Origin of the sequence: Streptomyces sp. NPDC005266 (assembly GCF_040607655.1) — a bacterium.
GTDB lineage: Bacteria > Actinomycetota > Actinomycetes > Streptomycetales > Streptomycetaceae > Streptomyces.
This window is the reverse complement of record NZ_JBEXHC010000003.1, coordinates 374235-431905: the sequence shown is the minus strand read 5'-3', so window position 1 is coordinate 431905 and position 57671 is coordinate 374235. Positions and strand designations below refer to the sequence as shown.

General features: G+C 70.1%; 40 protein-coding genes and 5 pseudogenes (1 of these 45 only partly in view). 15 read left to right on the top strand and 30 right to left on the bottom strand.

All coding sequences use genetic code 11. The features are described 5' to 3' along the window. A protein-coding gene (locus ABZU99_RS08400; RefSeq protein WP_355944499.1) for a hypothetical protein crosses the window boundary here: on the bottom strand, positions 1–335 show its 5' portion. 64 nt of this gene lie to the left of the window's left edge; only the first 335 of its 399 coding nucleotides appear in the window; its start codon is at positions 333–335; the stop codon falls past the left edge of the window. Positions 336–1198: 863 nt separating this feature from the next. Here ABZU99_RS08400 and ABZU99_RS08395 point away from each other — a divergent pair. Beyond that, positions 1199–3214 carry an aconitate hydratase gene (locus ABZU99_RS08395; protein ID WP_355944497.1) on the top strand — a complete coding sequence of 672 codons (2016 nt, stop codon included), beginning with the start codon at positions 1199–1201 and terminating at the stop codon, positions 3212–3214. 32 nt (positions 3215–3246) lie between these two features. Here the strand turns inward: ABZU99_RS08395 and ABZU99_RS08390 are convergent, their stop codons facing one another. Together ABZU99_RS08390 and ABZU99_RS08385 are read right to left on the bottom strand one after the other, a co-directional pair. Continuing rightward, positions 3247–3432: a hypothetical protein gene (locus ABZU99_RS08390; RefSeq protein ID WP_355944496.1), complete on the bottom strand. Its 186-nt coding sequence runs from the start codon at positions 3430–3432 to the stop codon at positions 3247–3249. A 223-nt stretch (positions 3433–3655) separates the two neighbouring features. Then, positions 3656–4303, bottom strand: a complete 648-nt coding sequence (locus tag ABZU99_RS08385) for a TetR/AcrR family transcriptional regulator (RefSeq protein WP_355944494.1) — start codon at positions 4301–4303, stop codon at positions 3656–3658. A gap of 106 nt (positions 4304–4409) precedes the next feature. On the opposite strand from ABZU99_RS08385, the gene ABZU99_RS08380 reads away from it, so the two are divergent. Then, on the top strand, positions 4410–5447 hold the full coding sequence (locus ABZU99_RS08380) for an aldo/keto reductase (RefSeq protein ID WP_355944492.1): 1038 nt from the start codon (positions 4410–4412) through the stop codon (positions 5445–5447). Here the strand turns inward: ABZU99_RS08380 and ABZU99_RS08375 are convergent. Both ABZU99_RS08375 and ABZU99_RS08370 read right to left on the bottom strand, forming a co-directional pair. Further along, the gene (locus tag ABZU99_RS08375; protein WP_356048671.1) at positions 5425–6642 is read right to left on the bottom strand and encodes a GDSL-type esterase/lipase family protein; all 1218 of its coding nucleotides are present in this window, start codon (positions 6640–6642) and stop codon (positions 5425–5427) included. The genes ABZU99_RS08380 and ABZU99_RS08375 overlap by 23 nt on opposite strands. Before the next feature lie 29 nt (positions 6643–6671). Further along, positions 6672–7247, bottom strand: a complete 576-nt coding sequence (locus ABZU99_RS08370) for a WHG domain-containing protein (protein ID WP_356048669.1) — start codon at positions 7245–7247, stop codon at positions 6672–6674. Positions 7248–7318: 71 nt separating this feature from the next. Here ABZU99_RS08370 and ABZU99_RS08365 point away from each other — a divergent pair, with 71 nt between their 5' ends. Together ABZU99_RS08365 and ABZU99_RS08360 are read left to right on the top strand one after the other, a co-directional pair. Next, positions 7319–7810 (top strand): FBP domain-containing protein, encoded by a 492-nt coding sequence (locus ABZU99_RS08365; RefSeq protein WP_356048667.1) that lies wholly within the window; start codon positions 7319–7321, stop codon positions 7808–7810. Positions 7811–7989: 179 nt separating this feature from the next. Further along, complete coding sequence (locus ABZU99_RS08360) at positions 7990–9654, top strand: N-6 DNA methylase (protein WP_356048665.1); 1665 nt, start codon at positions 7990–7992, stop codon at positions 9652–9654. A 5-nt stretch (positions 9655–9659) separates the two neighbouring features. Here the strand turns inward: ABZU99_RS08360 and ABZU99_RS08355 are convergent. The 4 genes and pseudogenes from ABZU99_RS08355 to ABZU99_RS08340 form a co-directional block, all read right to left on the bottom strand. After that, a pseudogene (locus ABZU99_RS08355) lies at positions 9660–9991 on the bottom strand (3'-5' exonuclease); the annotation flags it as partial. Positions 9992–10100: 109 nt separating this feature from the next. Then, a pseudogene (locus ABZU99_RS08350) lies at positions 10101–11292 on the bottom strand (restriction endonuclease). Between the two features lie 8 nt (positions 11293–11300). Then, positions 11301–11816, bottom strand: a pseudogene (locus tag ABZU99_RS08345) (AAA family ATPase); the annotation flags it as partial. Positions 11817–11875: 59 nt separating this feature from the next. Next, complete coding sequence (locus tag ABZU99_RS08340; protein ID WP_356048663.1) at positions 11876–12346, bottom strand: ATP-binding protein; 471 nt, start codon at positions 12344–12346, stop codon at positions 11876–11878. 162 nt (positions 12347–12508) lie between these two features. On the opposite strand from ABZU99_RS08340, the gene ABZU99_RS08335 reads away from it, so the two are divergent. Then, a complete protein-coding gene (locus ABZU99_RS08335) occupies positions 12509–13369 on the top strand; it encodes a helix-turn-helix transcriptional regulator (RefSeq protein WP_356048661.1) in 861 nt (286 codons plus the stop codon). Then, positions 13366–13554 (top strand): DUF397 domain-containing protein, encoded by a 189-nt coding sequence (locus tag ABZU99_RS08330; RefSeq protein ID WP_356048659.1) that lies wholly within the window; start codon positions 13366–13368, stop codon positions 13552–13554. Before ABZU99_RS08335 ends, ABZU99_RS08330 begins: the two co-directional genes overlap by 4 nt. An 87-nt stretch (positions 13555–13641) precedes the next feature. Here ABZU99_RS08330 and ABZU99_RS08325 read toward each other — a convergent pair whose 3' ends face one another. Beyond that, on the bottom strand, positions 13642–14331 hold the full coding sequence (locus ABZU99_RS08325) for a DUF3761 domain-containing protein (RefSeq protein WP_356048657.1): 690 nt from the start codon (positions 14329–14331) through the stop codon (positions 13642–13644). A 28-nt stretch (positions 14332–14359) separates the two neighbouring features. Next, positions 14360–14902, bottom strand: a complete 543-nt coding sequence (locus ABZU99_RS08320) for a protein kinase (RefSeq protein ID WP_356048655.1) — start codon at positions 14900–14902, stop codon at positions 14360–14362. A gap of 297 nt (positions 14903–15199) precedes the next feature. Here ABZU99_RS08320 and ABZU99_RS08315 point away from each other — a divergent pair, with 297 nt between their 5' ends. The 4 genes from ABZU99_RS08315 (at position 15200) to ABZU99_RS08300 (ending at position 30468) form a co-directional block, all read left to right on the top strand. Then, positions 15200–21118, top strand: a complete 5919-nt coding sequence (locus tag ABZU99_RS08315) for a DEAD/DEAH box helicase (protein ID WP_356048653.1) — start codon at positions 15200–15202, stop codon at positions 21116–21118. Continuing rightward, positions 21115–23442, top strand: a complete 2328-nt coding sequence (locus tag ABZU99_RS08310) for a hypothetical protein (RefSeq protein WP_356048651.1) — start codon at positions 21115–21117, stop codon at positions 23440–23442. The genes ABZU99_RS08315 and ABZU99_RS08310 overlap by 4 nt, the downstream gene beginning before the upstream one ends. A 782-nt stretch (positions 23443–24224) precedes the next feature. Continuing rightward, entirely contained in the window at positions 24225–29489 is a 5265-nt protein-coding gene (locus ABZU99_RS08305; RefSeq protein ID WP_356048649.1) for a hypothetical protein, read from the top strand. A gap of 238 nt (positions 29490–29727) precedes the next feature. Next, positions 29728–30468, top strand: a complete 741-nt coding sequence (locus tag ABZU99_RS08300) for an ImmA/IrrE family metallo-endopeptidase (protein WP_356048647.1) — start codon at positions 29728–29730, stop codon at positions 30466–30468. Between the two features lie 49 nt (positions 30469–30517). On the opposite strand, the gene ABZU99_RS08295 is transcribed toward ABZU99_RS08300, so the two are convergent. Next, positions 30518–31003 (bottom strand): ATP-binding protein, encoded by a 486-nt coding sequence (locus ABZU99_RS08295; RefSeq protein ID WP_356048645.1) that lies wholly within the window; start codon positions 31001–31003, stop codon positions 30518–30520. A gap of 162 nt (positions 31004–31165) precedes the next feature. Between ABZU99_RS08295 and ABZU99_RS08290 the strand changes: the two genes are divergently transcribed. Beyond that, positions 31166–32023, top strand: a complete 858-nt coding sequence (locus ABZU99_RS08290; RefSeq protein ID WP_356048643.1) for a helix-turn-helix transcriptional regulator — start codon at positions 31166–31168, stop codon at positions 32021–32023. Continuing rightward, the gene (locus ABZU99_RS08285; RefSeq protein ID WP_355944482.1) at positions 32020–32205 is read left to right on the top strand and encodes a DUF397 domain-containing protein; all 186 of its coding nucleotides are present in this window, start codon (positions 32020–32022) and stop codon (positions 32203–32205) included. Before ABZU99_RS08290 ends, ABZU99_RS08285 begins: the two co-directional genes overlap by 4 nt. 213 nt (positions 32206–32418) lie before the next feature. On the opposite strand, the gene ABZU99_RS08280 is transcribed toward ABZU99_RS08285, so the two are convergent. Both ABZU99_RS08280 and ABZU99_RS08275 read right to left on the bottom strand, forming a co-directional pair. Further along, a complete protein-coding gene (locus ABZU99_RS08280; RefSeq protein WP_356048680.1) occupies positions 32419–33216 on the bottom strand; it encodes a recombinase family protein in 798 nt (265 codons plus the stop codon). Positions 33217–33587: 371 nt separating this feature from the next. After that, the gene (locus ABZU99_RS08275) at positions 33588–34211 is read right to left on the bottom strand and encodes a histidine phosphatase family protein (RefSeq protein WP_356048641.1); all 624 of its coding nucleotides are present in this window, start codon (positions 34209–34211) and stop codon (positions 33588–33590) included. A 234-nt stretch (positions 34212–34445) separates the two neighbouring features. Between ABZU99_RS08275 and ABZU99_RS08270 the strand changes: the two are divergent. Beyond that, positions 34446–34655, top strand: a pseudogene (locus tag ABZU99_RS08270) (IS256 family transposase); the annotation flags it as partial. Positions 34656–34703: 48 nt separating this feature from the next. Here the strand turns inward: ABZU99_RS08270 and ABZU99_RS08265 are convergent. The 11 genes and pseudogenes from ABZU99_RS08265 to sfnG all read right to left on the bottom strand — a co-directional run bounded on the left by ABZU99_RS08265 (position 34704) and on the right by sfnG (position 45186). After that, positions 34704–35648, bottom strand: coding sequence for a 5,10-methylenetetrahydrofolate reductase (locus tag ABZU99_RS08265; protein ID WP_355944478.1), 945 nt, complete (start codon positions 35646–35648; stop codon positions 34704–34706). Positions 35649–36663: 1015 nt separating this feature from the next. Then, a pseudogene (locus ABZU99_RS08260) lies at positions 36664–37004 on the bottom strand (DUF3662 domain-containing protein). A gap of 162 nt (positions 37005–37166) precedes the next feature. Beyond that, complete coding sequence (locus ABZU99_RS08255) at positions 37167–37985, bottom strand: hypothetical protein (RefSeq protein ID WP_356048639.1); 819 nt, start codon at positions 37983–37985, stop codon at positions 37167–37169. After that, positions 37982–38632, bottom strand: a complete 651-nt coding sequence (locus ABZU99_RS08250) for a hypothetical protein (protein WP_356048637.1) — start codon at positions 38630–38632, stop codon at positions 37982–37984. Before ABZU99_RS08250 ends, ABZU99_RS08255 begins: the two co-directional genes overlap by 4 nt. Before the next feature lie 35 nt (positions 38633–38667). After that, complete coding sequence (locus tag ABZU99_RS08245) at positions 38668–39324, bottom strand: amidase domain-containing protein (protein WP_356048635.1); 657 nt, start codon at positions 39322–39324, stop codon at positions 38668–38670. 228 nt (positions 39325–39552) lie between these two features. Then, a complete protein-coding gene (locus ABZU99_RS08240) occupies positions 39553–39738 on the bottom strand; it encodes a hypothetical protein (protein ID WP_355944470.1) in 186 nt (61 codons plus the stop codon). Next, complete coding sequence (locus ABZU99_RS08235; RefSeq protein ID WP_356048633.1) at positions 39735–40895, bottom strand: LLM class flavin-dependent oxidoreductase; 1161 nt, start codon at positions 40893–40895, stop codon at positions 39735–39737. The genes ABZU99_RS08240 and ABZU99_RS08235 overlap by 4 nt, the downstream gene beginning before the upstream one ends. A 27-nt stretch (positions 40896–40922) precedes the next feature. After that, the gene (locus ABZU99_RS08230; protein WP_356048631.1) at positions 40923–42131 is read right to left on the bottom strand and encodes an SfnB family sulfur acquisition oxidoreductase; all 1209 of its coding nucleotides are present in this window, start codon (positions 42129–42131) and stop codon (positions 40923–40925) included. A 28-nt stretch (positions 42132–42159) separates the two neighbouring features. Continuing rightward, a complete protein-coding gene (ssuE, locus tag ABZU99_RS08225; RefSeq protein ID WP_356048629.1) occupies positions 42160–42714 on the bottom strand; it encodes an NADPH-dependent FMN reductase in 555 nt (184 codons plus the stop codon). 85 nt (positions 42715–42799) lie between these two features. Next, positions 42800–44017, bottom strand: coding sequence for an acyl-CoA dehydrogenase family protein (locus ABZU99_RS08220; protein ID WP_356048627.1), 1218 nt, complete (start codon positions 44015–44017; stop codon positions 42800–42802). A gap of 59 nt (positions 44018–44076) precedes the next feature. Next, entirely contained in the window at positions 44077–45186 is a 1110-nt protein-coding gene (gene sfnG / locus ABZU99_RS08215) for a dimethylsulfone monooxygenase SfnG (RefSeq protein WP_356048625.1), read from the bottom strand. Between the two features lie 527 nt (positions 45187–45713). On the opposite strand from sfnG, the gene ABZU99_RS08210 reads away from it, so the two are divergent. Further along, positions 45714–46640 carry a LysR family transcriptional regulator gene (locus ABZU99_RS08210; protein WP_355944459.1) on the top strand — a complete coding sequence of 309 codons (927 nt, stop codon included), beginning with the start codon at positions 45714–45716 and terminating at the stop codon, positions 46638–46640. Here ABZU99_RS08210 and ABZU99_RS08205 read toward each other — a convergent pair. The 4 genes from ABZU99_RS08205 to ABZU99_RS08190 form a co-directional block, all read right to left on the bottom strand. Next, the gene (locus ABZU99_RS08205) at positions 46627–47592 is read right to left on the bottom strand and encodes an LLM class F420-dependent oxidoreductase (RefSeq protein WP_355944457.1); all 966 of its coding nucleotides are present in this window, start codon (positions 47590–47592) and stop codon (positions 46627–46629) included. The two genes, ABZU99_RS08210 and ABZU99_RS08205, sit on opposite strands and share 14 nt — an antisense overlap. 728 nt (positions 47593–48320) lie before the next feature. Further along, entirely contained in the window at positions 48321–49877 is a 1557-nt protein-coding gene (locus ABZU99_RS08200; protein ID WP_355944455.1) for a GMC family oxidoreductase N-terminal domain-containing protein, read from the bottom strand. 10 nt (positions 49878–49887) lie between these two features. Beyond that, the gene (locus ABZU99_RS08195; protein ID WP_356048622.1) at positions 49888–51420 is read right to left on the bottom strand and encodes an amino acid permease; all 1533 of its coding nucleotides are present in this window, start codon (positions 51418–51420) and stop codon (positions 49888–49890) included. Then, positions 51417–52886 (bottom strand): aldehyde dehydrogenase family protein, encoded by a 1470-nt coding sequence (locus ABZU99_RS08190; RefSeq protein ID WP_355944451.1) that lies wholly within the window; start codon positions 52884–52886, stop codon positions 51417–51419. The genes ABZU99_RS08195 and ABZU99_RS08190 overlap by 4 nt, the downstream gene beginning before the upstream one ends. Positions 52887–53020: 134 nt before the next feature. On the opposite strand from ABZU99_RS08190, the gene ABZU99_RS08185 reads away from it, so the two are divergent. Next, positions 53021–56440, top strand: a complete 3420-nt coding sequence (locus ABZU99_RS08185) for a hypothetical protein (RefSeq protein WP_356048620.1) — start codon at positions 53021–53023, stop codon at positions 56438–56440. Between the two features lie 27 nt (positions 56441–56467). On the opposite strand, the gene ABZU99_RS08180 is transcribed toward ABZU99_RS08185, so the two are convergent. Beyond that, on the bottom strand, positions 56468–57671 hold a 1204-nt coding region (locus tag ABZU99_RS08180), incomplete at its 5' end, for a transcriptional regulator (RefSeq protein ID WP_356227755.1).

Genomic DNA, 57671 nt, shown 5'->3' with positions numbered 1-57671 from the left:
TCGTCCCAGCGGCGCAGGGGACCCGGCGGGCGTTCGACGACACGGGCCTCGGTGACGGTCTGACCCCGCTGGAACTGCTCGTGCGTCAGGTCGAGTTCGACACCGCTGGGCAGCCGGTTCCACCAGTGGAAGCCGTGCTGGTCTCCATCAAGATGCACCTCGCCGACCATGAGATGACCACCGAAAATGTCATGGACGATCAAGGCGGTGATGTCGCAGTGGCCCCAGGCCGGGTTGTCTGGCTGCCACTCGGTCTGATCGTCGGGCGAGGAGGTGTCCGCAGCCCAGCTGGCTCGCAAGGCTTTGTCGAGGTCGAGCAGGTTCCAAGGAATCATGCAGGCAGCATCGCAGCCACCTCTGACATTGGAGACGGCACAGACGCATGGGGTCTCCAACGCCCATACGAGCCCCCGTCCGAGGGATGAACAGTCATACCGGACAGGGAGATCAACTGTCCGCCCCCAAGGACTTGAAAAGTCCGCTCACCCGGACGGCCCGCTGTCCGTTGACACTCCCCGCGCCCGCGGGGATGGTCCCTCGCCCGAGCCTTCCCTGCCGGAGGTGCCCGCCTGCTCCCCGCACCCGCGGGGATGGTCCTGAAGTGGTCCCTTCCCGTGTCGGTTGACGTGCCTGCTCCTCGCGCCCGCGGGGATGGTGCCATGCGCGGCACCACGGCCGGGCTCACCGCCTCCTGCTCCCCGCGCCCGCGGGATGGTCCCACGCCGTACGTCAAGTTCTCCGTCGTCTACGACTGCTCCCCGCGCCCGCGGGATGGTCCCAGCCCTACCGTGCAGGCGGACATCGCCGCCCTCTGGTGCCCGCGCCCGCGAGGATGGTCCCGAGGTGCCCGCGCCCGCGAGGATGGTCCCGCCTGCCTGACCAGCAGTTTTCCCACGTCCACTGCTCCCCGCGCCCGCGAGGATGGTCCCGCCTGCCTGACCAGCAGTTTTCCCACGTCCACTGCTCCCCGCGCCCGCGGGGATGGTTCGGCCGTCCTTCACGGCTCGCACCCGCGGCTACGAGGACCAGTTCGGAGCACCTGCTGACCGCATGATCGCCCGCCGAGGGATGACCCGGTGGCTCCCGTGATGGGTGCACTATGGCGGTAGCTGAGCGGGAACCCGCTGTGGGGTGCCTGGAAGGTCCGGACGCTCCGCCCCAGAAACCGGACGCTCCGCCCCAGAAAGGGGGTACCTCGATGGGACCCCGTGGCCACGCACAAGGCACCGTGACGCAGCGACTGATTGGCGACCACCTGTTGTCCGGCCGAATGGAGCCGGGGGAGGAGATCGCGCTGCGTGTGGACCAGACGCTCACCCAGGATGCCACCGGCACGCTGGTGATGCAGGAGCTGGAGGCACTGGCCCTGGACGGGGTCCGGACAGAGGCCAGCGTTCAGTACGTCGACCACAACATTCTTCAGGCCGACGAGCGCAATGCCGAGGACCATCTCTTCCTGCGCTCGGCCGCCCGCCGCTTCGGCCTGTGGTTCTCCAAAGCCGGCAACGGCGTCTCGCACCCGACGCACATGCACCACTTCGGTGCTCCCGGGAAGACCCTGGCCGGCTCCGACTCGCATACCTGCGCCGGCGGTTCCCTGGGCATGCTGGCGATCGGCACCGGCGGGCTGGAAGTCGCACTCGCCATGGCCGGAAGGCCCCTCCACCTCGCCATGCCGAAAGTCTGGGGCGTTCGGCTGACCGGGGAACTGCCACCGTGGGTCAGTGCCAAGGATGTGATTCTGGAGATGCTGCGCCGTCACGGGGTGCGAGGAGGCGTTCACCGCGTGCTGGAGTACCACGGACCCGGTCTGGCCTCCCTTACCGCCATGGACCGGCACGTCATCGCCAACATGGGGGCGGAGCTCGGCGCCACGACCACCGTCTTTCCCTCGGATGACGCGGTGCGCGGCTTCCTCGGCGGGGTGGGACGCGGGGATGAGTTCGTCGAGATCACCGCGGAACGGGATGCCTCCTATGACATCGAGGAGGAGATCGACCTGTCGGCATTGGAGCCGCTTATCGCACGGCCGACCTCTCCGGGAAATGTCGTGCCGGTCAGGGAGGTCGCCGGAGAGCCCATCGGTCAGGTGGTCATCGGCTCGTCCGCCAACCCCGGATTCCGTGACTTCGCCGTCCCTGCCGCCATGGTGGCGGGGCGTCAGGCCGCGGCCGGGGTGAGCTTCGATGTCAACCCGACCTCCCGCGAGATCCTCCAGGACCTGACGCGCTGCGGTGCGACGTTCGATCTGATCGCCGCCGGTGCCCGAATCCACCAGTCCGGCTGCCTCGGCTGCATCGGCATGGGGCAGGCACCGGCATCGGGACGCAACTCCCTTCGGACCTTCCCGCGCAACTTCCCCGGTCGCTCCGGTACCGAGGACGACGCGGTGTGGCTGTGCTCACCGGAGACCGCTACGGCCTCCGCCTTGACCGGCGCCATCACGGATCCGCGTGACTGGGCCGACCGCCTCTCGGTGGCTCCTCCCGCACCGGACTTTCCCAGCCCTCCATCGGTCAACAACGCCATGCTGGAACCGCCGCTGTCGCGGGAGGAGGCCAGGAGTGTTCAGCTGGAACGCGGCCCCAATATCTCCGCACTGCCGGAGCTGGACCCACTGCCGGACAGCATCGACGGCCCCGTCCTCCTCAAGGCCGGTGACGATGTCTCGACCGACGAGATCTCTCCAGCCGGCGCGAAGGCCCTGCCCTACAGGTCCAATATCCCCAAGCTGGCGGAATTCACCCTGACCCGGCTGGATCCCGACTACCCCCGGCGCGCCGAGACGGTCCGGCGGGTCACCGGACATCTGATCGTCGCCGGTGGGAACTACGGGCAGGGTTCCTCTCGCGAACACGCTGCCATCGCGCCGCGCTACCTCGGACTGCGAGCTGTCATCGCCAAGTCCTACGCCCGCATTCACTGGCAGAACCTCGCCAACTTCGGTGTCCTGCCCCTCGAATTCCGCGACCCCGACGACTACGACCGCATCGAGGTCGACGACCGGCTGCACCTGTCCGGTCTGCACGAGGCTCTGTCCCCGACCGGCGACGCGACACTGCGCGTCCATAACACGACCCGGGACGAGGAGTATCTCGTCCGCCACCGTCTCTCGCCCCGACAGCGTGAGGCGGTCCTGGCAGGCGGCATCATCCCGGCACTCGCACACAAAGACCGGAGGGTGCGCGCGCCCGCCGACCGGAGACGCGCGTGATCCAAGCGCCGCCGCCTGAGGACGCCTCGGCGTCACGCACCAGCCCGCCACCACTGGATGAACGACTCCTGCGCGAAGGGCGGCGCCTCCCGCCGTGCCGCCACCCCGGCCAGGGCCTCGCCGAACCGGGCGAGGCCGGGGGCGTTCGGTATGGCGTTGACCAGCCACCGTGAGATCCGCGACCGACAGAGAACGCCACCGCGGTGCGCAGTCGCCATGAGAGGGAAGGCTACGTCGCGGCCTGCGGCATCCTGTCACGGCTGCGCCCTCACTCCGGCTGACGGATACGGCCTGATGCGGGCGGGGTGAGTGACCAATGGAGGAAGCCGTGCGGTCAGCCGGCCTGGCGCGGCCCTGAGTGCCGATCTCGGTACGCCCTGATTGGCTGGGGGGCTGATTGGCTGGGGGGCTCATGTCCCGGCAGGGGCGAGGTGACGGGGGTCAGCGGACCGGCTCGTCATCCGCGTCCCCTCTGTGCTGCCGCGCATACGCTCCGGCGCGCGCCGCCGCCGCGGCGGCCTCGGCGGCCTGGTCCGCGGCGCTTTCGTCGAGTGGGGTGCCGCTGTTCAGCAGGCGGTAGTAGAGGGGTGCGGAGACGGCCCGGATCACCTCGTGCGTGTCGGTGCCCTCGGGCACCTCACCGCGCTCGATGGCCTGCTGGACGCACGGTGCCCACTCGTTGACGCGGGTGTCATAGAAGAGGTGCAGGGCCTCGGCGGTCTTCGGGTCGCAGGCGGCGGCTGCGATCACTGCCTTGAACAGGGCTCCCTGCCGGGGGTCGGCCAAGGTCCGCTGGACGAGCAGGGCGTTGGCCCTCAGGTCGCCGAGCAGCGAGCCGGTCTCGGTGCGCGGCAGCGACTGCTCGGCCATGTCCATCAGCAGGTCGGCCACGAGTCCGGTCACCGTTCCCCAGCGACGGTAGACCGTTGTCTTGCCCACCTCGGCGCGGCGCGCGATGTCGGCCAGGTCCAGGTGGGCGATGCCTTGCTCCGCCAAGGAGTCCCCGGCCGCCCGCAGTACCGCTGACCTCACCCGCGCCGTGCGTCCTCCCGGGCGGACAGTCCCCGGATCCGCGCCTTCCACTGCCATAAACGGAACTCCCGTGTCATTAATCGCCTGCACGTGCTATGTTCGATCCTAACGGGACTGCAGAACCATTAGCCAGGGGGTCTGCGGGCGAGAGAGGGGATCGATCATGCAATACCGGCGGCTGGGCGCATCCGGACTCAAGGTCCCCGTACTGAGCTTCGGTGCCGGCACCTTCGGCGGCCAAGGGCCGCTGTTCGGCGCCTGGGGCACCACCGATGCGCGAGAGGCGCGCCGGCTCGTGGACATCTGCCTCGACGCGGGGATCACGATGTTCGACACCGCCGACGTCTACTCCAACGGCGCGTCCGAGGAGGTGCTGGGTGAAGCGATCAAAGACCGCAGGGACCAGGTGATCGTGTCCACCAAGACCAGCCTGCCGACGGGCGACGGGCCAGGCGATGCCGGCTCCTCCCGTACGCGTCTGATCACCGCGTGCGAGAACGCCCTGCGCCGACTCGGCACCGACTACATCGACCTGTTCCAGCTGCACGCCTTCGACGCCGGCACGCCCATCGAGGAAGTCCTGTCCACGCTCGACGATCTCGTCCGGGCAGGAAAGGTCCGCTACCTCGGCATCTCCAACTTCTCCGGCTGGCAGGCGATGAAGTCCCTCGCCATCGCGGAGAAGTACGGCCACCCGCGTTACGTCGCACACCAGGTCTACTACTCCCTCATCGGCCGTGACTACGAATGGGAGCTCATGCCCCTCGGGCTCGACCAGGGACTCGGGGCGCTCGTCTGGAGCCCTCTTGGCTGGGGGCGGCTCACCGGCAAGGTCCGCCGCGGCCGGCCGCTACCGGCCCACAGCCGACTGCACCGAACGGCCGACTACGGCCCGCCGGTCGACGACGAACACCTCTACCGCGTGGTCGACACCCTCGACGAGATCGCCCAGGAGACCGGCAAGGCCATACCGCAAATCGCCATCAACTGGCTGCTGCGGCGACCGACCGTCTCCTCCGTCATCATCGGCGCCCGCAACGAGGAACAGCTGCGTCAGAACCTCGGCGCCCTCGACTGGGCGCTGACACCCGACCAGATGGCGAAACTCGACGCCGCGAGCGCCAAGACGGCCCCCTATCCCTACTTCCCCTACCAGCGCCAGGAAGGGTTCGCCCGACTCAACCCGCCAGTGGCGCCGTGATGGGGCCGTTGGTCATGAAGGGGCCGTTGGCCCTGAAGGCCAGCTTGGCGAAGCGCTCACCGATGCGGCGGTGGGTGGCCGCGTCCGGGTGGAGCTCGTCGGGCAGCGGCAGCTCCGCGGAGTCGGCCTCGCCGTAGAGGTCACGGCCGTCGAGGTAGTGCAGGTTCGGGTCCTCGGCCGCCCGCTGCTTCACGATCCGGTCCAGCTCGTCCCGGATGACGCCCAGGGTCAGTTTCCCGTTCGCGCGCTCCGCGGGATCGCCCGCGGCCCGGAACCGCAGTTGTCCGGTGCCGAGCGTGGTGAAGTCCGGGGCGCTGGGGCCGGGGGTGTCTTCGTGGATGGGGCACAGGATGGGCGAGACGACCAAGAGCGGTGTGGCGGGGTGGCCTTCGCGGATGGTGTCGAGGAAGCCGTGGACGGCGGGGGTGAAGGCGCGCAGGCGCATCAGATCGGCGTTGACCAGGTTGATGCCGATCTTGAGGCTGATCAGGCCGGCGGGGGTGTCGCGGAGGGCGCGGGCGGTGAACGGGTCGAGCAGGGCGCCGCCGCCCAGGCCCAGGTTGATCAGTTCCACACCGGCGAGTGCGGCGGCGAGCGCGGGCCACGTGGTGGTCGGGCTCGCGGCGTCGGAGCCGTGGCTGATCGAACTGCCATGGTGCAGCCACACCTTGCGGCCCCGGTCCGGTGCGGGCTCGATGGGGGCGTCGGTGCGCAGGGCGACGAGTTCGGTGGTCTCGTTGTGCGGCAGCCAGATCTCGACGTCCTTGACGCGGTCGGGCAGGCCGTCGGGCAGGCCGGTGAAGCGGAGGGTGCCGACCGGGCCGGGCCGGCTCTCGAAGGTCCCGGTGGTCATGTCGATGGTCAGGGTGTTGCCGCCCGGCACACTGGCCCGGCCGGCCAGGCGGCCGTCGACGAGCAGGTCGTACACACCGTCCGGGCGGGGCGGGGCACCCACGTAGACCCGCTTGGTGGGCAGCGCGTCCAGCTCTATGACGGTGGCCCGGGTGCGGAAGGCCAGCCGGACCCCGGAGGGCTGGGACTCGGCCATGGCGAGTTGTCCGTCGGTGCATTGGGTGCGGGCCCGGGCGGGCAGCCGGTGGGGCAGGACGCCGTGTGCGGTGTGTTCCAGGTCGAGGGCGCCACGCAGGAGGTCCGCGGTGATGGGTGTGGTGATCCAGTGGTGATGGGTGTCCATGGTCTCAGCCTGTTGTCGAGATGTCCGAGTCATTCACAGGGTCCGGGCCAGTTCCGCAGCAGGCCGTCGAGGCGGTCCATGATCCATCCCCAGGTCTCCTGCGAGTCGGGAGCGCTGTGGCTGAATCCTCCGGCCATCTCCAGGCTGACGTAGCCGTGGAAGACGCTGCCCAGCAGCCGGACGGCGTGCGTCTGGTCCGGTTCCGTCAGGTCGTAGCCGCGCAGGATCGCCCGCGTCATCTGCGCATGCCTGCCCCCGGCGCTCGCGGCCGCCGTCTCCGGGTCCAGCCGGAACTGCGCTGCGGCGTAGCGGCCGGGGTGCTCCCGGGCGTAGTCGCGGTAGACGTCGGCGAGGGCGGTCAGGGCGTCCTTGCCCGCCCGCCCGGCCACGGCGTCGGCGGCCCGCTCGGCGAGCTCTTCCAGAGCGAGCAGGGCGATCTTGGTCTTGAGATCCCGGGAGCTCTTCAGGTGCGAGTACAGACTCGCGACCTTGACATCGAACCGCCTGGCGAGCGCCGAGACGGTCACCTGGTCGAAGCCGACCGCGTCTGCCAGCTCCGCCCCCGCCTGGATCAGGCGTTCCGTGGTCAGTCCTGCGCGTGCCATACCCTTCCCCTCATGTGCCTGAAGCGATTATGCATTTGCCTAAAGGATTTAGGCAAATTAGCTTGCCGTTCATGAAGCCGCTGACTGAGCAAGAGATACGTGCCGCGTTCGTGAACCGCACCAAGGGCGAGGCGAAGCGCCTGGCCGTCCCGCGCGATCTGGCCGACCGGCCCTGGGGCGACCTGGACTACCTCGGCTGGCGCGATCCTCAGGCCCCCGACCGCGCCTACCTCGTCACCGAGCTGGACGGCCGCCTGAAGGCCATCGCGCTGCGCTGCCCCGGCCCTGCCTCCTGGCAGACGCGGCGCGGCATGTGCTCGATGTGCGTGACCACCCACACCGGCGGCGTCTCCCTGATGGTCGCCCCCAGGGCGGGGAGGGCCGGACAGCAGGGCAACTCGGTGGGCACCTACATATGCAGCGACCTCTGCTGCTCGCTGTACGTGAGGGGCAAGAAGGATGCGGGCGTCGGCGCACGGCTCCCCGAGTCGCTCACTCTGGAGGAGAAGATCCAGCAGACCGTGGCGAACGTCGCCGCGTTCATCGCCAAGGTGACCGCCTGACCGCGTACAGCGTTCCGCCCCCCACCACTCGGCCTGCGCCAGGGTCTCGCTTCGGCCGGTCTGCCGTTCCGGGCCGTAGGCCCTGCGCCAGTACACCGAGAATGACCTCCGTACTTCGTGTACGTCGTCAACATCACTGACCGTTGAGGCGCCACCCGGCCCCGTGTACGGTGACCGGCATGAAGGAGAACGCCGCCCCCCAGGCCGCTCCACTGATCACCGGCTCCGATATCGCGCGGCTCGCGGGAGTGACCCGTGCCGCGGTCTCCAACTGGAGGCGGCGCTACGACGACTTCCCCGCGCCTGCGGGCGGCGGTGCCAACAGCCCGCTGTTCGCCCTGTCCGATGTGCAGGCATGGCTGGACCGGCAGCGCAAGGGGCAGGGAGTCTCCGAGGAGGTCCAGCTGTGGCAGATGCTGCGGGGGGCCTACGGTGACGAGATCATCGGCGGGGTCGCCGATGTCCTTCGCCTGCTCGCCGGAGAGGAGCCCGCGTCCGGGCTTCCGGAGGAGGCCGTCCGGCTGGCGCGGAGCATGGCCGCGAGCACATCCGCGGCGGAGGTGGCCGGTGCTCTCACGGAACGTTTCACCGACTCGGTGCGCCGGGCCGGATCGGACCAGGTCACCTCCCCTCGTGTGGTCCGTGCCGTGCGCCACTTCGCCGGTGAGGTGGCGAGTGACGCGGTCGTCTTCGACCCGGCCTGCGGCATCGGCACGCTCATCCTCGCTGTCGCCCCCGACGGGGGAGACAAGCGGTACGGGCAGGAATCGGATGCCCGCAGCGCGAGTATCGCCCAGCTCCGCGTCGACCTGACGGGCCGCACGGGCGTCACCATCGCCACGGGCGACTCCCTGCGCGACGACCAATGGCCGGATCTCAAGGCCGAACTCGTCGTCTGTGACCCCCCGGTGGGTGCCACCGATTGGGGGCGAGCGGAGCTGCTGCTCGACTCCCGCTGGGAACTGGGCACTCCCTCGCGTGCCGAAGGCGAACTCGCCTGGCTCCAGCACGCCTACGCCCACACGGCTCCCGGCGGTCGTGTTCTCATGGTCATGCCCGCCTCGGTCGCCTACCGCAAGGCCGGCCGCCGCATCCGTGCCGAGCTCGTACGGCGTGGCATCCTCACGCACGTCATCGCACTGCCGCCCGGCACCGCGGCCTCCCACTCCCTTCCCGTCCACCTCTGGCAGCTGCGCCGCCCCTCGTCACCCGGTGACGCCGCCACGTCCGTACGCATGGTCGACCTGACGGCGAGCGATCCCGACGGTTCCCTGGAGGCCGGCCCCGGACAGGTCGCGGATGTGCCGCTCATCGATCTGCTCGATGAGGCCGTGGATCTGACCCCCGGCCGCCACGTCGAGGAGTCACACCGTGACTTCCTGGCCGAGTACCGCGCCCTGCGGGGGGAGCTTGAGCAGCAGCTACGGGGGATCGCGGAGCTTTTGCCGATGTTGACCGCGGGTGGGGGGCCCGCGTCTCTCGACGGCCCCACGGTCAGCGTCGCGGAGCTCGCCCGCGCCGGCCTCGTCGAGTACGGCGACCCCGAACCGGTCTCGGTGACGGATCAGCTCGACACCGACTACCTGCAAGGCTTTCTGCGCAGCGCGGTGAACAACCGTCGCTCCACGAGCGCCAGCGGAACGTTCCGCCTCGACGGCCGGGGTGCCCGTATCCCGCAGATGGAGATCGCCGACCAGCGCCGTTACGGAGCCGCCTTCCGCGCACTCCGAGAGTTCGAGGAGCGTGCGCGGAAGCTGGCGGAGCTGAGCCGGGAGACGGCAGCCCTCGCGCGGGACGGGCTGGGCAACGGCACGCTCGTTCCTGAGGGCGGAAAGCCTGAGTAATCCGGCTATGCGCAGCGGCGAGGTACGAAGGAACTCGCGCGTACGAAGGTACTCGCGCTGCCGCTCCACGACACACCGCCAGTGCCTCCCGCGCCCGCGTGCACGCCACGAACAGCAGACACCGCTCCCGCAGCAGACCCGCATCGTGCTGGAGCACATCCACATCGGCCGGTGTGACCTCCCGCGCGAACGGCACCGGGCTCGCCGTCACTCCGAGGATGGCGACACACCGGAACGCAAGGCCTTTCATGGCATGCATCGTGGCGAGCCGCACCCCCTCCACGTCCGCCCCCGGGTTGTCCTTGACGCGGACCACCGGCACCTTGGCCGCGGTCAACGGCTTTGACGGGCTTGTCCAGGACGTCGTAGCTCTCCCGGAAGCTGTTGGCGAACGCGAGCTGTGGCACGGTCGAACCCCTCACCCCTGACGGACACTCCGCAATCGATCACACGCGCAGCGTGGTGTCCATCCGTCGGGCCACGGCCGCGATGTCCGAGAGTAGCCCGGCCGGCTCCTGGTCCAGGTCGAGCGCGTGCTGATGGATGACGATGCCCGCATGCCGCACCTGGTGCGCGGCGTGCGCCGCATTGCCCTTCGCATACACCAGATGCCCCTCGGGCAGTCCCAGAGCGGTGCAGTAGGCCAGCATCTGGTACAGGTCGGGCTCCGGATAGCCATTCCGTTTCTCCGCCTTGTACTTGGCGTCCACGACCGCCGACGGGGCGCCGTCCGCCCCGTACAGCACGAAGTCCGGCCGCATACGGATCACGGACGCCTCGTCGAGGTGGTGCGGGTCCTGGAGGCGAGCCGTGCGGCCCGAGCCCCGGAACGCCTCCCGCAGGGCGACCGTCACGAAGTCCTCGAAGAGCTGGTTCATGTCGAACAGGAACCCGTCGATGCGCAGCCCGCCGGGAGCGTGCTCCGCCGACGCACCGTCCAGGACGGCCCGGGCGAGACGAAGGGCGTGGTGGTAGCGGGAGTTGAGGCGGGTGGGATGCCAGTCGGGGAGCGGCCCGCCGGCGCACGATCGCGGTGACGTCGGCGAGACGGGCCCGCTGGTGCAGGAGCCTTCGGCGTACGTCGCGCGGCACGCCGGGCAGGCGCAGCAGTCGTTCCACGGCCGTGCGCAGGATGCGGTTCTCCGCGATGTCGGTGGTGAACTCGTCGTACGCCACCTCCACGGGCAGCGTCGCCCCGAAGCGGCGGCGGATCTGCTCGGCCTCCCGGATCCGTCCGCGTACGACCAGGGCGGTCTCCTCCGTCGCCCGGTACCCCTTCAGGAGGCCCTGCCGCTCCACGGCGTGGGCGAGGGCGGGCAGCAGGTCGCGGTGGTCCGCCACCTCCACCTCTCCGTCACGCCAGGCGCCGCGGGGATCGAGGCTGTAGCCGAGGAGGAAGAAGAGGCGGGCGATGGGCACCTTGGGCGTGATGCGGACGGTGACCGGCGCCCCGCCACCCGACGGGGCGATGGCCACCGCCCCGACCTTGCTGCCCGCCCGTAGCGACCAGTGCCCCGGGACGTACGGGTCGGGGGCGGCGTCCACCATGCATGCGTCGGCGAGCGCCCGGCCGACGGGATCTGGCAGCGGTACGGAACGGGCGGGGGCGTGTTCGACGAGCTCGACGGTGGAGGACACCTCGGGAGTCACTGAGGAGCTCCCCCCAGCGACTCCCGAAGCGCCTCGAGCCCGTACCGCTTCTCGACGTCGATGCCCTCTCCGTAGTGGTGCTCCTCCAGCAGCGGCAGGATCTTCGTCCGCCAGGTCCGCTCCAGGCCGGCCTCACGGTAGACGCCCTTCTTCATCAGATACGAGGGCCCGATCCGGAAGTCGGGTTCGTCGATGCGGGAGTTGAGCGCGTCGAGCAGATCGGCGGGCTCGGGATCCCTGCCCTCCCTGGCCAGCCAGCGCCGCAGCAGCCCGCTCGTCGGCTCGGTGCGCGGCGACAGCTCCACAAAGGCGAACCGGCGCCGCATCGCCGCGTCCACGAGCGCGATGGACCGGTCAGCGGTGTTCATCGTGCCGATGACGAAGAGGTTCGGCGGCAGCGCGAAGTCGTCACCGGAGTAGGTGAGCCGCACCGACTTGTTCCGGTACTCAAGGAGGAAGTACAGCTCGCCGAAGACCTTGGCCAGGTTGGCCCGGTTGATCTCGTCGATGATCCTCCCGGCCCGAGCCGTCAGGCCGCACCACTGGTCGAATCGTTCCGGGTGCGCTGCGATCAGAGGGCTGACGGGTCGCCCGACCCGGCGGCTCGGGCGGGGCGGAAGTCCAGTTCCGCCCAGACGGTCTTGCCCACCGCCTCGTGCGGTTGCGTACCCCAGCGGTCGGCGAGCGCGGCGACCAGATGCAGACCACGCCCAGTCTCACTGTCCGGCCCCGGGGCCGGCCCGAGCGCGGGCAACTTCTCGCCACGCGTGTCGGCGACCTCGATCTGGAGAGTCCCGGTCGCCTCCTGGTGGGTGAGGGTGAGCCGGAAGTCCCGGCCCTGTACGCGTCCGTGCAGCGCGGCATTGGCGGTCAGCTCGGCGATGATCCCCTCGGCGCGCTCGGTAAGGCTTGGCGACACCGGCCAGATACGGAGCTGCTCGACGGCGAACAGCCGGGCGAGCCGGGCCCCGCGGCGGGTGGAGGACAGGCGCTGCGTGAAGGCGCGTGGGGTGGGGGGAAGTTGGGACGTGCTCGTGTTCATGGGGCCACGGTGGCGGGTGTGCGGCGGCCCCTGCCAGCGGCGCGCTGCGTACGCTGCGTCAGCGTACATGCGCGTTCGGTGGACGGTACGCCGGTCGTTCCGTCACCCTGAGTGAGTCGAGCGCGGGGGCCTCGCACGTACGCACCTGGAGGTGGCCGCGGTATGACAGCTGACAACGTCCGTGTGGCGGGAGAAGACGGTGACTGGGAGCGCGAACCCGACCCTTCGGACAGTCTGCGGACCTTCGGCGCCGTCGTCCAGGCCCTGCGCGAGCACGCGGGCTTCAGCCGGGTCGAGTTCGGGGAGCTGGTCCGGTTCTCGAAGCACACGGTGGCGTCGGTTGAGCTGGGGCGGCGGATGCCGGACGAGTCGTTCGTGGAGCGGGCGGAGGAGGTCCTGGGCAACACGGGTGCTCTCCGGAAGGCGGCCCGTCATCTGACGCGGGGCGAGCCGGGGCTTGCCGCGTGGTTCCGGCGGTGGGCGCGGCTGGAGAGGGTGGCGGTGAGCCTGTGTACGTATGAGTGCAGGTTGGTGCCGGGGTTGTTGCAGTCGGAGGACTACGCGCGGGCTGCTTTCGATAACAGCGTTCCGCCTCTGTCGGACGAGCAGATGGAGGCCCAGGTCACCGCCCGCATGGACCGTCAGCGTCTGATTCGTGAGCGGCCCAACACTTCGTTCAGTTTTGTGATGGAGGAGCACATCCTCAGGCGTCGGCTTGGGGGAGCCGAGGTCTCGTACGGGCAGTTGGACCACATCCTGGCCTTCAGCGAGCTCCGCAACGTGTCCGTCCAGATCATGCCGATCGACAGCGTGTGTCACGCGGGGCTGGACGGCCCGTTGGCTCTCCTGGAGACTCCGGACGGTAAGCGCCTCGCTTACTCCGAGGGGCAGAAGAACGGGCGGTTGATCGCCGATGTGACTGAGGCCGCCGTTCTGCACCAACGATATGCGACACTCCGCTCACAGGCCCTCAGCCCCCTTAACTCCGTGGGCCTGCTGAGACGGATCAGAGGAGCACTATGAGCAGCAGCACCGATCTGGCCTGGTTCAAGTCCAGCTACAGTGGAACCGAGGGCGACAACTGCATCGAGGTCGCCGTTACCGAACGCACCGTCCACGTACGGGACTCCAAGGACGTGACGCTGCCCGGCCTTGCCATCGCGCACGACGGATGGGCGCAGTTCGTGAGGTACGTCGCACGCGGCTGAGCCTGCCTCTCCACGGGCTCAGCCGCGGGCGGTGGCCGATCCTGTTCCCCACGGCCCAGTGCAAGCCGCGAGGTCAGGCCGGCGGTATCAGGACGGCAGCGATGCCAGCCACGTAGCCACACCGTCATGGTGGGAACAGGTGCCCCGGCGGTGCTGGCTGTAGCTGTAGGTGCCGTCGTTGCACCTCGCGGTGGCCCCAGCTGGCGCCTCATTCTGACTGCCGCTGGACCCTGCGGAGCCGCTGGTGGAACCGCCTGAACCGCTGCTTCCTGAACCGTCACTCGGGTTGTCCGGTGTGGTGTTGCTGTCGTCCTCCTCCACTCCGGCGATGCTGGACGAATCGTCACCCGAAGCATCGTCGCCGATGTCGTCGGGAACGCTGGAGTCGTCCGCGAGCCCGTCGGGGTCGTCACAACTCTCCTCGTTGCGTACGACCTCGAACGTGAGGGCCTCGTCGTCCGACACGGCCGTACCGGCGGTCGGGCTTTGGGAGCAAACCTGCCACCCGCGGTCCCACATGGGCGTGCGGCTCGCGCTGGAGAGGTCCTTCTCTCTTAGGTTGTAGAGGCCCAAGGCCTGCGCGTTGTCTTGTGCCTCCTGGAGCCCCTGTCCCGTGAAGTCGGGTATATCGATGCTCTTGGTCTCGGCCTCGGCGACATGCGTGGACGAGGAACTGGAGCTGCTCTTGTTGTCATCTCCGTCGGAGAACAAGGCGGTACACCCACCGACGAGAAGAAGGGCCGCGAGCATGATCGCGCACCCCTTCCGGGCGTCCATCTTCTCCTGTTCCCCCCGAGATTCGTTTCTAGCCAATGGCCCCCCTACCTTGCTGCGGCACACTCCCCGCGTGCATGGTCCTGTCCTCGGTCGTGAACCGGCGTCCGGCCGCGCCGGAGGGACAGGGAATCTGGGGTTCGATGCCGGCGGCGTGCGCGGCGGCGAGGCCGGCGGCGACCTGAGCACCGATGGCGGCGGCCCAGGAGACAGGAAGCTGCCGCTCCTCCTCGACGAGGTCGCGCAGCGTCTCGCCGTCCAGGAACTCCATCGCGAGATAGGGCAGACCGCTGCCGCCCTCGGCAACCCCGCCGGCGATGAGTCGCGTGAGATTGGGTTGATTGAGGCGACGCATGATGCGTACCTCGCGAGCGAAGCGCTCCACGGCCTTGGGGTCACCGTCGGTGTCGATCTGGGTCCCCGTGCGCCGACGCAGGATGGTCTTGACGGCGACCGCGCGCTCAGGAGTGCCCTCGGCGGCCCGGAGATCTTCGGTCCGGTGGACCTCTCCCATGTTGCCTTTGCCGATGACGTGCCCCATGCGGAATCGGCCATCGATCAGCTCATGGCTCACTGCCGCCCCCCTGTCCTCATGTGCGCGGTCCCGTAGCAGACATGCCCCTGTATCTGCTGTCGCGTCAACCACTTCAGCGGCTCGATGAGCTGATTGCACGTCATCGTACAGGATGACTCGACACATTTGAAAGATCAACTACGCGTTGACGTTGTTAACGAGCACCTCTAAGCTCAAGAATGTCATCAAGGAGGGCGGCGTTCCGCCGGTCCATGCAGGCGTGGACTGTCCGGATGTGAAAAGGGTTGCGCGAAAACGTGAAGAAAATGTGTTCGGATCTTGGTGTCGGGGGGTGCCATGGGTGGGGAATCGCGAATTCCGGCGGCTGTCCACAAGATCGTGGAGTTGGTCCGGGAGTATCCGGACGGAGTGCGGCCCGCGGAGCTGGCCGAGGCCGCGCGGAGTCGGTACCAGGGGCTGCCCGGCAAGCGACTGGCGAAGCTTCTTGAGCAGGCGGTGGCCGCCCGCCTGATCGATGAGGTGGGCGGGCGGTTCATCATGCCCTCGGCGCACGGCGCCCCGTCGGCCGAAATCGAGGTCGAGTGTGAGGGGGCTGAACCGCGTGGCCTGCGGGTCGTGGCGATGGATCTGGAGAGCGTCGTCCGCACCGTGCCCACGGAGCCACATCTGGAGCGTTACGTGTACCAGGCCGCTCTCCGGCGATTCGGGACGGACCCGGAGTGGACCGCCCTAGCGCCGAGCTGGAAACGCTATGTGTGTTTGCCCTCCGGCGATGATGACATCCGTGACCCGGCGGTGCGACAGCGGGTGCGGGAGGAAGGGCTGGCGCCGGAGACGGTCTGGGCGGAGTTCACCGCGTATGCCGCCGGGGCTGACGTCTTGGTCGCGTACAACGGCACCGGGCTGGACTTCCCGCTGGTGCGCCAGGCGGCCGAGCGAGCCGGAACCGGCGATCCGCTGGCCGGCTTCGTGCTGGTCGACGCGTTGTACCTGGCGCATGCGGTGTGGCCGAATGCGAGCTCCCACCGGCTCCACGAGCTTGCCAAGGCCCAGCACATCCCGATGTCGGATCTCAAGGCCCATTCCGCGGCTGATGATGTCGAACTGCTGGTTCGGTTGATGCACCGGGCGTCCGACGAGGTGGCCGCTTGGGCACCAGAGCTCACGGCACTGGTCGCGGATGCCTGTGCGGATTCAGCCGGTTGGCGGCTGCTGAGGGAGCTTGCCCGCGATGCCACGGTTCCTGGCCGTGAGGCCGCCGTGTGGGACCGGCAGCACGTGACCCGGCTGATCCGGCAGGAGCTCGCGCGGCATCGGCCCAGGCGTGGCGGAGACGGATCGCGCCGCGGAAGGGGAGCCGTCGTGATACCCGACCGATTGCGCGGCGACGACGGGCGTGTGGATCCGGGAAAGCTCGCGGCCGCCGTCCATGGAGTCAGGGCTGAACCGCGCCCGGCTCAGCAGCGTATGTCGGAGACCCTGCACGCCTGGACCGACCAAGGCGTCTCCGGCCTGCTTGAGGCGCCCACCGGAACAGGCAAGAGCTATGCGGTGATTGCGGCCGCACTCGACTGGCTTGCCGCCGGCCCTCAGCACACCGCCGTCATCGGCACGTTCACCAAGCAGTTGCAGAGCCAGCTGGCCCGTGACATCCAAGACCTCCAGCGTGCCTTGCCCGGGATCCTCGAAATCGCCGACCTCGTCAAGGGGCAGACCGGCCGCCTCTCCCTCGCCGCACTCACCTCGCTGCTCGCCGAGGCCACCCAGGCCAGCGCCGCCAGACGCGGTCGCGCGAGGTTCGTGGACCGGCCGCAGTTCCGCGAGCTGGCCGTGTACCTGCTGCTCCGGCTGCGGGCCAGCCCGGAGGCGCCGGAGGCATGGACGGCGAGGTCCGTGGACCCGGTGGATGTGCCCGCCTTCTTTGCCGACTACGCCGGCCCGGTCCTGCCCTTGTGGCTGGAGGCCCTGTCACAGCGGGACGGCGACTATCAGGCGGGCGCTGACACTCCGCTCGCCGCCCACACTGACACCGTGCGCGAGGTCATCGCCGGCCATCGCCTCGTGATCGCGAACCATGCGCTCGCCCTCTCCCATCTCGATGAGCTGCGCGCCCTCGGTCCCCACACGCTGCTGGTCGTCGACGAGGCCCATGAACTGGAGAACGCCGCCACCTCCGCTCTCACCGTCACGGTCGACTACCGAGACTTGGAGAACTTGCTGGCCGAGTGCTGGGCTTGGCGCGCCGACGCGATCGAGGGCGTTGCGCGCGATCAGACAATCGGTGCGATCGCCGAACTCGAAGAGCTCTTCGACAATGAGCAGCTGCCACGCCTTGCCGCTCAGGCATTCGACGCACGTGCCAAGGGCGCCGGTGTGCGTGTCGGCAGCCGTGCCGCGGTGCTCGCCAGCCCCTACGCGGGCACTTCGGGAACGCGCGACGCACGCCGGATCCAAGGGCTGCTCGTCCGCATCGCCAGGGCCATCGGCGCGGTGGCTGCCAGGCTCGGCCGGTACGGCGCAGAGCATGCCGCTGGCATGGACGTCCTCGTACGGGAACGGGTCGTCGCACTGGCGCACCGCGCAGACGACACCGCGACGACGCTCGACCGTATCGCCGCGGACATCGACACCTTGCTGAACCCTGCTGTTGCCCTGGACGGAAGGGCCGGGGACACGACGCCCTCTCGCGTGGTGTACCTGGAGGAGCTGGGCGAACCCGAACCGGGCCTGCGCTCCTATCGCTTCCGCCTGGCTTCCAGCCCTATCGAGCTGCCCGCCGACCCGGAGTGGCGCCGATTTCTGGAGTCCTTCCGTCGGGTCCACTACGTGTCGGCAACCTTGCGCGTCGCCCATGAGTGGGACTTTGTGCGCGAGCGCCTGGGTCTGCCCGCATCGCTTCCCACGCTCGCGCTCTCCTCCCCGTTCGACCTGGAGCACCAAGCCCGGCTGGTCTGCTTCTCCGACTTCCCCTCGTGGGCCGAGCAGGAAGAGGGGGCCATGCGTACGGTTGCCCACCAACTCGCTGGCTACGCCGAGCAGATGACTTGCCCTCGACCAGGTGGTCACGGGCACGACGGCGGAGCCATGGTGCTCACCACCGCACGTGCGACAGCGGCGGGCATCGGCGATCTTCTCGAGCGGGAGTTACGCGCTCGCTCGGCCACCGCACCCGTCCTCAGCGCGCTCGCCCTCGGGAACGGCCGCGCCGTCGCCGAGTTCACCGATCGGGAGCAGGGCGGCGGGTTTCTCGTGGGAACGAAAGGACTGTGGCAGGGCGTCGACGTCGCCGACGAGGAACGACTGCGGCTCGTGTGGATCAACAAGCTGCCTTTCGCGCCCTTCGCCGCCCCGGTCATCGAGGCCCGCCGAGCCGCCGTACGCGAACGCGCCGAAGAGGCGGGACACCCCGACCCGGAGGGGGCCGCGACCGAGACCTATTATCTGCCGCTCGCGGCAATCCAATTGCGCCAGGCGGTCGGTCGGCTCATTCGCTCGGACCGGCACCGCGGGGTCGTCGTCATCAGCGACCGCAAACTTGGCGGACACACCAGTCTGCGCCGCGCCTACCGCAAGGCATTCCTCGGCAGCCTCGACAAGGGGCTGCTGCGCCCCGATCCGGTCACGGAGGCGCCGGGAGGCGGCAATGTGACGACGATGGCCGAAGGATGGCGGCGCATCTGGACGTTCATGGCCGAACAAGGGCTCATGGACAAGGATCGGGCGGCCGCCCTGGCCACGGACGATGCGCTCGAACGACACACGGTCCTACCGCAGACCCGGCGCATCCGGGAGCTCGCGTTCACGAACGAGGAGGTCGATCGGCTGCGCGGCGAGGGACGCCTCACCGAGGAGCTCCTGGAACGTGCCGCACGCGTAGGCGGTCTGCTCAGGCTCTCCGACGAGCCCGTCGTGTTGAAACCGGCCCAGCGCACAGTCATCAGCGCCGTCACCGACGGCCGTAATGTCCTCGGCCTGCTTCCCACCGGATTCGGCAAGAGCTACACCTTTCAGCTTCCGGCCCTGCTTCTGCCGGGAACCACCTTGGTCGTCAGCCCCCTCGTCGCCCTCATGCACGACCAGGCGCTCGAGCTCAACCGCTCCATCGGAGGCGCCGTACGGGCCCTGATCTCACCGCTGCGGGAGTCCAGCAGCCGCGCCGGCAAGACCGAGGTCGCCGACCAGCTCCTCGGCCGTCAGGAGCACGGCATCAGGCTGGTCTATGTGAGCCCGGAGCGGTTGTGCCAGCGTCGCTTCCGGGAGCTCGTACGGCGTGCGGTCGAGAAGGGGCGGGTGACCCGCATCGCCGTGGACGAGGCGCACACCATGGCGCAGTGGGAGGATTTTCGGCCCAGTATGCGTAGGGTGGGGAGGTTTCTCGCCGAGCTGCGCGAGGAGTTCGGGCTCGCCGTTACCGCGGTCACCGCCACCGCCAACCGCTCCGTGCACGCCGCCCTGCGCGAGAGCCTGTTCGGGGTGACCCCCGAGCCACCGGCCGCCGGGTCGGAGCAGGAGCACGCCGAGGCGTCCCGGCCCGGTGCGCGCGGTGGGCTGGTCACCGTACGCGAGAACCCGATCCGCCCCGAGCTCGCCGTGTTCCGGCGCTCGGCGAACCAGCTTGGCCTCAGCGGGGTGGCCGGTCTCGCCGAACGGGTGGTCGATGCTTTGGACGGCCACGCGATCCTGTACTGCCTCACCGTCAAGGAGGTCAACGCTCTCCACGCCCACCTGCGTGAGTACACGGGCGACACCGGCGTCCGGATCCTGCGGTTCCACGGAAGGCTCACCGAGGCCGAGAAGGCGGCCGTGATGACGGAGTTTCGCGAGGCACCGCAGCAAGGCACGGAGGGGTTCGCCCCGATCGTCACGGTGGCCACCTCTGCTTTCGGGCTCGGTGTCAACCGGCCCGATATCCGGACCGTGTTCTGTGTGTCCCCACCCACCGACCTGGCTGCCCTCTACCAGCAGATCGGCCGCGCGGGCCGTGATGGAGCGGGACGCGGCACTGATGGCGACGCTCCCGTCAACGCCGCGCTGGCGCTCGCCACGAGCCGTGGACTGCGCACGGTGCGCTTCATGACCGGTCAGGACCTGCGCCCCACCACATTGCGCAGAATGGGCCGGGCTGTGGTCGCCCAGAGCGGCAGCCTGGATGCCGCTGCCATCGCTGAGACGCTGATGGCCGAGGACGCTGCCGCTGGTCTCCTCGAGGAGAGTGAACTGCGCTCCGACCACACCGTCGACCTCTACCGCACCGGAGTCATGCGTGCCTTCAGCGCGCTCGCTGACCTTGGCAAGGTCACGGACCTCGGCGACTTCCCGCCACTGTGCACGGTCAAGCCTGGAGAAATGACCACGCCCACCGCGTGTGGTACGTCCGGTGAGCCGGAGGGTGGCGCGGTCGTGGAGCGGCGCATCGTGGAAAACGTCCTCGCGTTCCCTGGACTCGACCGTCTTCGTGTCGAGGTGATCGACGGCCATCTCGCCGAGAACGTGGAGGGCTACCGAGACCTCGCCGACGGCCCCGCGGGCACCTGGGAGATCCTTGCCGATCTGCATGACCGCGGGCTCCTCGACGTGTCCGCGGCTCCCAGCCGCCGACTGGTGACCGGCCTCGCTGTCCACGACCGGCAGGTGCCCAGCGGGTTCCTGCCGCTGCTCGCCCGGCGCGCCACGCGCGCCACGGGCGAACTCAGTCTGCTCAAGAACTTCTTCGAGGACACGGCAACGTGCGCTCAGCGTAAATTCGCCGACTACTTCGGTGTTTCCGAACTGCCGGACGGCTGCTGCACGAGCGCCCGATGCCGCTGCTCGGCATGCTGGACCGTCCCCGACTGGCCACCGCATGAGCGTCGGCCCGCCGTTGCCCTGGCCTTCGAAAGCGCCGCTCCGCGCACCGGCGGCGGGGCCGACGAAGCACTCCGGATGAGGCGACTTGACAGCCAGATCCACCGGCTTGTCCGTCTTATGCCACGCGGTCTCCACCCCCGCACGCTGTGGCATGCGCTGCGTGGCGACGAGACCTCCTACCACCCGGGACGCGGACGGCGGGTACCGCTGCCCCGGGCGCTGAGGGACAGCCGCCACTTCGGAGGGCGGGCAGACCTCCCCTACGCGGATGTCGAGAAGAGCCTGGTCCGGCTGGCGGAAGCGGGCGCCGTGGCTGCTACCGAGGACGGCCGCTGGCATGCCGGACGGGCATCCGTGGATTCCGTACAACCGAGAAGAACGACACGGCAGGAAGGGGACACCACGTGATCACGTCCTCGGAGGCAGCGTACGGGGTATGGCGGCCGTATACCGACGCCCCCCTGCTGACCCCCTCGATGACCGACGGCTACGACGCGGTCCCTCCCGCGGAACTGGCGCCGCTGCGCCGCTACCTGGAAGCCCTCGTTCTGCATCGGCGGGCACCTGTACACGTGTCCGTCGCCTTCAACGCCGCGTACTTCGGCTACAGCGTCGGAGGAGAGGGATATGGGGTCAGCACCCTTGACCCCGATGTCTTTCCGGCGGTCACTCTTGGGGAGCGGGTTCCGGCTCTCCCCGTCGGAGCAATGGTGCGCGTCACCACCGGTTCACAGCCGGTGTACGCGGAGATCGTGTACAAGGAGGGCCGCCACCCGGAGACCGGGCCGCTCGGCGACATACCGGCCTGGGTGTCCGGAGCGCCGGCAGGTGCCGAAGGCCCCGGAAGGCCATGTCTCCACGACACGCCCGTGCGCCGCGAACTGCTCGTCCCCGACCCCACGGCTTTCGGGGAAGCGCTGAGTCTCACGCCCACTCAGCTGAGGCGACTCCGCACGCACCAGCGCTGGATCGACCAGAACGGGCACGTGGTGATCGAGGCTGTCTACCCGTCCCGGGCCGCAGCGCAACGCGACGATGTGTCGGCGTACGGCGCCTATCTGCTCGGCACCGCACGCGCGCAGCTGCTCAGCCCCTTCGTTCCCGTGTCACTCGCCGAACTGGCCGCCACCCAGGACGAGGACGTGCTGAGTGGCGCGCTCAGGCGACTGCTTGACGTCGTGAGGCGTGTGCTGGCATCCAGTGACGCACTGCGCATGTGGGGGTCGTATGCCTTGGCCTGCGATGCCCTCGCCGCGTCCTGGCGGGATACTGGCCCTCTGGGTGGCGACGACATGAGCACGCTCGCCGCGGCGCTGCAGCACGTCGCCAAGCCTGTGGTCAGGCGTCGCTACGGTCTGTCGAGCGGAGCCACCGTGTACACCGCGGTGGGACCCCGGATCCGCGACTTCCCAGGCGCTGAGCCGCTGCTTGCCGGGGTCGGCTACGCATCGGCCGTGTGCCGCGCGAACCTTGCGCTCGCCGATGTGATCCGGGGCGAGAGTGACAACGGGCTCTTCGCGAACGGCACCCGAGTCAGCCTGGACGACGCCTTTGAAGGCGGAGGCATCTGGCGGTCACGCCACCCCGGGGAGGAGTCGGGCTCCGGGGATCCGCTCGCGGCCGCCGGACTGGGTTGGCGTGCCACCACGGAGTCGCCCACTGCCGCGGTCGAGCCGCCCGTGTCATCGAGCGAGCCCATGGAGGAACCCGCACCTCCGCCCTTCGCCGAGCCGGTGGACACACCACTCGATGACGACGACGGGCTCGGGACCGGTCAGCTGCTGCGCATTGGCGACAGCGAGGTCTCCTGGCGGATGCCGCTGAGGCTGCCCCATCTCATTGAGGGGTATCTCCCGCTTCGCCCGATCATCGCCGACGAGCTGCGGCATCTCGGTCATCACAAGGCCCTCGTACGCCTGGAACTCACCCACCCGGGCGGCGAACTGGAGGAGTGCGAGGCCGTCCAGGACACCCAAGCCGAGCTCGGGGACCAGTCCGGCCGTCTCCTCGACGTCGAATGGCCGCTCGATTTCTTCCCCGGGCTTGAACTGCAGCTTCAGTGGCCACGTGGTGGCCGTGTCATCCGCGCCACCACCGTTCCGCTGGATACCCCCGTGGTCATCGGCGACCGGACCATCGGGCATCGGTACGACCCCGCCGTCCTCACCCGTGAGGACTCTCCCGGCAGTACCCGCACCCGGGACTCGGCCGCCGGCCTCGACTCGCGCGAGCTGGTGCTGCGCGCCGTACGCAGGTGTGGTCTGCTCACCCCAGACGGGCACGCCCTTCTTGACCGCTCGGCCCTGCACACCGCCGTGTACGGACAGGATCCGGCCCCGGGGCAAGCGCTGGCACTGGACGCGGCCGCGGAGGAACTCCTCGCCGAAGGGAAGCTTTACCACGCCGACGGCAGCCGGGGCGGCGATGGGCGCCCTCACCACCCGGCACGCCCCGGCGAACAGGAGATACCGCTGATCGGCTACACCCCCGATCCGCGGCCCGTGCGGCGCGCCACGCCGACGTTGGACGCCATCGTGCAGACCTGGAAGTCGAGGCAGGAGATCCCGCTCCAGTACGTCCCCGGGCACCTGCGGCGCCTGCTGCCGGGCCGCTCGCCCAGCGAGGCCCAGCGCGCCGCCTTCAGGGAGCACTGCCGAAGGCTCGGGAAAGCCGACGGCTGGGAACTGCCGGACGGCTACACCTTCGTCACCCAGCACACCCGGGGCTGCTGACCCGATGCGCCCTCACGGCCCACCGCTCTCTGCCTGCCCACCAAACCCGAACACGCACGAACGGAGCACTTATGCACGATCGCTATGAGGTGGTCACCGAGCCACCGCTGTCTCCACCGGGGACGTCGCCTGAGCATCTGGCGCCGCTTGCTGCCGCCCTCAACGCACTGGGCACACCCGTGGCGGATGCACTCGACGACCTCACCCCGGACATGGTCCAACTGGCCTTCCACTCGATCACCTCGAAGGCCCGCCAGAGCTTCCTCCGCGGGATCGGCATCCAGCTCGCGGCCCCCCGCCGGGCCAGCATGTCCCTGTGCCGTGATGTGCTCAACCGTATGCGACGGGACGCACGGCACAGTGCGTGCACCTGCGCCGTGCAGTCGCTGACACCGCAGGTCATGTCCGATGTGATGACCGCCGTCCTGACCGAGGCCACTACCCTTGACCCGGTCGAACGGTGGGGTGAGACGCTGGTGCGGCTCACGGTCTTCGCCGGGTGCCAGGCATCCGTCGCCGACGCCAGGATCCTCCTGTGGGCGGCCGACCGCGGCTGGCTCGGCATGAAGACGGACGCGAAGGCACTGCGCGCCGTGCGAGAAGCTGCGGTGCGCGTCGTGGGAGCCGCGCCGACACCCCTCCCCGGCACCGATGAACCGTCACCGGAACGCAGCGCACCGCAGCCCGCCCTGGCGAGCGAGCCCGTGGCCACGGAGGTCGTCCCCGAGCCCTGTGCCGTATACGAAGCTCTGGAAGCCGTCGTCTCGGCCGCCCGGGAAGCGGTGGACCGGGCCGCCGAGGCCATCAAGGACGGTCGCCCGCCCGCCGAGGGTGATCTGCGAGCACTGTCCGCCCTCTCCCCGGCCTTCGTCCGCGCCCAGGAAGCGCTGACAGCGGTCGGGGTGGGGACCGTGCCGTCCCGGCTGGACGATGTGGCACGGGCCGTGGAGGCTCACTGTGCGGTTCGCGATCGAGACCGCTCCATGCGCCGCGTCCTGAACCAGGCGCTGGCCATCGAGTGCGGCGTGGACGGTCCGGCGGCGTCGGCACTGGAGACCGCGCGGATTCGAGCACGCGAACTGCTGAAGGCGACGGTCTTGAGCGAGCCGGAATGGGAGCAGGCAGATGCCCTGGCCGCGCTGGTGGAGATCGTTGAACTGAGCACACAGCCGGACTCGCTGCCTGCGATCATGGAGCGCCAGCAGCGTGTCGGGCAACACCTGCCCGACTGCCTGATGGCCGCCGTGATGTATGACGGGCTGACCCTTGCGCCGAGTACGGATACGGCACCCAACCGGGAAGTCGACTCCGGTGAGGGGAGCGTGGGACAAGGCAGCGTGACCGTCGTCCCGGATGCCCCGGTGGACTCGGCTGACCAGCGCGGCGGTTCGTCTGGACCATCGTCCGTATCGGAGCCTCTCGACCAGCAACAGGGCCTCGGGGCCAGCCCTCAGTCCGAGTCGGTATCGGCAGGTGGCGAACTCCGCGACCCCCCCGTGGCAACCTCGCCGGAACAGGCCTCGAAGTGGACCGACGACGGCACGCGGGAAGGGGAGGCGACACACACCGCTCTCCCCAGCGCGGTCGTGGCCGAAACGCCGTCCACTCCTTCCCGTCCGGTGGAATCAGGTCCGTCCAGGACCGAAGTCGAGACCGCCATGGCCCGGCTGGTTTCCGAGGGGCGCTTCGGTCTCGCTTCCCACCTCTCCCAGGCCGTGGGCCGTTCGCAGGGCGAGGCGGCCGCGCTGCGGCTCGCCGCGGTCTGTGCGGTGCTGCGTTCCGGATCCGGTGCCGACGCCCGGGCTGTCAAGGAAGCACTCCAGCAATGGGGCGCCCTCGGCGCGTCCGACATCGAGGGCACCAAACTGATCCTGCTGCCCGCGTTGGTCCGCGCAGCGCTCATCACCGGGGAGCACGAGACTGGTGCCCAGCTGAAAGCGTTGGCACCGCGACTGCCCGAGAACCTTGCCACCATCGCGATAGCGGTCGCGGACCGGGCACTGAACGGTGCTCTGCTGATCGCTCCACCGATGGCCGTCATCGCCGATGTGTCCGAGTCGGAGGCAAGGCTGCGTGAGATAACTGGACACTGCCGGGCGTTGCTCAAGCCGCAGCGTCTGCGGTACAACCGGGCCACGCACATCGCCAAGCGGTGGCTGTCGGCGGACGGCATGCTCGGCGGCATGCTTCTGGGTTTGCTGAACGGTGATGCGGGCGCGGAATCGATCGCGCGAGAAACCATCGAGCGGCTGAGCCGCCTTTCCGAGGTCCACACGGAGATCGACCGGCTCGACCGGGATCTCCGTGGTTCCGGTGGCCGTCCCCTCCAGGGCTCAGGGCGCCAGGACCTGGTACACGTGGTCGAGCGCGTGGTGGACTGCGCCAAGGAGTGGCTGTACGTCACCGAAGCCCTGCGCCGGGGCAACGCGGTCGACAATCACTGGGCGGTGCAGGAGATCTCCACGATGCGCCAAGCCGTCCTCGGCCGGCGAGACCACGCACTCACCGACCTCGAACTGACGGGGAGGCCGGGCGCTTCACTGCCGGCCGCCGCGGCCTGGGCCGCACGGATCTCCCTCACCTCCCTCTTCGACGAGTTGGAGCACGGCGCGACCGCCGGGTCGCCCGAGACGGAGGCCGACACGGGTCAGGTCGTCGATGCTGAGTTGCTCAAGGTCCCGTTCGGAGCCGGCGAATCGCCCACGGTGACAGACCTGCTGGCAGCCGTGGACCGGACCTGGGAAGAAGCGCTCGAACTCCAGGTGGCGCACGACGCCTTCGGTGCGGCTTACAGCATCCTCGACTTCGCTGACCGGGGCGCGTTGCGTGAACGTGAGGTCGTACGTTTTGAAGTGAATCGCAGGACGCACGTCGAGGAGACGGAGCGGCAGCGCCGCGAAGAACTCGGCGCACGTCATGGCGAGCTCGTCGCGGAGCTCAGGCGTGCGCAAGCTGATGGCGCGGTCTCCGACGACCAGGACGTCAAGCTCCAGGAACTGCTCGCGGACTGTCATCCGAAGGCCGAGGACGGCTCGTCGCGCGATCTCAGCGTCGTACGGCGTACCCTCGAACGGGTCGAAAGGCTGCTGCCGCAGTACCGGAAGGAGGCCGCGGACCGGCTGCGAGCCAGGCTCCACGCCCTCCCCGACGTAACCGCTGACGAGCGCGCTCAGGTGCTGCGCCATCTGGACACCGGTGGGCTCGCGACCGCGGCTGACTTGGTTTACTTCCTTGAGCTGGGCGAGCCCGTGCCTGAGATCGAGGCCAACGAATCGCACCTCGCGGACTTCTTCCCGGCAGTCCCGGACGCACTGACCGACGGGATCACCGCGGGTCTTATCCGTCTGGTTCGGGAGCGTGGCCGTCACGCGACCCTGCCGGTGCTCGACTACGGCCATCTGTCGGCCGACGAGGCCGCGCGCGCCGCGGACGCGCTGAGCCGATGGCGGGAACTCTCGGTCGTCGAACCGAAGGAACGTCCGAACATCAACGTGCGGCTCATGCTGCTGCCCGCGCTCTCCCTTCTGGGTTATGAGGCCCGGCGGGCACGCCCCCTGCACGACCTGGCGCGCACGAAGGAGGAGTACGGTTTCGTCGATGTTCCCGACATCGAAATCAACGGCCGCGCCTGGGCCCCCGCGTTCGGAACCAAGATCCTTGAGCAAGGCGGCCGATTGCGCGTCCTCATGCTCTGGGGACGTCCTCAGGTGCAACTGGTGCTGAGCCGCGCGGCCAAAGAGCCCAGCGGTGAAAGCCTTCTCGTCGTCTATTTCGGCACCCTCGGTCGCGAGGCCCGTGCGGAGCTTGCCGCGCACAGCGCCGGAAGCGCGCCGCTGATGGTTCTGGACGATGCGGCCCTCGCCTATCTGGCGGCCCGCGGAAACCGGCAGGTAACCGTGGCGACCGAGACCCTCCTGCCATTCTCCGGGGTCAATCCGTACATCAAGGAGAAGCGCGGACGGATCGGCCGCGAGATGTTCTACGGACGCGACGCGGAGCGTAAGAGCATCATCGATCCTGACGGTACCCAGATCATCTTCGGGGGCCGGGGACTCGGAAAGTCGGCGCTGCTCAATGACGCCGGCGCGCGATTCGCCGACCAACAGCCGGGCTATCACCGTCCGATCTACCTCAACCTCGACCACCACAACATCGGAAAGGGTGCCGCGCTCGGCGCAGAGACGATCTGGAGCGTGCTGGACCGGGAGCTGACCGACGCAGAGGTACTCCCCTCGCAGCCACGGCGCAGGGCGTGGACCACCGACCCGTACGAGCGGGTGCGCTCGGGCATCAAGGCCTGGCTGGAGGACAACCCCCGTCGTCGTCTGCTGATCCTGATGGACGAGTGCGACCGGTTCTTCGAGGCCGATGTCCCACACTGCACGCAGACCCGGCGCCTGAAGGGGCTCTGCCTGGAGACACCGGGCCGGATGAAGGTCGTCTTCGCGGGGCTGCACTCCGTACAGCGGTTCACCCGGCTGGCACGCAACGGGCCGTTCAGCCACCTCGCACAGACCCCGACCGTCGTCGGGCCGCTCGCCCCGCAGTTCGCGGCTGACCTGCTCGCTCTGCCGATGCGGGCGCTGGGATTCGAGTTCGCCGATGTCGACCTGGTGAACCGAGTCCTGGGCTTCTGCTCGTACCAGCCCTTCCTGCTACAGATGTTCGGCAGCAGGCTTGTGGAGGTGATGCAGCGCAGGCGAGCCCGGGGCGACGCCGACGGACCGCCCTACGCCATCGAGGCGGCCGATGTGGAGGCGGTGGAATCCGATCCCTCGCTGCGCGCCGACATCACCGCGGCGTTCAAGGACACGCTTACCCTTGACGACCGGTACAACGTCATCGCCAATGTGCTGGCCCGGCACGCCCGGGACAATGGCCTGGAGACCCGGCTCAGCGATGTGGAACTGCGGGAGGAATGCGCCAGTTGGTGGCCTGCTGGATTCCAGCACCTCGACAGCGAGGGGTTTCGGTCCTACCTCCAGGAGATGGTAGGTCTCGGTGTTCTCGCCCCCAACCGTGACGGGCGAGGGTGGCATCTGCGCGGCCCCAACGCCTTGCGGATGATCGGAACCGCCCAGGAGGTAGAGGCGCAGCTGTTGAGTGCCGAGACCGAATGCGATCTGGAGGAGACGGTCGTCATGGAGGGGCGGCCCGAACTGTCCGACGGCCGCTCGGCCCCGCTCACCGTCACCCAGGTCGACGACCTTCTGGGTGATCACACCAACCAGACGCGGATGGTGTTGGGCACCTTCGCGACGGGCGTCACGGACGTCGCCGACACACTGCGCACGGTCACCGGTAGGTTGGCGGGGTGGAACATGCCACCCATCGGGCGCATGAGTGTATTCCGTCAGGAGCTCACCTCGGGTCGCCCTGGCGAGCGGCGCGTCATCGTCAGCGACTTTGCCGGCCGTGCTGTGAACGAGGACGCCTTCCGGGAATCGCTGGAACTGGCCGGGACACTTCTCCCGGAACGCCCGGGAGTCACCAGGGCGGTTGTCCTTGTCGCCGGGACCGAGCAGCTCGGCGGCTGGCGTGACCTTCTGATGGACACGGATATGGCCGAGTCGTCCGTGGTCGTATTGCGCCGCCACGATAGGCGTAGCCTGAAGTCGTGGGCCCTGCGAGGCGAGCGCTTCGAGACCGAAGAGCGGCTTACCCGATTGCTGGAGGTCACGGGCGGTTGGCCCATGCTGGTGGATCGCGCCGTCGAGCTGCGTCGCACCTCGCGGAGCGAGGATCAGGCATTGCGCAGCCTCTCTGATGAGCTCGATCAGAAGTCTTACGCGGCGGAGTTGGTAGAAGCCTCGGGCCTCACGGCAGATCCCATGGTCGCAGCGGGTTATCGCGCTGTCGTCGAGGAGTTCGGGCACGAATGGGCTGATGACGGGGACCTCCTCACCGCCATCGAGCTTGCCGGGGTGGAGGAGCGTGACGCCAACTGGGTGCGCGAGTGCCTGGAAGCGTTCCAGGTGCTGGAGCGTGAGGGCTCGCGGCTGCGGGCCGAGCCGGTGATGCGCGGCTGCTGGTCGCGTAGCGGCTGATACGGCTGGGTGGGCCGAGTCGAGCCTCGGCCCACCACTCCGCGCGTTCTCACCAGACGTGAGAAGGAGGACGGCCGCTGATGACCCTTTGTTGCCATTGACGCAGTCAGGGGGCCCGGTTCATTTCTCTCTGTCTGCGTTCGATGGCACCGCAAGTCGTTGACGCCCGCGGGTCGTCCAAGGAGAAGCGCTGGCCCGCGATGCCCTGTCGGCACTGGCCGCTCAGGGGGTGACGTCGGTGGCCGCATGCGAGACCTCCGATCTCGTCCGTGCCCTCGAACAGCACTTCGGAATCGACGTGGCACAGACGGATCTGCCGCAAGGTCTCGACGGGGCAGCCTGGCAGTCGGACCGCTTCCGGCTGGTTCTGCTGGCACGCACGGGCGGGTGGACCCGGCAGCGCTTCACGCTCGCCCACGAACTCGGCCACATCCTGGCGCGCGACGCCCAGGAGATGCTCATCGAGACCCACCTGGCTCCCGGCAGGCAGAAGGACCGGACCGAGATCCGTGCCAACGTCTTCGCGTCCAACTTCCTGATGCCGCAGGCGGAGATCCACGCCGTAGTGACGGCCGAGTCCCCCGACTCTCACGTGTCCGATGACGTCTTCCGCGCTCTCGTCGTGCGGTTCAAGGTCTCTCCGAGCGCGCTCGCAGCCCGCCTGCACCAACTCGGCCTGGTCACGGCCGACTACAGGAACCGTCTGCGCGGGGTGACCACCGAGGTCTGCCACCTCCTGGCCCAGCACGCCGATCTCCACGAGAAACGCGTGGCCGCCGCTCGGGCCAGGCGCCTTCCGCTGGGCCCCGCCCGTGGTCTCTACGAGGGCTATCTGGCCGGTGACACCACGTTGCGCCCGCTCGCGGCCTACTTCGACATGGACGTGGAGGAGCTGCGCGACGCCTTGGCACCGGAACCGCCCGCGGCCACCGCCCCCACCGCGGACGCGGAGAAGGGCGACCTGATCTTCCAGCCATGACGGCCACGAAACGGCACCGCCTCCTGTGCGCCATGACGGAGCAGGGTCGTCACCTGCGGGGCATACCCAGGCGGCCCGATGATTTACAGCTTTGACGGAAGGGCACGACTGAGTCCAGCTCCGCCCATACGGTCTTGCCCACGGTTTCGTGGGGTTGCGTACCCCAGCGATCGGCGAGGGCGGCGACCAGATGCAGACCACGTCCTGTTTCGCTGTCCGGCTCCGGGACCGGCCCGAGCGCGGGCAGCTTCTCGCCACGGGTGTCGGCGACCTCGATGCGGAGGGTCCCGGTTGCTTCCTGGTGGGTGAGGGTGAGCCGGAAGTCCCGGCCCTGTACGCGCCCGTGCAGGGCGGCATTGGCGGCCAGCTCGCCGATGATCTCCTCGGCGCGCTCGGTGAGGCTTGGCGACACCGGCCAGGTACGTAGCTGCTCGACGGCGAACAGCCGGGCGAGCCGGGCCCCGCGCCGGGTGGAGGACAGGCGCTGGGTAAAGGCGCGTGGGGTGGGGGGAAGTTGGGACGTGCTCGTGTTCATGGGGCCACGGTGGCGGGTGTGCGGCGGCCCCTGCCAGCGGCGCGCTGCGTACGCACGGTCAGCGTACGCGCACGTTCGGTGGACGGTACGCCGGTCGTTCCGTCACCCTGAGTGAGTCGAGCGCGGGGGCCTCGCACATACGCACCTGGAGGTGGCCGCGGTATGACGACTGACAATGCCAGTGTGGCGGACGACGGTGACTGGGAGCGGGAGCCCGACCCCTCGGACAGTCTGCGGACTTTCGGGGCCGTCGTCCAGGCCCTGCGCGAGCACGCGGGCTTCAGCCGGGTCGAGTTCGGCGAGCTGGTCCGGTTCTCGAAGCACACGGTGGCGTCGGTTGAGCTGGGGCGGCGGATGCCGGATGAGTCGTTCGTGGAGCGGGCGGAGGAGGTCCTGGGCAACACGGGTGCTCTCCGGAAGGCGGCCCGTCATCTGACGAGGGGCGAGCCGGGGCTTGCCGCGTGGTTCCGGCGGTGGGCGCGGCTGGAGAGGGTGGCGGTGAGCCTGTGTACGTATGAGTGCAGGTTGGTTCCGGGGTTGTTGCAGTCGGAGGACTACGCGCGGGCGGTGTTCGAGGGCACGATCCCCCTCCTGACGGACTCGCAGTTGGAGGCCCAGGTCACGGCTCGCATGGAGCGGCAGAAGATGCTGTATGAGCGGCCGGACGTCCCGTTCAGCTTCATCGTGGAGGAGGGCGTCTTCCGCCGGAGGTTCGGCGACTCGGAGAAGATGCGGGTCTTGTTCGACCACGTACTGCAACTCAGCGCGCTGCGTAACGTGAAGCTTCAAGTCGTGCCTCTGGAGGCAGAGTTGCATGCGTGTCTCGACGGTCCTGTTCAGCTGCTGGAAACCCCGGAGGGGCGGCGGCTCGCGTACTCCGAAGGGCAGCAGAACGGCAGGCTGATCAGTGACCCGAAAGAGGTGAGCCTTCTCTACCAGCGCTATGACACACTGCGCTCGCAGGCCCTGACCCCCAAAGACTCGCGGGGTCTGCTGGAGCGACTGCGAGGAGAGCTATGAGCACAACGGAACTCGCCTGGTTCAAGTCCAGCTACAGCGGGAGCCAGGGTGACAGCTGCGTGGAGGTGGCCGTCACCGAACAGGCCGTCCATGTACGGGATTCCAAGGACGCTAGCCGCCCGGCCTTCGCGGTCGGTCGCGAGGGCTGGAGCCAGTTCGTGCAGTACGCGGTGGGGGAGTAGCGAGACAACCTCCGCGCGGTCAGCGCGGCGGGCAGGGCATGGAACGGCGAGCGCCCCGCTTTCGTCTCGCGCCTTCGGCGCATTTGGTGTCAGGGCCCGGTGGCGGCTCCCGTCATCCGGGCTGGGCCGCCGCCGGCCGACCGTCCCATCGGCCCGCCGGACGGCGGCGGCACCGGGCCTGCCTCCACCTGCCCCATACTCCGGCCCCGGGGATCAATCGAACCGTGGTTGGCGCTGAGATTGATCATGGTCCGGCTGTAGCAGCCTGAAGGGCATTGACGCGGTTCTCGTACTCGCGGCGGGCCTCGCGCTGTGCCGGGCGGTCGGGGCGCCTTGGGTGCCGTCGAGGGGCTGGCAGCGGGCGAGGAGCTGGCCGTGAACCGCAGGCGCAGCGGTGACGCGCAGCGTGTAGCCCTGGCCGCGCCGCACCGTCGCGCCGTGGTCGAGCGCGGCCAGCTCGGCGTCGCCCATCTCGGTGGCGCGGAGGAAGTCGGCGACCTTGCCAGGCATGTCGAGGGTGACGGGCAGTTCCGGGGCCGGGGTGCCTTCGTCGGCTGCGACGCGTTCGGGCATGAGGTCGGCGACGGCGGTGCGGACGGCGCCGCGGCTGACGCCGTGCTCGCGGGCCAGGGCGGCGATGGTCTGGCCGTCGAGGTACGCCGCGCGCACGTCGGCGATCGTCTCGCCCGTGACGGCTGGCCGGCGCCCGCCCTTGTTGCCATTGGCCTCGGCGGCCCGCAGTCCGTCGTAGGTCAATTCCCGCTGGAGGTCCCGCTGGAGTTCGCCGGCGGCGGCGAGGGTCTGCACCATGCACTTCACCGTGGACAGCAGCTCGCCGGTGCGCGGGTGGCGGGCGGTAAGGTCCATCGCGGAGAACGCGCCGTCGTGGATGCGTAGGGCAAGCCGGTCGCGGTGCAGGACGTCGAGCACGTCGAGGATGTGCCCGGTGCCGCGTACGAGGCGGAACATCTCGGAGATGTGCACGGTGTCGCCCGGCCGCGCGTACGCCAGCAGCTCGCCGAACTTCGGGCGCTGAAGCGGGTGAAGACGGCTGGAGGTACCGGACTCCTACTCGAACGGGATCGGGTCCTCGATCCCGGCCTCGTCCAGGACCAGGTTCTGCCGGGCGGTCGACTGCTGGTCGGTCGAGACCCGCTTGTAGACCAGGTTCGCCATCCGGCCCCTTCCGCAAGGTGGAACGGACCCTATCTGTGTCAAACCCTGTCATCAACGGTCATCGGATCCGATTGGATTGACCATGCTCCCGTGCCCCGGAATGTCCGGGTTCATTGGACACCCGCCGTGCGTGTCGGCAAACGATCGTTTGCCGACACGATCGGATGCTCCCTCCGATGGGTCAACATCGATCTCACCTCCGGGCCTCAAACGTGGAGCTCTTGCGGGAAGCCGGTCCAGCGGAGCTCGGCGGGGAGATGGCCGGTGTCGTTGAAGAGGAGGAGTGCCGGCGGGCGGTCGGCTGTGTAGCGGATGACAGTCAGGGCCGCGTTGGCGTGGTTGATGCCCAGCCACCGCCACTTCGGCGCGTCGAGGGCGGCTCGGACGAGCCAGCCGACCAGGAAGTTGTGGGTGATGACAAGCTCGTGGCGCGGCTCGTCGCCGACGACAGGTCCGGTGAAGTCCGCGAGCGCCGCTGCCGCGAGCCCGGGGCCCTGCTCGCGTTCCTTGGCCGTGAACTGGTCTAGGAACTTGAACCAGGCGTCGTCTGCCTCCGACGGCAGCTCCTCGCGTGTCGGCAGGTAGGGTATGTAGTCGCCAGCCGCTTCGGAGCGACGCCGGGGGACGCCGTCGAGCCGCTCACCGACCAGTTGCGCGGTCTGTTCGGCACGGGCGAGCGGCCCGTGGTGGATTGCCGCCAGCGGAACCCCGCAGAGCCGCTCCCCGAGCAAGGCGGCTTGGTGGCGGCCAGTATCCGTCAGTTCACTTTCGTCCGGCGATGCCTCGCCGTGGCGTGTGAGGTAGAGGTAGCGGGCGGCCGTACCGGTCATGGGTGCGTCCTTCGGTGAAGTCGATCTTGCGGACTCATGGAGGGACGCCGACCAGAGTAGGCCGGTTCCACGAAGGGCTGGGTCGGGCTTCAAGCCGGATCAGCGCATCGCAAGGTCCGGAAGCCGGGCCCTAATCCTCGCCGTCGTCCTCGTCGAGACCGCCGCCCCCTGGGTCGCGCAGTGGGCGCAGACCGCCGTCGACCGGGGTGGAGGCGCGGAAGCTGTAGCGGCCGAGCATCCTTCTCCACTGTGCGGCTGCGCACCAAGGTCACCCGCGGCGCCGGGTCGCGGTCGGCCGCTCTGGCGATGACGTTCAAGCTGATCGAGTCCGCCCAGGAACGCTGGCGCGCGGTCAATGCGCCGCACCTGGTCGCCCTCGTGCGAGCCGGAGCCCGCTTCAAGCGCGGCGTCCTCGTCGAACGGGAGGACGCCAGCACGGCCTGAGCCGCGTCCCGATCGCGGGATTCGACAGCCGCACGTTCGTGCCCGGCCTCACACCGAGGGTGTACCTCGTCCGAGCAGCCTGCTGAGCTCGTGGGCCAGGGCGACCGAGGCGTCGATCTCGACCTTGCGGATGGACACGCTCTCCACGAGGAAGCCGAACGGCATGCCGAGCTTGCGGCAGAAGGCGATCAGGTCCCGGGCGTTCGCCAAGCAGTGCTGGTATGACTCGGCCAGGGTGTCGTCCGCATGGCGCAGGGAGTTCTCCAGCCAGCGCGGGACGTCGACGCCGAGCCATTGGAGGAACGCCAGCGTCTTCACCGAGCCGCACACCGAGAGCGTGAACAGGACGGGCCTCGGTTCGAGGTCCCGCTCGCGGCAGGCGTAGTAGTAGTCGGAGACCATGCTTTTCGCCGCGTCGGCGCTGTAGATGACCTGCGAGATGAAGTACGCGCATCCGGCCACCTGCTTGGCGACGAGCCGCAGATGCTCCTCCGGGCGTTCGGTGATGGCCACGCCACCGAGCAGCAGGTCTGGGCGGACATCGCGGCGCAGGTCCTGCGCCTCGGACAGGCCGGTCCGCACCGCCTTCCCCTTCGAGGACGCGCCGACGAAGACGCCGAGCAGCCGGTCGGCGTCGGCCGTCCGCAGCCAGGTCCGCAGCTCCGTCTGGGAGTACTTGCCGACGCACCGGTAGACGACCACCGGGCGGTTCCACTTGCCGAGATAGTCCGCGTGGTACACGGCAGGGTCGATGGTCGGCAGGTACGGAAACGGCCGCTGCGCCGGATTACGGTCGCTCTCATCGTCGATGTCGTACAGCGCCAGACCGTCGACATCGAGGGACTCCAACCGTGCCAGGGTGGCTGCGGTGATCTCCCGGATCCGCTCGGGAGTGTTGCTCAGACGGGGCGGCGTGATGCCGAACAACAGGACACCGCTGTCGGCATCGGCCACCCGGCTTCGGAGATCTGTGCCGTCGCTCTGGTTCGCCATGACGCGGAAGTTAGCAGCTCATCCGCCATGCGGCAGGCGAACACCACCCTGTGAGACCGGACTCGGTTCTGAACCTAACTGACGTCCGGCCGCGCGGACCCGAGGATTTGACAATTGCTCGCGTCCAGATAGCGGGTCGTCCAGAGCACAGCCGCGTTGAGTAGCCGGGAGGCGGTTAAGAGCTTTGGCGATCGTCTCCCCGGCCACGGTGAAGTGCATGTTCTTGCCCGTGCCTCTACGGGAAGCAGAACCCGCCACCGAGGCGACTGACTTCCTCTGCACAGTGCTGGCCTTCGTGGAAGCTGACGCATTCGGCACGGAGTGGACCGAGGCGCCGTCTCTCGCCTCCCAATCGTCCCTGGACATATTCCCCAGGGCGATCACTGCACCGCTCACACATGCGACAGCGAACGGGGTGCCCAGGCGAAGGGTGCGGTGATCAGACCGGAAGAAGGAGATGGACACGGTGGTGCTCCGGGATGTTCACAGGAGTTAGAGCACCAGGGAACCTCTGGGCTCAAGGTTCAACAAGTCAGTCAGGGATGGTGAGCTGTGCCGGGTGAGGAGTCGTAATCCCTCGCCGGTACAAGGAACTGGTCACTCGGTCCGCGACGCCTGGGCGGGCGGCAGACCGCAGATGGTGTGGCGCATACGCAGGCGTGGCCCCGCTGCGAGCCGCGATCAGCAGTGCGACGGTCGCGGTTCCCCAGCCCTTAGCAGCACAACGACCGGCGCAACCGCAGTAACCGCGGTGAGGACGGCAGTGATCCACGCTTCACGCTGAAGGGACGGCACGAAGGGACGTTGCTCACCCCACGCGTGCACGATGGCGTACGCAAGCCCCGGGACCAACGACGCGCACTCGGCAAGCCAGGCCCACCGCTACTCGGCCCACCCCATGAGGGCCGACCTCACCAGCCAGCAGGCCAGGCCACACCTACAGCGACCAGGCCGAGTAACACGGCGCGTCCGCGCTCCGAATCGCTCTGGTTGCCTGAAGCAGCCATGCCCGGCGTCAGCCGGGGACCGGGGCGGTGAACGCGTCGGCGCGGATGTGGGACGTGGGGTTGCTCGCCACCTGATACCGGCCGTTGGGTACGGTGCTGGACCGGGTGACATGCACGGTGGGCGGGCCCGCCCATTCGTAGCCGTTCTCCTCCGCGTGCCGCATCAGGTGGTCCGTCAGCTCCTCTCCTACCGAGCAGCCGCGTGCTCCAGCTTCTCGTACACCGCGTCGGCCAGCGCGACGTCATAGACGTTCGGGACCACCACCCGGTGTGGGCCGCACACCACGGCATGGTCGTCGCACTCCCGTTGCAGGGCACCGAGGAGCTCGACAGGCTCACTGCGGAACACCTTGGCGACGAGCGCTTCCTCTCAGCGCTCCAGGGCTCGTTCCCATCGGTTCAGCGTCTCCAAGCCGCTCCGAGTTCCCGTGAAGTACCACGTCATGCCCTGGTCGTGCCCTTGTCATGGCTTCCTGCCACGACAAGGGGCCGGCCTGCGGTGGCCCCTTCTTTACGAGGGGACGGCAAGGGGCTGAGGCTTTTTCACATAGGAGAACTCCGCGGACACGAGGACGGTCATCGGCCTGGGTGTGGGCGCGATGCTCGCCCCCTTGGGCTCCTTGGCGAGGGAGTGCGGTTTGGGGATGGGGAGCTGCGCGGAGAGCGTGCTGATGCGGCCGTGGGAGAGCCTGGCGGCCACCGTGACGACCTCCCCGCCCGGCTGTCGCGACATCGCGGTCAGCCAGGTGCGGTCGGCCCCCTTGGCATGGGTCGCCAGTCGGGCCGTTCGGATACCGAGCTGGTATTCGGTGTGCTGCCCGCTGTCGTCGGACGTGACGACCGGCTGCGCGCTCTCCAGGGTGTCGGGCCATGAGGTGGCGCCCAGCAGGGTCGTCAGCTGGAAGGGGTCGAGCCCCGGGGCCTGGATCTGCGGCATCGCCGTGGGGTTGCGCGCGCCCGTCCGGGCGAGGTCCCGCCCGGTGCCGGCCAGCGCCTTCCGCGTCCGGCCCTCGTAGAAGGTGTCCTCGACCCGGAGCGCGATCACCGGGGTCTGTCCGTTCACCGTCATCCGGGTCTCACCCCTCCGGTGGGGGAACTCCCAGACGGCCGTGCCCTTGCCCTGCGCCACGGCGCTGGTGCCGGACGCGACGGTCTCGGTCAGGGCGGCGGACACGGCGGGCAGCGCCGTCGTCCGCTCATAGGCGTGGTGGACCCGGTCGATGACCTGCTGCCGCGCGCTCGGCGGGGCGGCGGTGTTCGCACAGCCGGTGGCCAGGGCGGCGACCAGGACGGAGGCCAGGCCACCGGCTGCGATACGGAGAGGTGTCACGGCCCCTCGTTCGGGGCGAAGTTGCCCGTCAGGGAGTCGACCAGCCAGTCGCCCTCGGCGTTCTTGACGAGCGTGGCGGTGTAGTTCATGACGTTGACGGGGTTGGCCGTGACCCACTTGCCGTCGATCTGCTGCTGGAACTTCGCCCACAGGGTGACCTTGGCCTGGACGGTCGCCGTCGAGCCGGAGACACCGACCCGGGTGAAGTCCACCTTGGACGCTCCGCTGCCGAGGTTGCGGAACGTCGGATCGGCCTCGCCGGCCACGGCGTTGCGCAGGCCGACCGCCTCATGCTTGGCCTGCTGGGGGGTGAAGTGCTTGGCGAGGGTGGACAGTCCGTCCGACAGCTGGCGCCGGCGTACCGAGGAGCCGGCCATCGGCGCGGCCTGACCGGCCTTGAGGGTGGACACATCGCCGACGGCGGAGGCGGGGGGAGCCTGGGAGGTGCGGGCCGCCTTGATGGCGCCCGTGAAGGCGCTCTTGACGCTGGGCAGCTGAGCGGCGTCGGCCTGGACCAGGCCGGCGCCGGTCTGCGGGCTGCCGGACGCGGCGCCCGCGCCGCCGAGTGCGACGACACCGCCGACGGCTGCGACGGTCAGCGCGCTGATGGCCGTCGTCGTACGCCATGTGGACTTGACGGGGGGCATGCTATCTCCGGTTCACAAAGCTTACTGACGCAGTGTCAGTTGGCGGCGTCGATGTGCATGAAGTAGACCGTGGTCGTCGCCCAGGCGGCGTTGTAGGGCTTGAGCGACCAGAACGCGTGGTACCGGTTGCTGGTGTGCTGGTCGACGTAGTTGCCCTTCCAGGAAGGGGACGTCGCGTCGGGGCCGTAGCCGACCTGCATCGCCGCGTGGCTGACGCCCTCGCCCTGTCCCCAGTCGTAGAAGAGCACGTCCCCGGTCTTCTGGCTGTCGGGCGTCCAGTAGTCGGTCGACGAACCGGGGGCGCTGCCACCGGCTTTGCCGCCCGGCTGGTCGGCCAGCAGGAAGCGGTAGAAGCCGTCGGCCGCCACCCAGGAGTTGGACCACCTGAAGTCGTCGTTGCTGGATCCGCTGCCGCGGATCCACCAGACCTTGTCGCTGGAGGCGTTGGTGTTGGCTCCGCGGAACGGATAGCCGCCGCCCACATGGGCGGACTGGGACACGAAGTTGGTGCAGTCCGCGCCGAACACCGGGAAGGCCGGCTTGTTCGGCTGGAGCGCGTACTGATCCGCGTACGCCGCGGCGCGGCTGCCCGAGTAGGCCATGGCGGGGCTCACGGTCGCGGATGTGATCGCCGCCATCAACGGGGCGGTCAGCGCGGCTAATACGCGGCGCTTGGAGCTGAAAAGGGGCAAGGCAGGCTCTCCCATCGTGAGGTGCGTCACCATGCACCTGACACCGCCGTGAGCCTATCGTGGAGGAGTCGTGAACAAAAATGCTGATCTTGTGAGCGACATGCCCGGTTCATGAAATCGGCCGAGGGCGCCGCCGCTGACGTGCGCGACGGTGCCACCGGCCGGCGCGGCGGGACGGTGGTGCGGTTGCGGAAACTCATTCAGCCGCGCCTCGTGGCGGCGCCACTCCTAGCCCTCGCGCCAGTGGTCGGCCAACTCATTGAGATAGGCGGCAAAGAACCCGAAAGCGCGTAAGTGGATGACAGTCGTCACCGTCTTCCGCCGACCACTACCCGCGCGCCGTTCCCCCTCGCGCTCCTCGCCGGCGGCTGCCCGCCGCGGGGCGGTCCCGGCCAGGAGCGCTGTGGCCGTCATGCGCTTCCGGACCCCGCGAAGGGCACCTGGGCGGCGGGTTGCGCGGCGGTGGCGGGCCGGGCCGGGTGGGACCACAGGCCCCGCGCCCGGAGCAGGGGCAGGACGCCCTCGCCGAACCAGTACGCCTCCTCCAGATGCGGATAGCCGGACAGGACGAACTCGTCGATGCCGAGCCGGTGGTACTCGGCGATCCGCTCGGCCACCTCGGCGTGGCTGCCCACCAGGGCCGTACCGGCGCCGCCCCGGACCAGTCCGATGCCCGCCCACAGGTTGGGGTGGATCTCCAGACCGTCACGGCTGCCGCCGTGCAGGGCGAGCATGCGCTTCTGCCCCTCGGACTCGCTGCGGGCCAGCCCGCTCTGGACGGCCCGTACGGTCTCGGGGGAGAAGCCGTCCAACAGCCGCCGCGCCTCGGCCCACGCCTGTTCGGAGGTGTCGCGGGTGATGACGTGCAGCCGGATGCCGAAGCGGAGCGTACGGCCTTGCTCGGCGGCCAGGGCGCGGATCCAGGCGATCTTCTCGGCCACCTGGGCGGGCGGTTCGCCCCAGGTGAGATAGACATCCACATGGCGGGCGGCGATCTGCCCGGCGATGGGGGAGGAGCCGCCGAAGTAGACCTCGGGCACCGGGTCGGGCAGCCGGGCCAGTGTCGCGTCCTCGACGCGAAGGTGTTCGCCCGCGAGGTCCACGGTCTTGCCGTCCCACAGACCGCGGACGACGCTCAGGAACTCACCGGTACGGGCGTAGCGGGCCTCCTTGTCGAGGAAGTCGCCGTACGCGCGCTGCTCATGGCTCTCACCGCCGGTGACCACATTGAGCAGCAGCCGGCCGCCCGTCTGCCGCTGGTAGGTGGACGCCATCTGCGCGGCGAGGGTGGGCGAGACGAAGCCGGGCCGGAAGGCGACCAGGAACTTCAGCCGCTCGGTGTGCCGGCTGACCATGGCGGTGGTCAGCCACGCGTCCTCGCACCAGGCGCCGGTGGGGGTCAGCGCGCCGGTGAAGCCGAGGTCTTCGGCGGCGTGGGCGATCTGGGTGAGATAGCCGACGGACGGCGGGCGGTCACCGCCGGCCGCCGTGACCGGGGTGCCGTGGCCGCCGCCGACGACATGGCGGCTGTCGCCGTTGGTGGGCAGGAACCAGTGGAAGGTGAGGGACATGGTGCGGCTCCGATCGAGGGGAGTGGACTACAGCAGACCGTGGCGGGGCGGCGGGGTGCCGTTCAGGACGTAGCGGCCGATGTGCTGGACCTTCCAGCGGGCCGGGTCGTGGAGGGTGTGCGTACGGGCGTCCCGCCAGTGGCGGTGGAGGCCGAGGGAGTGCAGCGCCGAGCGGGTGCCGGACACTTCGAAGAGCGCGCTGCCCGTCTCGACGGCCGCGTTCGCCGCCGACACCTTCGCCGCCGCCACCGCGATCGACGCCTCGGCGGCGGTGTCGTCCGTCAGATCCGCGCTGGCGGTGTCCACCGCCCGCGCGGCGGCGGCCAGCAGGGCCTCGGCTCCCCGCAGTTGGAGGGCCAGTTCGCCGAAGCGCTGGATGAGCAGCGGATCCTCGGCGGCGGTCTCGAAGCCGCTCTCGAACCAGGGGCGGCTCTTGGTGCGGACGAATGCCACTGCCTCGGCCAGTGCCCCGGAGGCGATCCCGGCGTCGATGGCGGCGTGCAGCAACTGCGCGACGGCGCCGTGCAGTTGCGGGCCCCGGAAGGTGAGGTGGTGCGGGACGACCCGGTCGGCGGGGACGGGGACGCCCGCCAGCCGGACGGTGCCGCTCGCGGTCGTGCGCTGGCCCATGCCGTCCCAGTCGTCGACGACGGTCAGCCCGGGCGCGTCCCGCGGTACGTACGCCACATGCAGCTCGTCGTCCTGGGCGCGGGCGAGCACGGGGATCCAGTCGGCGAACAGCGCGCCGGTGGAGTAGTGCTTGACGCCGGTCAGGGTGTACGAGCCGTCGGCGCGTGGCTCCAGACGGGTGCGGATGTCCTGGAGGTGTTTCGTACCCGCCTCCGACTGGGCGTTGCCGAACCGTTTCCCCGCCAGCACCTCGCCGAAGAAGAACGCCTGCTGTGCCGCGCTGCCCTGGCGGCGCAGCACATTGACGTACACGAAGTGGCTTTGCGGGATCTGGGCCAGGCTGGCGTCGGCGCCGGCCAGCAGCCGGAACACCTCGGCGAGGCTCACGGCGGTCACATCCGCGCCGCCGTACTCGGCCGGGACGGTGATCGCCGGCAGCCCCGAGGCGGACAGCCGGTCCAGCTCGGCGTGCGGCAGCCGGCGGGTCGCGTCCCGCTCCGCGGCGCCCGTACGGAACTCCTCGGCCAGCGCGGCGGCCACCTTCAGTGCCTCCGCGTCATCGGCGATCACATGGGCGGCCTCGGGCGGCCCGGGCAGGGAGGGCATGGCGTACTCCTCGGCTCCTCGGCGGGCGTCAGCCCGCGGCGGCGAACAGGGAGGTGCGGCCGAGTGCCGCCGAGAAATGGTCGACGACCTGCTCCAGCGCCTCGGCCGCGGCGGGAGCCACGCCGATGCCGCCGTCCGCCTCGACCCTGATGTCCTTGTCAAGCGTGAACCAGCCCTGGACGATATGGGCCGCACCCATGGACGACAGCACCGGGCGCAGCGCGTAGTCGATGGCCAGCACATGGGCCGTGGTGCCACCGGTGGCCAGCGGCAGCACGGTCTTGCCCGCGAGCGCGAACTGCGGCAACAGATCCAGCAGCGACTTCAGCAGCCCGGAGTAGGCGGCCTTGTAGACGGGGGTGCCGACGACGATCCCGTCCGCCTGCTCGACCAGGGCCGCGGCCCGGGTGATGGCCGGATGGGCGAAGTCGGCGCCGAGCAGTGCGGCGGCGGGGAGCGTACGGACGTCGAGCGGGACCACCTCATGCCCCTGGGACACCAGCCGGGCGTCCAGATGGCGCAGCAGACGGGCGGTGCGGGAGGTGGCGGAGGGGGAGCCGGAGAGGGACAGGACGGTGGCCATGGCGAACCTTTCACAGGGCGGGGGTGGCTTCACGGGGTGAGGGGCGGCGGGTGCCGTCGGCGGGCCGACGGCACCCGAAGGGCGGTCAGGAGTACCAGGTGGGCCGGGGGAGTTCCCCGGTCAGCACGTGGCGGCCCACCTCGCGGCGCTTGTAGGCCACCGGGTCGTGCAGGGTGTGGGTGCGCACATTGCGCCAGAAGCGGTCCAGTCCCTCGGCGGAGGCGGTGGCACGGGCGCCGGTGACCTCGAAGATCCGGCTGGTGACCTCCAGGGCCACATCGGTGGCCCGCGCCTTCACCGCGGCGACCCGCACCTCGAACTCGCCGCGGGCCGCCTCGGTCACCGCGTCCGGGTCGTCGTGCAGCCGCTGGCCCTCGGCCGCCACCGCGTCCGCGAGCGCCTCGGCCGCCCACAGCTTGGCGGTGAGATCGCCATAGGTGTCGATGACATGCGGCTCGTCGACCGCCGCCTCGAATCCGCCGTGCAGCCAGGACCGGGCCCTGGTGCGCGTGTAGACGGCGGCGGTCTCCAGGGCACCGGCCGCGATGCCCAGGTAGAAGCTGACGAAGACCAGCTGGATCGTCGGCACGTTCAGAGTGTTGTAGACGCGGGGCGTGAACTCCTTGTCCACGTATCCCGCCGCGGCCGACCAGGGGACGCGCACTCCGTCGATGGTGACGCTGCCGCTCTCGGTGAGCCGCTGGCCGATGTTGTCCCAGTCGTCGTGGAAGGTCAGCCCCTCGCTGCCGGACGGGACGATGGCGAAGACGTGCTTGTCGGTACCCTCCAGGACGCCTTCCAGGACGGTGACGTCGGAGACCCTGCTGCCGGTGGAGAAGGACTTGCTGCCGGTGAAGGTGAGGGTGTCGCCCTCGTCCCGGACGACCACGTCGTTGTCGCGCGGATTGACGGCGCCGCCGAAGAACCACTGGTTCCGGGCCGCCTCCGCCTCGACCTGCTCCCACTGCTCCCGGGTGCCGACCAGCCGGGCGGCCCAGTTCCACAGATAGTGGTAGCCGAGCAACTGGCCGATGGACCCGTCGGCCTTGGCGATCTCGCGGACCACGCGGTAGGCGGTCGTCCAGTCCTGGCCGCCGCCCCCGTGTTCCACGGGGCCGAGGAGGGTGACCAGTCCCGCCTCCTTGAGCAGCCGGACCTCGGCGTACGGGGTGGCGCCGGCCTTGTCGCGGGCGGCCGCGTCGGTGGCCAGCACGCCGGCTACCTCGGCGGCGCGGCCGATCCAGCCGGCCGGGTCGGTGGGCGGGGGCAGGGTCTGCCAGTCGGCGCGGGTGGCGGTGCTCATGTCGGTTCCCCTTCGCTGTGCGGGCGTGTGCGGGCATGTGCGGGCGGTGTGATGCCTGGTCAGGTCAGCAGGGGCTCAGCGTCCGGCAGCTGCGCCTCCAGCTCGCGGACGAGGGGGAGCACGCGCTTGCCGAAGTACTCGACCTCCTCCAGGTAGTGGAGAAAACCGAGGAGGAAGAGGTCGACGCCGAGCCGCTTGTAGGCGACGATGCGCTCGGCGATCTGCTCGGGGGTGCCGATCAGCCCCGTACGGAAGCCGTCGTTGTACTGGACCAGGTCCTCGAAGGAGGAGTCCTGCCACATGCCCTTGTTGTCGGAGGTGGACTGGCCCGCCTGCCGGACGGCGTCGCGGAAGCCGTGGACGGCCGGGGTGTCGGCCCTGGCGACGATCTCGCGCAGCGTGTCACGGGCCTCGGCCTCGGTGTCGCGGGCGATGAGAAAGGCGTTGAGACCGAAGCGTGGCGCCGGGCGGCCGGCGGCGGCGGCCGAGGCGTGGACGTCCTCGATCTGCTCGGTGACGCCGTCGAAGTCCTTGCCATTGCTGAAGTACCAGTCGGACACGCGGCCGGCCATGGCGCGCGCCGCGGTGGAGTTGCCGCCCTGGAAGATCTCCGGATGCGGGCGCTCCGCGCTGTTCAGCGGCTTGGGCTTGAGGGAGAAGTCGCGGATCCGGTAGAAATCCCCGGCGAGTTCGGCATGGTCCTCGGTCCAGATCGAGCGCAGCGCGCGGATGAACTCCTCGGCGCGGCGGTAGCGCTCGTCATGCTCCAGCCAGGGCTCGCCGAGCGCGCTGAACTCGCCCTTGAACCAGCCGGAGACGACATTCACCGCGAACCGTCCGCCGGACAGCTGATCGGCGGTGGCCCCCAGCTTGGCCAGGACGCCCGGGTGCCACAGCCCGGGGTGGACGGCCGCGATGACCTTCAGCCGCTCGGTGGCGAGCAGCAGCGCGAGGCTGAAACTGGTCGACTCGTGCTGGTACTCGGCGCCGTAGCTGGCCATGTAGCGGACCTGGCTGAGGGCGTAGTCGAAGCCGTTGTTCTCGGCGAGCCTGGCCAGTTCGCGGTTGTAGTCATAGCCCCAGTCGGTGCGCTGTTCGATCGTGCTGGTGACCAGGCCGCCGCTGACATTCGGCACCCAATAGGCGAAACGGAGGGGATCTGCGGGCATGAGGAACTCCCGAGTGAGCGAATACGAGCAGGGTGAATCGACCCCGCGCGCCGGCGGAATGTGCGCCATGCGGGGCGTGAGAGAAACGGGCAGCGACCGGGCACCGCGAAACAGCGGCAGGGCGATGGCGCGCGGCCGGATTTCAGGAAAGGGCGGCTACCAGCCGCGCCCGATCATGAAAGGTGGCGGGGAGCGAATCGGAGGCGATCCCTCGGGACTCGCTCAGGCCCGGCGGCAGGTCAGGCCGGACAGCAACAGGAGGCGCTGGAGACACGCGCGAGGTCGACGTGGCGTCGCCGCGTGAGGTCCTGTCGCTTCATGTCACCGATCCAACCAGTGGGATTCCAGCCGGTCAAGAAGGCCCGGGGCTGATTCCACATCCCGGACGCGGGGGCTGTGCTGCGGAAATACCGCGGCAACTGGATCGAGATTACCCGTAACGGCGGCCGGGGAGTGAGTCGGTATTCATGAGACCGTGATAGGGAACCCCTTGAACGGCCCGCAGAGCGGTGGGCATGGTGCTGGGTGTGCGAATAGAGCAGCTGGAATACATCGCCGCCGTCACCCGGCTCGGCTCACTCCGCCGCGCCGCCGAGGAGTTGCATCTGTCCCAGCCCGCGCTCAGCGAGACCGTGCGCAATCTGGAGCGTGAGCTCGGTGTGGATCTGCTGGAGCGCAAGCGCTCCGGCGCGAAGATCAGCGACGAGGGCCGTGAGCTGCTGCCCCATATCGTCGGGGTGATCGAGGCGGTCGACCGGCTGCGTGGCGCGGCCGGCGACCAGCACCGCGTCAGCCGGATGATCCGGCTGGGGACGGTCAACACCGCCACGGTTCCGCTGCTGATCCCCACCGTCCGGGAGTTCCGCGCGACCCATCCGGTGACCCAGGTCGAGGTGGTCGGCGCACAGCAGGCCGAGATCCACCGGGCGCTGCTGGAGGGGAGTTTCGATCTGGGGCTGGTCAACTACCTCCAAGGGGACGACCTTCCGCCCGACTTCGAGACCACCGAGCTGCTGCGCGGCCGTCCCGTGGTCTGTGTCCGTCCCGACAGCCCCCTCGCCGGCCGGCGGACCGTCAGCGCGGCGGATCTGCTGGACGAGAGCGAGCCGCTCATCGTCATGCGGTCCGGCTATGTCATGCACCGCTATATCCACCGGCTGCTCGACGGCCGCTCCCCGTCCTTCTCGTACTCCACCGACGGTGCCGAGATGGGCAAGCTGATGGTGGCCGAGGGGCTCGGAGTCACCGTGCTCCCCGATTTCAGTGTCATCGGCGACCCCCTGGAGCGCGGCGGCGCGATCACCTACCGCCCGTTCGCGGACGGGGGCGGCACCGATGTGCTGCTCGTCATCCAGCGCCGCCGCACCGGATCCGCGCCGCGCGCCGTACGCGATCTGCACCAGCTCTTCGTCAGGCGGGCACGGCGCGCGGCCGGAGCTCCTACAGCTCCTTGAGCGCGGGCAGCAGCCGCTTCTCGGCCCAGTCCAGGAACGGCCGCTGGTGGTCGCCGCCGATCTGGATCAGGGCGACATCGGTGAAGCCCGCGTCCGCGAACGGCCGGATCCGCTCCACGAACTCCTCCACATCGTCGCCGCACGGGATGGACGCGGCCACGTCCTCGGGCCGTACGAACGTCGTGGCACCCGCGAAGGAAGCGGGCCCCGGCAGCTCCGAGTTGACCTTCCAGCCGCCCCCGAACCAGCGGAACTGGTCATGGGCACGGGCGATCGCCGCGTCCCGGTCGGGGTCGTAGCAGACCGGGATCTGCCCGATCCGCGGCTTTCCGCTCCCGCCGCCGCTCTCGAACGCCTCCACCAGCTCGGCCTTCGGCTCGACGGCGATCAGGATGTCGGCCAGCTCCCCCGCCATCCGGCAGGACCGGGGACCGGAGGCCGCCAGCCCGATGGGCGGGGTCTCGTCGGGCAGATCCCACAGCTTGGCCGAGTCGACGTCGAAGTGCGGACCGTGGTGGTTCACATAACCGCCGCCGAACAGCGCACGGATGATCTCCACCGCCTCTTCCAGCATCTCGTGGCGCACATCGGCCGAGGGCCAGCCGGCGCCAACCACATGCTCATTGAGGTTCTCGCCGGCCCCCAGTCCCAGCCGGAACCGCCCCTCGGACAGCAGCTGTACCGTCGCGGCCTTCTGCGCGATCACCGCGGGGTGATAGCGCATGGTCGGGCAGGTGACGAACGTGGTCAGCGGAATGCGCGAGGTGGCCTGCGCCGCAGCGCCCAGGACGCTCCACGCGTACGGGGAGTGCCCCTGGGAGTCGAGCCACGGGAAGTAGTGGTCGGAGGTCACCGAGAAGTCGAACCCGACCTGCTCGGCCCGGACCACGTCGTCCACCAGCTGACGCGGCCCGGCCTGCTCGGTCATCATCGTGTATCCCCATCGCATCATTGCCCCGGAGTAACCGTTGACCCCCCTTTCAAACAGGTTTCCGGCCCCGACCGGGCTTCGGCCCCGGCCGGGCTTCGGCCCCGGCCGGGCTTCGGCCCCGGCCGGGCTTCGGCCCCGGCCGGGCTTCGGCCCCGACCGGGTTCCGGCTCCGACCGGGCTTCGGCCGCGACCGGGTTCCGGCTCCGACCGGGCTCCGGGCCCGCCGGAACGGGGGCCCGGGGCCCGGGGGCCTGGGCCAGACCGGTCACGTACGCGGTGGTGGCCGTGGGGACGCACAGGACCCCGTCGTACGCCTCCCTGCAGTGCGCGGTCGTCGCGCGGCCGGCCGCCGCGGTCCACATAGCGGGGCTCCAGCGTCCGCATCCGCAAAGACAGCCGGGCCAGGGACGCCGTCAGGTCGTCCTGCTCGGCCGGGGCAAGCCGGCCCCACCGGGGAGAGGCACAGGCGATGGAGCCTCCGGTGATCCGGTCGGCGACGGACAGCGCGGCATCGATGACAGACGCGGCGCCGGGGCGGCAACGCCCATGGGTCTGCCGCACGGGCATGGGCAGGGGGGGTAGTGACGGGTCAACGGGACCCCTGCGTCACCGGGCCGTGGGGGACCACACATCACCGGGCCGGGGGTGACCACACATCACCGGGCCAGGGGTGATTCACCCCGGGCCCTCGCGTCTCCCCGAGGAGAGCTTCGGAGAAAAGGACTCCCGGTCGGCTTGGGTTCAGCCTGTCAAGGATGGCGTCGCTTGATCATGTCCGCGCACTTCTCCCCGATCATCATCGTGGTGATGCACGGGTTGACGGCGATGAGGTACGGCATGGCCGAGCCGTCGGCGACCCGCAGACCTGTCACCCCCTTGACCCGTAGCTGCGGGTCGAGCGGGGCGTCCGGGTCGTCGGGCGCGCCCATCCTCACGGTGCACGCCGGGTGGTAGACGGTGTTGTGCGTCTCGCGGATGTAGGCGGCGAGCTCGTCGTCGGTGTTGACATCGGGCCCGGGGGCGAGTTCGGAGCCCGCCCACAGGGCCAGCGCGGGCCGGGCGCCGATATTGCGGGCCAGCAGGAGCCCATGGGTCATGATGCCGATGTCGTAGCCGTAGGCGTCGGTGAAGTAGCGGGGGTCGACGCGTGCCTTGTCGCGGAAGTCGCGGGTGCGCAGACGCACGGTGCCTCTGGAGCGGGCGCGCGTGACGTTGGGGGTGAGGCAGAACGCGTTCTCCGAGGTGGGGTAGCCACGGCGGTAGGTGTTCATGTCGAACGGCACCTGACCGTAGTGGAACATCAGGTCCGGGCGGTCGAGTTCGGGTTCGGTGGCGGCGAAGATGCCGATCTCCCACCACTGGGTGGAGGTGGTGACCATGGGCTGCTCGGCGTTCCACATGATGACGCCCTCGGGATGGTCCTGGAGGTTGCTGCCGACACCGGGGGAGTCCACGATCACCTCCACCCCGGTCTTGCGCAGATGGTCCGCGGGGCCGATGCCGGACAGCATCAGCAGTTTCGGCGAGTCGATCGCGCCGCAGGAGACGATGACCTCCCGCCGGGCGTGCACCCTGAGGGTGCGGATCAGATCGGGGGAGAGGTAGTCGACCCCCGTGCAGCGCCGGTCCTCGTCCAGGACCAGCCGCTTGGCCTGCAGCGCGGTGCGCACGTCCAGGTTCGGCCGCGAGCCCGTCACGGGGTGGAGATAGGCGACCGACGACGAGCAGCGGGTGCCGTCCTCGCGCGCGTTGATCTGGAACCAGTTGGCGCCGCGCACCACCGTGGTGCCGGTGTTGAAGGGGGTGATCGGGATGTCCGCCTCCTCGCAGGCCGCCAGCAGCGCCCTGCCGCACGGGTCCATCGGCCGGATGGTGCGGATGGTGACCGGGCCGTCGCGGCCGTGGTGGTCGCCGGGCGCGTCGTTGCTCTCCAATCGCTGGAAGAGCGGGAAGCAGTCGGCGGCCGACCAGCCGTCCAGGCCCTGGGCCGCCCATTCGTCGAGGTCCTCGGCGGGGGCCCAGAAGGCGATGCAGGAGTTGTGCGAGGAGCAGCCGCCGAGCACCTTGGCGCGGGCGTGCCGCATAAAGCTGTTGCCCCGCTCCTGCGGTTCGACGGGGTAGTCCCAGTCGTAGCCGGACTCCAGCAGCCACATCCAGCGGTTCAGCCGCAGGATGTTGTCGTCCCCGACGTCCGACGGCCCAGCCTCCAGAACGCACACCGACACCGAGGGGTCCTCGGTCAGCCGCGAGGCGACGACCGACCCGGCCGTGCCGCCCCCCACCACCACATAGTCGAACTCATCCACGGCCCTCTCCTTACGAGGCGGTGGCGGCGGCGTGCTCGGAGAGCACACCCGTGTGCTTCCGCTGGACGAACCAGTAGTAGGCGAAGCCGCCGAGCGCGACCACGCCGATGAACAGCACCGCGCCCCAGCGCAGATACCAGTGGTGCGGCGGGGTCGCGTTGTAGACCTCGGCGCGCGGCCAGGCCAGGTTGACGGACATCGCGATGCCCCACAGCACGGCCACCACATTGACCGGCAGCCCGAAGCGCCCCAGCGAGAAGCGGCCCTTCGCCGGCTGCCACTCCCTCCTCAGCCGCCGCGCCAGCATGGGCAGGGTGACCAGCAGATACGCGATGTAGATCATGATGATCGCGATGCTGGTGACGACGGAGAAGATCTGCGGCTGGTTGATGTTGATGATCAGGATCGCCACGGCCACCAGCCCGATCAGAACCGCCGGGAGCACCGGTGTCTGGAAGCGCGGATGGACATGGGCGAGCTTGGAGCCACCGGGGAGATTGTTGTCCCGGGCCATCGCGAACATCAGCCGGATGGACGCGGTGTGCACGGCCAGCGCGCACACCGTGATCGCGATCACCACGCACCACAGCATGATCTCGCCGACGGTGTGACCGAGGACGGAGAGCACCACGTACTGCAGCCCGTCCTCGGCCAGCAGCGGGGAGTGCAGGTTCTCCACCGCCATCAGGGCGAACAGCAGGATGAACCCGCCGATGAGGAACGAGGCGACGAGCGCCCGCAAGATGGCGCGCGGCGCGTTACGGCCCGGGTCCACGGACTCCTCCCCGAGCGATGACGCCGTGTCGAAGCCATACATGACATACGCCGAGGCGAGCGAGGCGGTCAGAAACGCGCCGAAGTAGCCCAGCGACTGCCCCTCGCCTCGGCCGAAGGTGTCGAACACGACGGACGGGCCGTGCGTGATGTGCGCGGCCAGCATAAGGATCAGAACGATCGCGGCGATCAGCTCGATGGCCACGCCCGCGGAGTTGATCCGGGCCATCAGCTTCACGCCGAAGCCGTTCACCAGGGTGGTGAACACGATCAGGATGGAGCCGAGCACCACCGCGTTGGCCGCCCGCTCGGTCCCGCTGCTGCCGTCCCCGATGAACTGGAACCACGGGGAGATCTGCGGCAGCGTGACCTGATAGGCGAGCGCGACGGCCGACAGCGACACCATCGAGGCGGTCATCATCATCCAGCCGCCCAGCCAGCCGACATGCGGCCCGCCCAGCAGCTTCGACCAGTTGTAGACCGACCCCGCCACCGGATAGCGGCCCGCCAGCTCACAGAAGCACAGCGCCACCATCAGCTGGCCGACGAACACCATCGGCCAGGACCACCAGTACGCGGGGCCACCGTGGGTCACCCCGAAGTAGAAGAGCTGGAAGGTGCCGGTGAGGATCGAGATATAGCTGATCCCGGCGGCGAAGGTGTGGAAGTTGCCCAGCGTGCGCTTGAGCTCGGGGCGATACCCGAGCTCGGCGAGTGAGTCGTCGTCATGCGAACCGTCCGGCCGGGGAGCGGGCTCGGCAGCCGTCATGCGAACCACCGCAGCGGGCGGGGCGCGGTGTTCCGCCAGATGTGCTTGGTCTCCTGGTACTCGTGAAGACCCGAGGGGCCCAGCTCACGGCCGATACCGGACTGCTTCATACCTCCCCACTCGGCCTGCGGGACATACGGATGGAAGTCATTGATCCATACGGTCCCGGCGCGCAGCCGGGACGCCACCCGGTGCGCCTTCTCCGCGTCCTGCGTCCACACCGCCCCGGCCAGGCCGTACGCCGTGTCATTGGCGAGCGCCAGCGCCTCCTCCTCGTCGCGGAACCGCTCCACGGTGAGCACCGGGCCGAACGACTCCTCCTGCACCACCGACATATCGGGGGTGCAGTCGTCCAGCACGGTCGGCAGATAGTAGTAGCCCTTCTCCAGCTCCGGATCGTCCGGCGGCGCCCCGCCACAGCGCAGCACCGCGCCCTCCTCCAGCCCGGCCGCCACATAGTCGGCGATCTTCTGCCGGTGCGCGGCGGAGATCAGCGGGCCCGCCCGGGCGTTCTCGTCGAACGGACCGCCCAGCCGGATCTCCCGGGCCCGCTGCACCACCTCGTCGATGAACGCGTCGTGCAGCTGTTCCTGCACCAGCAGCCGGGCACCGGCCGAGCAGACCTGCCCGGAGTGGAGGAACACGGCCGTCAGCGCATAGTCCACGGCGGTGTCGAAATCGGAGTCGGTGAAGACGATGTTGGGGTTCTTGCCGCCCAGCTCCAGGGCGATCTTCTTCACCGACGGCGCGGCAGCCGCCATGATCCACCGCCCGGTGACCACCCCGCCCGTGAACGACACCATGTCCACCCGCTCGTCCGTGACCAGCGGCGCCCCCGCCGTCGACCCGGCGCCCAGAATCAGATTCACCGCCCCCGCCGGCACCCCGGCCTCCGCCAGCAGCCGCATCAGCCCGATCGCCGTGTGCGGGGTCAGCTCGCTCGGCTTCAGCACGAACGTGTTCCCCGCGGCCAGCGCGGGCGCCACCTTCCAGGCGGTCTGCAGCAGCGGATAGTTCCACGGGGTGATCAGCGTGCAGACCCCGACCGGTTCATGCACCACCCTGCTGTCGATCTCCGGGCTACCCACCTCGACCACTCTCCCCGCGCCGCCGGAGGCGACCAGATGGCCGAAGTAGCGGAAGCAGTTCGCGATGTCATCGAGGTCGTACTCGCTCTCGACCAGCCGCTTCCCGGTGTCCAGCGATTCCACGCGGGCGAGGTCGGCCTTGTCCCGCACCAGCAGATCGGCCACCCGCAGCAGCAGCCGACCGCGCTCGGCAGGCGGGGTACCGGGCCACGGCCCGCGGTCGAAGGCGTCCCGCGCGGCCGCCACCGCCGCCGCGGCGTCCTTCGGCCCGGCCTCGTCGACCACGGCGACCAGCGTGCCGTCCGCGGGGCAGCGGATCTCCCGAGTGTGCCCGTCGAGGGCGGTCGTCCACTGGCCGCCGATGAACAGCTCCGGCATGGGTGCCTCGCCTCCCGACTCGGACGGAGCGCCGACCCCGTGGTCGATCGGTCGATCCGCGTGGCCGGCCCACACACCGAGCGTAAGCGGCACCGGTCCCCCTCGCACGGCGAATACCGTGCACAATCCCTGGCATGGTCCGCCACTTCGAAGCCCCCAGCGCCCTCATCGAGGAAATGCTCGGCGCCCTCGATCCGCTGCCCTATCCGCGCCGGATGCGGGAGGTGGCAGCGCGTGCGCGGGCGGCGCGCGACGCGGGTGAGCTCGACGCGCTGCTCGATGGGCTCGACCGGGGCGGTGCGTACGAGCGGCGGTTGGCCATCGTCGTGGCGGCGGTCGGCGGGTGCTACGGCTATCTCGGGGACAGGCTGGCGGACCCGGATCCCGTGGTGCGTCACCGCGCGCTGCGGGTCGCTCGCCGGGGCGGGGTGACCGATGACGCGCTGGAGGCGGCATTCGAGGACGCGCCCGCCGTCGTACGGCGCCGGCTGGTGCGCACGGTCGTGGCCGGGCGGCGGACCGCGCTGGCGGACCGGCTCATCGAGCCATTGCGCGAGCGCTGGGGCGACGGCGAGGCGGCCCGGCTGTTGCCCGGGTGCGGGGCGGAGACGGTGGAGCGGCTGCTGCCCGGGCTCTTCCATGCGGTGGGCAGCTGGCGTCGGCTGGTCTCCCGCCATCCGGCGGTGGTGCTCGACGAGGCCGCGCGCCAGCTGACCGCGCTGCCGGTCCCGCTGCGCGGCGACTGGTGGTCCCGCTACGCGCCCGGCATCGCGCTCGCCGCGACCGCCGAGCCGCGGCGGGTCCTCGACCTGCTTGAGCGGCTGTGCCACGGCCCGCTGCCACTCCCGGTGCGGCAGCGGCTGAGCACCCTCGCGGCCGTCGAACCCGCCCGCACGCTACGGCTGCTCCTCGCGCCCGCACACCACGGAACCCTCCGGAGCCTGGAACCGGCCGTGCTGCGCCGGCTCATCCATGCGGATCCACCAGATCTCATCGACCTGGGCCGGACGCTCCACCACGACGCCGCGGCCTTCGCCCGGCTGCTGGCCGCCCTGCCACCCGCCCGCCGCGCCGGCTTCTACGACGCGGCCACCGCCGAAGGCGACCCGGCCCACACCGTCGTGGACCCCGCCGTGCTGGACGTACTGCCTCGCCCGCGCCGCCAGGCCGAGGCGCGCCGGATGGCCGCGCGGGCCCGGGAGCGCGGCGCGCCATGGACGACCGTGCTGGAGGCGGTCGCGTATCTACCGGTCGAGGAGGCGCGCGAGGAGCTGCTGACGGCGGTCCGCCGCTCCTCGGCGGAGGACCGCGCACGCGCCTATCCGCTGCTGATCCGCAACGCGGCCCGCTCCGGCGATCCCGACGCCGTCACCTCGCTCCTGCGGCTGCTGGAGGGGTTGCGCGATGAGCAGGACCCGGTGCGTTCGGCCGCGCTCGGCGCGCTGGCCGCGACCCACCCGGCGCTGTTCACGGAGGCCGCGGCCGAGCCGCTCGACCGGGTGGCGGCCGACGCGATCCAGGCCCGCGATTCGTCCCCGGCCACCCGGCAGGCACTGCGCCGCCTCGCTGTCGCGCTGCTGCGCGAACACGCCGTGACCGGGCGGCGGGAGCTGCTCGGCTGGGCGCTGCGCACCGTCACCCGGCTCGCGGGCAGCGTCGGCGCCGCCGATCTCGGGCGGCTCGACCACAGGCTGCGGCGCGGCCAGGAGCATGCCGTGTTCGAGGCGCTGCGGCCCTGGCTGGAGGCGGGCGCCGACCGCGTCGACCACGAGCTGACCTTCGCCCTGGCCCGCTCGCTGGGCCGACGGGCCCACGCCATGCCGGAGCTGCAGGAACTGCTGCGGCAGGCGATCCAGTTCGGCAGCGACGCGACCGTCCGTACCGCCATCGGGCTGTGGCTGGAGCCGCCGGGGGAGCGGGACGCGCGCGTGGCGGACGTGCTCGCGCAGGAACCCTCGACGGCCGTACTGCCGCCCGTGCTTGCGGTGTTGACGCGCCGCCGCACCGATCTGCTCGACCTGATCCTCGACGACACCCCGCCGTACGGGCGCTTCCTGACCCCCGGCACCCACTGGACCCCGACCCCGCCCGCCGGCCGCGACACCGCCCGCTGGCTCCCCCGTCAACAGGCCGCCGCCGCCCGCATCCTGGCCCGGGCCGCCGCCGACAGCTCGCTGCGGCCGCATGAGCGCGCCGCGGCCATCGCCGCCGCCCCGATCCCGGAGGTGGGGGCCACCGCCGTACGGGCCTGGGCCGACAGCGACGACGTGGTCCTCGCCGAGACAGCGCTCGCCGCCCTCGCCCGGACCGACCGGCCGGGGGAGTCGCTGCCCGTGCTGCTCGCCCACGCGGGCGGCGACCGGGCCCGCGTCGCGATCCACGCCGCGACCAGGGCCTCGCTGTACGTCGAGCCGTCGCGGCTGGGCCGGCTGGTGCGCGGCGTCCTGGCGCCCGACGGTGTGGCCACCGCCGTACCGCCCGTCCCCGCCAAGGTCACCAGCCGTAAGGAGGCCGCGCGGCTCGCCGCCACCCGGTTGCCGGTGTCCGACGCCGCCACGCTGCTCGCCGACGCGTACGAGCTGCCCGGCCAGCACCATGACGTACAGGCCGCCTGTGTGGCCTTCACGACCGGGCTGCTCGACGCCAAACGCGCCTGGGAGTTGCTGGCCGCCGCCGCGAGCGGGCGGCGTGAGCTGCGCCACGCCGTGCTGCGCACCCGCCCGCTCGACCTCCCCGAAACCCACCGGGGCCGCTACGCCCAGCTCATACGCGTCGTCTGCGATACCGAAGACCCCGAGGTAGCCGCGCCCGGCTACGCGGCGCTCGCCGTCTGGTCGCCCTGGGCGCCGGACGCGGCGGCGGTGCTGGTGGCGGCCGTCACCGACCTGGACAACCGGGCGAGTTGGCGGGCGGCCGCCGACTCCCTGCTGGACCTGATGGCCGCGGCGCCGGACGGGGTGTCCGAGGACAACCCCCTGGCCTGGGCCCTCGCCGCCCTCGCCACCGCCGACGCCCGGCCCGGCGCGCCCGACGCCGTACCGGACCGCGACCGGCCCGCCCGCCGCCGGATCCGGCACATCGCCGAACGGCTGGCGACCCACAGCCGGATGCGGTCCCATGCGATACGGCCCACCGCGACCGCCGCCGGTGAACTCCTCGCGGGGTACGAGAGCTTCGTCCACGACGCCACCCATGTCCTGGTCAACGCCCTCGACCTGGACGCCCACCCCGGCCCGCTCGCGGCAGCGCTCGCCCGCCTCGCCCGGCTCCACACCGCCCGCCCCGCGCTCGCCGTCCGCACCGCGGACGTCCTCCACCAGCGGCTCAACACCGCGATGCGGCCCGGCTCCGGCGAGGCCCTGCTGCGCGCCGCGCGGCAGCTGGGCGAGGACGGAGGCCACGCCTCCGGGCTCTTCGCCGCGACCCTGACCGCGGTGGGCGGGGCGCGCACCGCATGGGCGGAGCCCTGGCGGGAGCGGCTGCGCGCGCTGCGCCGCCATCCGCACCCGGACGTCCGGGACGCGGCGCTCGCGGTCACGACGGCGACAGAGTGACGGTGGTGGCGCGCACGACCCGACGCGTCAGCCGTTCTCGCGCCAGCCACCCTCGCCGTAGTCATAGCCGTACTCGGGGCGCCCCTTGACGCCGCTGGTATGGAACGGGGCGCCGTGGTCGTCGATCCGGACCGTCCCCGAACGGCCGCCGCTCGTCCAGTCCAGCTCCAGGTACCAGCGGCAGTCGCAGCCGGACGTACGGGCGTTGACCAGCAGCACCTCGGGGTCGGTGGCCGAGACGCGGTACGGGAAGCGGACGGCGGGGATCGGTTTGCCCTCGTCACTGCCGTCGGTGGGGTGGGCCTGCGGACGGGTGGCGTCCAGATTCACCGAGAAGGCGCGCGGGGTGAGCGAGCCACCGCAGCCGTTGTCCATGGCGAACGACGACCACGCGAGCGGGGTGTGCCGCCCCACCACCCGTACGTGCAGGGCCTGCAGCACGACGGCGTCCGACGCACGGCCCTGCGCCGTCACCTCGACGTTCGTGGTGCCGCCGTGCACCGCGCCATGGGCTGCCGCCCAGGCCGGAGCGTCCTGCTCGGTGGGCGGCGGGGCCACCTGCGCCGGGGGCCGGTCGATCAGATACCGGTGGTCGCAGCCGTTCTCCCAGACGTGGGAGCGGGTGGCCAGGGTGAGCGGGACGCGGCTGGTGGTGCCGCCACCGGATGGGTCGCGCGCTCCGGAGGTCGCGTCAGGGGCGGCGGAGGCGGAGGGGGCGGAGGGGGTGCGGTTGTCCGTGCGCCCGTCCTTGTCCCCGGTCTTCCGCCGCGGCACGCCGGACTCATCGTGCTCGCCGGTCTCCAGCCGGTCCAGACGGCCTCGTACGGTCGGCCCGGCGGCCGGGGCGGACGCGGATGCGGTGGCCGGGGGCGTGGCCGCGGCGTCCTTATGGCCGCTTCCGCCGGGCGGCCGCACCTCCACCGCCGTCACGGCGAGCACGACCACGGCGGCGGCACCGGCCATCAACGCCCATGGGCGCGCCTTGCGTATGCGGGGTGTGGTGTCGGGCCCGCCTGCGGCCGGCACCGACCGGAGCCGCGCCGCCGCCCACGCGGGCCCGCGCCCGCCGGACTCCCCGCCGCCCGAGGGCCGCCGCGCCGCCCACGTCCGCCGTGCTGTCTGCGTTGGGCCGGCCTTGGCCGTCGGCGGAGAGGGCGGAGCGGCCTCCCCGGCCTCCCCGGCCTCCCCGGCCTCCCCGGCCTCCCCGGCGTCCCCGGCGTCCCCGGCGTCC

Bases quoted from the DNA above. Each gene is read 5' to 3' on its own strand.
- ABZU99_RS08395 (WP_355944497.1), top strand. From the start codon at position 1,199: ATGGGACCCCGTGGCCACGCACAAGGCACCGTGACGCAGCGACTGATT.
- ABZU99_RS08390 (WP_355944496.1), bottom strand. From the start codon at position 3,432: ATGGCGACTGCGCACCGCGGTGGCGTTCTCTGTCGGTCGCGGATCTCA.
- ABZU99_RS08385 (WP_355944494.1), bottom strand. From the start codon at position 4,303: ATGGCAGTGGAAGGCGCGGATCCGGGGACTGTCCGCCCGGGAGGACGC.
- ABZU99_RS08380 (WP_355944492.1), top strand. From the start codon at position 4,410: ATGCAATACCGGCGGCTGGGCGCATCCGGACTCAAGGTCCCCGTACTG.
- ABZU99_RS08375 (WP_356048671.1), bottom strand. From the start codon at position 6,642: ATGGACACCCATCACCACTGGATCACCACACCCATCACCGCGGACCTC.
- ABZU99_RS08370 (WP_356048669.1), bottom strand. From the start codon at position 7,247: ATGGCACGCGCAGGACTGACCACGGAACGCCTGATCCAGGCGGGGGCG.
- ABZU99_RS08365 (WP_356048667.1), top strand. From the start codon at position 7,319: ATGAAGCCGCTGACTGAGCAAGAGATACGTGCCGCGTTCGTGAACCGC.
- ABZU99_RS08360 (WP_356048665.1), top strand. From the start codon at position 7,990: ATGAAGGAGAACGCCGCCCCCCAGGCCGCTCCACTGATCACCGGCTCC.
- ABZU99_RS08340 (WP_356048663.1), bottom strand. From the start codon at position 12,346: ATGAACACGAGCACGTCCCAACTTCCCCCCACCCCACGCGCCTTCACG.
- ABZU99_RS08335 (WP_356048661.1), top strand. From the start codon at position 12,509: ATGACAGCTGACAACGTCCGTGTGGCGGGAGAAGACGGTGACTGGGAG.
- ABZU99_RS08330 (WP_356048659.1), top strand. From the start codon at position 13,366: ATGAGCAGCAGCACCGATCTGGCCTGGTTCAAGTCCAGCTACAGTGGA.
- ABZU99_RS08325 (WP_356048657.1), bottom strand. From the start codon at position 14,331: ATGGACGCCCGGAAGGGGTGCGCGATCATGCTCGCGGCCCTTCTTCTC.
- ABZU99_RS08315 (WP_356048653.1), top strand. From the start codon at position 15,200: ATGGGTGGGGAATCGCGAATTCCGGCGGCTGTCCACAAGATCGTGGAG.
- ABZU99_RS08295 (WP_356048645.1), bottom strand. From the start codon at position 31,003: ATGAACACGAGCACGTCCCAACTTCCCCCCACCCCACGCGCCTTTACC.
- ABZU99_RS08290 (WP_356048643.1), top strand. From the start codon at position 31,166: ATGACGACTGACAATGCCAGTGTGGCGGACGACGGTGACTGGGAGCGG.
- ABZU99_RS08285 (WP_355944482.1), top strand. From the start codon at position 32,020: ATGAGCACAACGGAACTCGCCTGGTTCAAGTCCAGCTACAGCGGGAGC.
- ABZU99_RS08275 (WP_356048641.1), bottom strand. From the start codon at position 34,211: ATGACCGGTACGGCCGCCCGCTACCTCTACCTCACACGCCACGGCGAG.
- ABZU99_RS08265 (WP_355944478.1), bottom strand. From the start codon at position 35,648: ATGGCGAACCAGAGCGACGGCACAGATCTCCGAAGCCGGGTGGCCGAT.
- ABZU99_RS08250 (WP_356048637.1), bottom strand. From the start codon at position 38,632: ATGCCCCCCGTCAAGTCCACATGGCGTACGACGACGGCCATCAGCGCG.
- ABZU99_RS08240 (WP_355944470.1), bottom strand. From the start codon at position 39,738: ATGACGGCCACAGCGCTCCTGGCCGGGACCGCCCCGCGGCGGGCAGCC.
- ABZU99_RS08235 (WP_356048633.1), bottom strand. From the start codon at position 40,895: ATGTCCCTCACCTTCCACTGGTTCCTGCCCACCAACGGCGACAGCCGC.
- ABZU99_RS08230 (WP_356048631.1), bottom strand. From the start codon at position 42,131: ATGCCCTCCCTGCCCGGGCCGCCCGAGGCCGCCCATGTGATCGCCGAT.
- ssuE (WP_356048629.1), bottom strand. From the start codon at position 42,714: ATGGCCACCGTCCTGTCCCTCTCCGGCTCCCCCTCCGCCACCTCCCGC.
- ABZU99_RS08220 (WP_356048627.1), bottom strand. From the start codon at position 44,017: ATGAGCACCGCCACCCGCGCCGACTGGCAGACCCTGCCCCCGCCCACC.
- sfnG (WP_356048625.1), bottom strand. From the start codon at position 45,186: ATGCCCGCAGATCCCCTCCGTTTCGCCTATTGGGTGCCGAATGTCAGC.
- ABZU99_RS08205 (WP_355944457.1), bottom strand. From the start codon at position 47,592: ATGATGCGATGGGGATACACGATGATGACCGAGCAGGCCGGGCCGCGT.
- ABZU99_RS08195 (WP_356048622.1), bottom strand. From the start codon at position 51,420: ATGACGGCTGCCGAGCCCGCTCCCCGGCCGGACGGTTCGCATGACGAC.
- ABZU99_RS08190 (WP_355944451.1), bottom strand. From the start codon at position 52,886: ATGCCGGAGCTGTTCATCGGCGGCCAGTGGACGACCGCCCTCGACGGG.
- ABZU99_RS08185 (WP_356048620.1), top strand. From the start codon at position 53,021: ATGGTCCGCCACTTCGAAGCCCCCAGCGCCCTCATCGAGGAAATGCTC.